Here is a 52,600-nt window from a genome sequence, read left to right as displayed (position 1 = left end):
GAAATTGCTCTCCGCTATGCCTGGGGGCTATTCAACCTGTCCTGTGATCAAGATGTAGCGGAAGCGGAAGTCAGCGTAGAGCGGTTAAGGGAACTACAGGAACGGTATTCTGGGAATGAAGAGATTGCCGTTACATATGCCAAAGGTTTGGTGAACCTGTCCTGTGATCAAGATGTAGCGGAAGCGGAAGTCACGGTAGAGCGGTTAGCGGAGTTGTATGAGCAGTATTCAGGGAACCAGGAGATAGCCCTTGAGTATGCTAAGGGGCTGGTGAACCTTTCTGATAGACAGGCGGTTGGGGAAGTCCTAGAAACGATACGACATTTAGAAAAGTTATACCGTATGTACTCTGACAACGAGGAGATGACGGTTGCGTACGCCAAGGGGCTGTATAACCTGGCTGTAAAACAAACTGCTCAGGAGGCGCAGATTACGATAGCTAAAATAGAAAGCTTGTGTCAGAGATATCCTAAAAATGACACGATGAAAAAAATTATGAAAGCATTGGCAAAACTGCAAAATAAATAATATGTCAGATGCAAATTGCAACGTATACACAAAATAAGAGTGCGGGAGGAAGTTCGACTTTCTCCCGCACTCTTGCTATTTATTCACTCGTTTAAGTAATATTGAATCTCCCCCGCCTGGGCTTGAATCAGCTCCTCCATGGCCTGGTCCACTGCCTCCGTCAGCTCCTTGGGGGGATTGACCGTGGTGTAGTCCAGGCCGTGCTCCTGGCAGGATTACTCCCATTCGCTGGTTGGCCGGGCGTAGGGGAGGGGCTTGCCCCTCCCGAATTTTCTAGGGCAACATCGAGGCCCCCACGGGCCGGGCAAGCCACGGCCCCTACCCCAGCGCACCAAGGAGTGTAGCAGCGGCCCCCGGCGGCGGGAACGCCGCACCCCCTGGAGTGGGCCCAGAGGGGGAGCCCAGGAGGGGGTAGCCTTCCTCCAGAAGCTAAAAAACTTCCACAGCCCATCCCTGGACTGTGGAAGTTTTTCAATGTTCAATGGTGATGTTTTCGGTGCCGTGGGCCTCAAATTCGTCGATATAGGCGTCCATGCGCTCCATGAGCTCCTGCTGGTTGCTCTCGTCGATGGGCACATAGTTCATATCCCGCCGGGCCAGGTCCTCGGCCAGAATGTCGAAGAACACGTTGTTCTCATATTCCATGATGGCCTCGTGAATCCCGCCCTCGGCAAAGGCCCTGGAGGGTACGATCTCGCCGTGGTACACCTCCGCCAAGGGCTCCATGCCCTCTCGGGCGGCCTGGGCAAAGAGCAGGCTTTCCACCTGGTCGTAGTCCTCAAAACGGTCGTCGCCCCGGGTGGAGTTGAGCACCCAGTTGCCGATATACACCATGTCCAGCAAGCGTCGGAACTGCTTGCGTGTCAGTTGTACCTCCATATGCAGCCCTCCTTTATAGGGGTATGCCATATATTATACTGACGTGTCTGGGAATGTCAACGGTCATACTCTGGCCCTCGGACGCATACACTCCAACAGATTTTACCCATGGAGTGTGATGTCATGAGCCAAGTAAAAGGAGAAAATCAGGGGATGCTGCGGGGAGAAGTTCTGGCCGTTCCCAAGCTGTCCCACCACAACCACGGGGTGGACTACTACCTGGTGCCCTTCCGGGTGCCCCGCCTGTCGGGAGCCGAGGACGTGGTGAATCTGGTGGTGTCCCAGCCCCAGGAGGAGCTGTGGCAGCCGGGGAACTGGCTGGAGGTGGGGGGCGAGGTGCGCTCCTACAACAACCGCTCGGGGCAGGGCAGCCGCCTGGTCATCACCATGCTGGTGCGGGAGGTGCTCCAGGCCCACTGCCGGGAGGGGGAGAACCACCTGCTGCTGGCGGGCGCCCTGTGCAAGCCTCCGGTGGCCCGCCGTACCCCCTTGGGCCGGGAGATCTGCGACCTGCTGCTGGCGGTGAACCGCCCCTATGGTCGGGCGGACTACTTACCCTGCATCGCCTGGGGGTCGGTGGCAAACCGCTGCGCCCAGATGGAGGTGGGGGACCGGCTGCGCCTGGAGGGACGGCTCCAGAGCCGTCAATACCACAAGATGGTGGAGGGGGAGCGCCAGACCCGCACCGCCTATGAGATCTCCATTATGAATCTGCTGCCTCAGAGCGAGGAGGAGTCGTAGACCTGGGGGCACAGCTGCCGGGCCTTGGAGCGGATGGCCCGCAGGTCCCCGAAGGTGTCCGGCTTCTTTAAGGGGTCCCGGAGCAGAGCGGCGGGGTGGTAGATGGCGGTCATAGCCACCCCGGCCTTCTCCACCCACTGGCCGTGCTGCTGGGTGATCTTGTAGCCGGGGTCAATGAGCCGCTGGGCGGCGATGCGGCCCAGACAGACGATGATCTTGGGGCGCAGCAGGGCCACCTGGTTGCGCAGATAGCCGATGCAGGCGTCCTGCTCGGTGTGCAGCGGGTCCCGGTTGTGGGGCGGGCGGCACTTGACGATGTTGGCGATGTACACGTTTTTCTCCCGGCTCAGGCCGATGAGGGAGAGCATGTCGTCCAGCAGCTGACCCGCCGGGCCCACAAAGGGGATGCCCTGCAAGTCCTCCTGTTCCCCCGGGCCCTCGCCCACCAGCATAATGGGGGCGTTTTGGGGTCCCACCCCAAACACCACATGGTGGCGGGTCTCCGCCAGGGGACACTGGCGGCAGGCTTGACAGGTCTCGTTGAGCTGCTCCCAAGATAGCATACAGTCGGCTCCTCTCCGGTGATCTTCTTTCCTCTAGTGTACCATAAACTCACGCCCCTGACTAGAGTGTGGCCGCGCATTGACAAAGCCCACAGGTCGGGTGTAAAATATCCCAAACAAGCCCCAGCTGTGGTTGTTTCACGGCTTGGGGCGTCTTTTTTGGAGGGACACCCATGGAAGAGACAAGCAAGCAGGTGCGCAAGCTCTCCCACCTGGCCCGGCTCTCCCTTACCCCGGAGGAGGAGGGGGAGCTGGCCGGACGGCTGGAGCAGATGGTGGGCTATCTACAGGCCCTTTCCCAGGTGGAGGAGGGGGCGGAACCGGACACCCCGTGTGTGGTCACCTTCCGCCCGGATGGGGTGGCGCCCTCCCTGGACCGGGACAAGCTGCTCTCCCAGGCTCCCCTCCTGCGGGACGGGTATGTGGTGACCCCCAGAAGCGTGGGAGAGGGGGGCGAAGCATGAACCTCACCCACCTCACCGCTCTGGAGCTGGGCCGGGCCATCGCTTCGGGGGACGTGACCATCCCCCAGGCCACACAGGCGGCTCTGGAGGAGATTACCCGGAGGGACCAGCGACTGAACAGCTGCATCACGGTTTTGGAAGAGCAGGCCATGGAGCGGGCGGAAGTGCTTCAAAAGGGCCTGAAACCGGGGCTTTCCCCCCTGTACGGGGTGCCCCTTCTTCTGAAAGACAACCTGTGCACCCAGGGGATAAAAACCACCTGCGGCTCTCGTTTGTTGGAGGGCTATGTACCCCCCTACAATGCCACGGTGGTGGAGAAGGTACAAAGGGCCGGGGGTGTGTGCCTGGGCAAGGGGAACCTGGACGAGTTCGCCATGGGTTCCACCACCGAGACCTCCTACTTCGGCCCCACCCGCAACCCCTGGGATGAAAACCGGGTGCCCGGCGGGTCCTCGGGGGGCTGCGCCGCCGGAGTGGCGGCGGGCTTTGCCTGGTACGCCCTGGGGAGCGACACCGGGGGCTCCATCCGCCAGCCCGCCGGGTACTGTGGCCTCACCGGGCTAAAACCCACCTACGGCACGGTGTCCCGGTATGGTCTGGTGGCCTACGCTTCCTCTCTGGACCAGGTGGGCCCCCTGTGCCGGGACGCCGCCGACTGCGCCGCTGTGCTGGACCTCATCCAGGGGAAGGACCGCCGGGACAGCACCACCGTGGACGGCAACTACGGGGGGCGGCTGGCCTCCCTCAACGGGGATATTCGGGGTCTGCGGGTGGGCCTGCCTGTGGAGTGCTTCGGGGAGGGGCTGGACCCTCAGGTGGCCCAGCGGGTGAGAGAAGTGGCCCAGGTACTCCAGCACCGGGGGGCTGTCCTCACAGAGGTGTCCATTCCGGAGCTGAAACAGGTCATTGGCGCCTATTACGTGCTGGCCTCGGCGGAGGCCTCCTCCAATTTGGCACGATATGACGGGGTGAAGTACGGATTCCGGGCCAAGGAATACGGGAACCTTACCCAGATGTATGAGAACACCCGCAGCCAGGGCTTTGGAAAAGAGGCCAAGCTGCGCATGTTGCTGGGCACCTTTGTCCTCAGCGCCGGGTACTACGAGGCCTACTATAAAAAGGCGTTGGCGGTGAAGTATCAGGTGTCCCAGGGCCTGGAGCGGGCCTTTGCCGCCTGTGACGTGCTCCTCACCCCGGTCACCCCCAACACCGCACCCAAGCTGGGGGAGAGTCTGGCCGACCCCATGAAGATGTACCTGTCCGACCTGTACACCGTCCCCGCCAATCTGGCAGGGCTGCCCGCCCTGTCTATGCCCTGCGGGGTGGACGGGCAGGGGCTGCCCGTGGGAGCCCAGCTCATGGGCCCCCGGTTTGGGGAACAGGTGCTGCTGAGCGTGGCTCACGCCTATCAGCAGGAGACGGACCATCATAAAAGCGTACCGAGAGGGGGCGAAGGGCGATGAATTGGGAGATTGTCATGGGGCTGGAGACCCATGTGGAGCTGTCCACCGAGAGTAAGATTTTCTGCGGCTGTTCCACCGCCTTTGGCGCTGCCCCCAACCGCCAGTGTTGCCCCGTGTGTATGGGCCTGCCCGGGGCGCTGCCGGTGCTCAACGAGAAGGTGGTGGAGTACGGGGTGAAGGTGGGGCTGGCCCTGGGCTGCGCTATCACTCCAGTGAGCCGCTTTGACCGAAAAAACTACTTTTACCCGGATTTGCCCAAGGGGTACCAGATCAGCCAGCTGTATGCCCCCCTGTGCACTTGTGGACGGGTGGAGGTGGCGGGGACTACCATCGGCATCCACGAAATCCACATGGAGGAGGACGCTGGGAAGCTGTACCACGACCCTGAGACCGGGGAGACTCTGTGCGACTTCAACCGCTGCGGGGTGCCCCTGCTGGAGATCGTCACCGAGCCGGACTTTCGCACCCCGGACCAGGTGGTGGCCTATCTGGAGCTGCTGCGGGAGCGGCTGCAATACCTGGGGGTGTCCGACGGCAAGATGGAGGAGGGCTCCCTGCGGTGCGATGTAAACCTGTCCGTGCGCCCGGTGGGGCGGGACACCCTGGGCACCCGCACCGAGATGAAGAACCTGGGCTCCTTTAAGGCCATTGCCCGGGCCATTCAATATGAGAGCCAGCGGCAGATTGCCCTTCTGGAGCGGGGAGAGCGGGTGGTGCAGGAGACCCGCCGCTTTGACGAGGAGCGGGGGGAGACCTTCTCCATGCGCTCCAAGGAGGAGGCCCGGGACTATCGCTACTTTCCCGAGCCGGACCTGCCCCCGGTGGTGCTGTCCCAGGAGTACATCCAGGACATCCGAGACCACCTGCCCGAGCTGGGGGAGGAGAAGCGGAGACGCTACGCCCAGGAGTACCAGCTGCCGGATTACGATTGCCAGATGGTCACCAGCCACCCGGCCCTCGCCCAGTTCTTTGAAGAACTGGTGGAGTTGGGCACGCCCCCCAAACAGGGGGCCAACTGGATCATGGGGGAGGTGCTGGGGGCGCTGTCCGCCCGGAGCCTCAGCCCGGAGGGGCTGACCATCACCCCCAAGACCCTGGCCCGGCTCATTCAGTTGGTGGGGGAGGGAAAACTGAACCGGAACACGGCGGTGAAGGTGTTTGAAGCGGTGTTTGACACCGACGGAGATGTGGACGAATACGTGTCTGCCCACGGCCTGGAGCAGGTGCAGGATGTGGAACTGGTGGAGAACACCGTGGTCCAGGTGCTGGAGGAGAACCCCCAGTCGGTGGCAGACTGGCGGGGCGGAAAAGAAAAGGCCTTCGGCTTTTTGGTGGGCCAGACCATGCGGAAATTGCAGGGAAAGGCAGACCCCCAGACGGTGCGGCGGGTACTGCTGGAACAGCTGGGTCAAGAATGAGAAACGAGGAGAGAACCATGTCCATTTGTTATATTTTTGCCTCAGGAGAGTACGGAACTCAGTGGCCGGACATCCAGCCGGGGGATTTGTGCATTGCCGCTGACGGAGGCTTTAGCCAGATGCAGGCCCATGGGGTGGACCCGGACTTGGTGGTGGGGGACTTTGATTCCCTGGGCTACGTGCCGCCCCACCCCCATATTGTCCGCCATCCGGCGGAGAAGGACGACACGGACACGGCTTTGGCCCTCAGTGAAGGGTGGAGCCGGGGATACCGCAACTTCCACATTTACGGCTCCTTAGGTGGAAGGTTGGATCACACCCTGGCCAACGTGCAGCTGCTGTGCGGCCTTGTGGAGCAGGGGGGACGGGGAAAGCTGGTGGGCCCCGGCATGACGGTGACGGCGGTGCACAACGGCACCCTGGAACTGGAGGGGGAGACGGGGCGCACCCTGTCCATCTTCTGCCTGGGCGAACCCGCCCATGGGGTGACGCTGGAGGGGTTGAAGTACCCCTTGCACGGGGCCACCATGACCGTCCAGGTGCCCCTGGGGGTGAGCAACGAATTTTTGGGCGGACCCGCCCGGATTACGGTGGAGCGGGGAACGCTGGTGGTGATGATAGAGAACCAGGTATAAAAAGACAGCGGCGCAGACAAGTCTGCGCCGCTGAAGTGGTGTAAAGGTGGTTGCGAATAAATCATCCCTTCATGATATCGTAAAACACGAGGATGAGAACGAGGATGGATAAAGCATGTATCCACTTAGGGTAAGGGCGGTTTTCCGCTTCTGGAATATTGCGGCGCATCCAATGCTCGCCAACGCTTTCCAGAGTGGCCAAGACGATAAAGAGGGCCATAGCAATGAGAGTGGATGGAACATCATAAGATAGAAAAAAGGTGTCGATCAGAAGGAAAATACAAACTGCAATCCGGAAAACGACACGACCAATATCCCAGATTCGTATGAGACGGGCCTGTTTTTCGTTCATTTTAATTCCACCTTATACAGATAGTCGGTTTCTAGCAAGGAAAACAACCATGCCTATGGGAATGCCCTCTGGTATCCATCGCCAATGGAACCACCCCATTCCTCAAAATAAAACGGCTTGTGAAATCTGAATGTACAACATTACAAATCCAGAATAACATGGAAGAGGAGAACCGTCCATTGACATTCTGTTGAAAAACAAATACGGTAAAATATGAAAACTGCCCCCAGTCATGCTGAAATGCCATGACTGGGGGTAATTGAGTTACATCAAATCCGCCAGGGTGACGCTGTCCAGGTACTCGTTGACCCGACGCCCCAGCTCGCACCAGAGGGAGCGGGTGGGACAGGTGTCCCGCTGCTGGCAGGGGGCCGCCCCCGCCTCCAGGCAGGCCACCGGGGCCAAGTCCCCCTCGGTGAGCCGCAGAATATCTCCCACCCGGTATTCATCAGGGGCCCGGGTGAGCTGATAGCCGCCCCCCTTGCCGTGGGTGCCCACAATATAACCATTTTTGGACAGCACCGGGAGGATTTTCTCCAGGTACTTGAGGGAAATCTGCTGCCGCTGCGCCACATCCTTCATGGGAATGGGGCCCTGGCTCTGGTGCTGGGCCAAGTCCACCATCACCCGCAGGGCGTAGCGGCCTCGGGTGGATACCAACATGGGGCCTTAGTGGGCGTGGCAGTGGCCGCAGCTCTCGCAACAGGGGAACTGGCTGTGGTCGTACTCGATGCCGTTCTTGTCGTAGTAGTCCTTCAGGGCCAGCTTGATGGCCTCCTCGGCCAGCACGGAGCAGTGCACCTTCTGGGCGGGCAGTCCGTCCAGGGCCTCCACCACCGCCTGGTTGGTGAGGGTGAGGGCCTCGGACACGGGCTTGCCCTTGATGAGTTCGGTGGCCATGGAGGAGGAGGCAATGGCGCTGCCGCAGCCGAAGGTCTCAAACTTCACGTCCACAATGATGTCATTCTCAATTTTCAGGTAGATGCGCATGATGTCGCCACACTTGGCGTTGCCCACCTCGCCCACGCCGCTGGGATTCTCCATAGAGCCCACATTGCGGGGGTTGCGGAAGTGGTCCATTACCTTTTCACTGTATAAAGCCATAGTAAATACCTCACTGGATGATAAATTCTTGAATGCCTGCTTCCAGGTTGCGCCACACCGGGGAGATGGAGCGCAGGTAGGCCACCACGTCGGTGACGGCCTCCACCATATAGTCCACCTCTTCCTCGGTGGTGTCCGGGGAGAGGGAGAGCCGCAGAGAGCCGTGGGCGATCTCATGGGGCCGCCCAATGGCCAGCAGCACGTGGCTGGGGTCCAGGGAGCCGGAGGTGCAGGCGGACCCGGAGGAGGCGTACACCCCCTTGTCGTCCAGAAGCAGCAGGAGAGACTCGCCCTCGATGCCCTCAAAGCAGAAGTTCACGGTGCCGGGGAGGCGGTGCTCCCGGTGGCCGTTGAGCACGGAGTGGGGGATCTTGGACAGCCCTGCAATCAGCCGCTCCCGCAGGGCGCAGAGCTGTGCGGTGTCCTCTTCCAGGTGGTCGCAGGCCTCGTCCAGAGCGGCGGCCATACCCACAATGGCGGGGATGTTCTCGGTGCCGCCCCGGCGGCCCCGCTCCTGGGCGCCGCCGTGGATGAGGGGGAAGATGGGCACACCACGGCGGGCGTACAGCACCCCGATGCCCTTGGGGCCGTGGAACTTGTGAGCGGACAGGGACAGCAGGTCAATGTTCTGCTCGGCCACGTTCACCGGCAGATGGCCCACCGCCTGGACGGCGTCGGTGTGGAAGAGCACCCTGTGGCGGCGGCACACCTCCCCAATTTCGGCGATGGGCTGCACCGTGCCAATCTCGTTGTTGGCGTACATGATGGTCACCAGACAGGTCTCCGGGGTCATGGCCTCCTCCACCTGCTGGGCGGACACCATGCCGTCTTCGTGGACGTCCAGGAGGGTGACGGTAAAGCCCTCCTTCTCCAGGGCCTCCAGGGTGTGGAGCACGGCGTGGTGCTCAAAGGCGGTGGAGATGATGTGGGTCTTGCCCTTCATTTTGCCAAAGGCAGCCACTGAGCGGATGGCCTGGTTGTCCGCCTCGCTGCCCCCGGAGGTGAAGATCACCTCGGTGGGCTGGCAGCCCAGGCGGGCGGCAATGCGAGCCCGGGCGTCGGTGAGGGCCTCCTGGGCCCGCTGGCCCACCGAGTGGAGGCTGGAGGGATTGCCGTACTCCTCTTGCATATAGGGAAGCATGGCCTTCAGCGCCGTGTCACTCAGGCGAGTGGTGGCGGCGTTATCAGCGTAAATTTGCATGGTAGGATTCCTTTCCTATCTCTTTATTCGGTAAACATGGGGGTGGACAGGTACCGGTCCCCGGTGTCAGGCAGGAGCACCACAATGGTCTTGCCCTCGTTTTCCGGGCGCTTGGCCACCTGGATGGCGGCGTGGAGCGCGGCGCCGGAGGAGATGCCCACCAGCACGCCCTCGCTGCGGCCCATGAGTCGCCCGCCGGCGTAGGCCTCCTCACTGGTGACAGGGAACACCTCGTCATAAACCTGAGTGTTGAGCACTTCGGGCACAAAGCCTGCCCCGATGCCCTGGAGCTTGTGGGGACCAGGGTTGCCGCCGGAGAGGACGGGGGAGTCGGAGGGCTCCACTGCCACCACCTGCACCTTGGGGTTGCGGGACTTCAAATATTCGCCCACCCCGGTGATGGTGCCGCCAGTGCCCACACCAGCCACGAAAATGTCCACGTTTCCGTCGGTGTCGTCATAGATCTCCGGCCCGGTGGTCTCCCGGTGGGCCTTGGGGTTGGAGGGGTTGACAAACTGGCCGGGAATGAAGCTGTTGGGAATCTCAGCGGCCAGCTCATCGGCCTTGGCAATGGCTCCGGCCATGCCCTTGGCCCCGGGGGTGAGCACCAGCTCGGCCCCGTAGGCGGTCATGAGCAGGCGGCGCTCCATGGACATGGAGTCGGGCATCACCACGATCATGCGGTAGCCCCGGGCGGCGGCCACGGCGGCCAGTCCAATGCCGGTATTGCCAGAAGTGGGCTCGATGATCACCGAGTCGGGCTTCAAAGCCCCGCTGGCCTCGGCGTCCTCAATCATGGTCAGGGCCACCCGGTCCTTCACCGACCCGGCGGGGTTGAACAGCTCCAGTTTGGCCAGAATCTTGGCCTTTAAGCCCAGTTTCTCCTCAATGTGGGTCAACTCCAACAGCGGGGTGTGTCCAATGAGCTGATGGGCGGATGTATAGATATGTGCCATAACGGATTCCTCCTGATGCATCGAATTAAAACCTACTGAATTGGTTGGTTATATGATACGCCTTTTTACCTACCTTGTCAATCGGTAATTGAGAAAAAGAAAAAACTTCCCCGACCCACAGGAGTGGGCCGGGGAAGGAATCAATCTTCGGTGGGAAAATAATCTTGCAGGAAGGTGTCCACCGCCGTCCAGTACAGCCGGGGGTTGGTGCCCACGGCGTTGGCGTGTCCGGCATCGGGCATCCACAAAAAGCTCTTGGGGCACTTGGCGGCCTGGTACAGCTTTCCCATCATGGAGGAGGGGACAAAGTCGTCCTCCACGCCGTGGATGAACAGGGTGGGGGTTTTGGACTGGGCCACCGCCTGGATGGGAGCGGCGTCCCGCAGGTCATATCCAGCCCGGCGCAGGGCGGTTTTCCGCAGTATGGAGAAGAGGGCGGAGGTGGGCATAGGCACCGGGGCGTGGATGTATTCCTCCCGGAAGTTCTGGAGGACGTGGTGCATCTGGGCCTCAATGGTGGTATAGGCGCAGTCGGACACCGCCGCCTTCACCTGTTCCGGCAAGGCCCCGCCGGTGGCCAGAAGGACGGTGGCGGCCCCCATGGATACACCGTGGAGGAGAATCTCTGCGTCAGGGTCCCGGCGGAGGATGTAGTTGATCCAGCCCACCAGGTCCAGCCGCTCGTCGTAGCCCCAACCCACGTAGTCGCCTTCGCTCTCGCCGTGGCCCCGCTGGTCGGGCATCAGGACGTTCCAGCCCTCCTGGTGGTAGTGTAGGCCGATGGCACCCATGGCCTCGTGGGTGTCGTGGTAGCCGTGGACGCAGATGGCCCAGCGGTGGGTCTGGGTGTCAGCGGGCACCACAGCGGCCCAGAGGATGAGCCCGTCAATGGCCTGGATGGTGGCCGAGCGGAAGCCCTCGGCTTTTCTGGCCCAGGCCCGGCCCTCACGCTGGGGCTCGTTGGGGTCCTGGTAGTCCGGCTCCCGGGTCTGAGGGGTCATGGCTTTGGCATAGAGGCGGTTGCCCACGGCAGCCATGCCTCCGGCGGCTCCGGCCCCAGCTGCGGCGAGGCCCAACAGGTAAAAAGCGGGTTTTTTCTTCATGGCGCACCCTCCTGGCATCGTTTTCTCCATGATACTCCAATGGAAAGCCAATCGTCAAGAGAAGTTTGCCCCTTTTCAGGTGGGGGCATACCGATTCTCACCGCCCTTCCAAAGACGCTCCGCTGGGGGAAAACTTCCTTTTATAAGAATAGATGGAACACACCCCCGGTAGCACTCTTGAAATCCTACCAAACATATGGTATTATAGGACAAAGGACTATGGGGGTATGGATATGAAGATTTCCACAAAAGGGCGGTACGCCCTGCGGCTGATGGTGGACCTGGCTGCCCACGGCGGGGAGGACAACCCGGTTTCCCTGCGGGACGTGGCGGGGCGGCAAAACCTCAGCGATAAATACCTGGAGCAGATCGTCACACCTCTGTCCCGGGCTGGGCTGGTGCGCTCGGTGCGGGGTGCCGGAGGGGGCTATCTTCTCACCCGTCACCCGGAGGAGTACACTGTGGGCGACATTCTCCGGCCTCTGGAGGGGGATTTGGCCCCCGTGGAGTGCGCCACCGATGACGGCTTCTGTGACCGCTGCGGGGACTGTGTGACCATCGAGCTGTGGCAGGAGATTCACCGGGCGGTGTCCGCCGTGGTGGACGGTACCACCCTGGGCGACCTGGTGGTGCGCTACCACGCCAAGCACTGCGGAAGCTGCAACCAATGAGCATACGACTGGAAAAAGGGGCACAGCGGACTTGGCTGCTGCCCCTGTTTCTCATTTTGATTGGGGTGGCGGTGCGGCTGTGGCAGCTGGGGGCGGTGCCCTGCGGGCTCAACCAGGACGAGGCCTACGCCGGATATGAGGCCTACTCCATGCTCACCTACGGGGTGGACTCCTGGGGGTACACCAATCCCTGCTACTTCATCTCCTGGGGCAGCGGCATGAATGTGCTGGAAAGCTATCTGGCCATGCCCTTTGTGGCCCTGTTGGGCCTCACGGAGTTGGCCATCCGCCTGCCCCAGGCCATTCTGGCCTGTGTGAGCCTCCCAGTGGTGTATCTGCTGCTCACCCGGCTCTTCTCCCGGCGGGTGGGCCTCATCGGGCTGTTTCTCACCGCCATCTGCCCCTGGCATATCATGCTCAGCCGCTGGGGACTGGAGTCCAATCTGGCCCCGGGCCTGCTGCTGTTGGGGCTGTACTTCCTGGTGCGGGGGCTGGATTCCCCGCCGTGGCTGCTGCTGGCTGCCTTGTTCTATGGCCTGTCCCTGTACGCCTATGCCACCCTCTGGGTGGTGCTGCCCCTGACCCTGGCGGCGTTTCTCCTCTACCTGCTCTACACGAAGAGATTAACATTTACCCCCTATCTGGCGGGGGCGGTGGGCCTGCTGTTTGTGATGGCCCTGCCTCTCCTCCTCTTTGTGCTGGTGAATTTGGGGGTGCTGGAGGAGATTCGCACCCCGTTTTTGTCCGTGCCCCGGCTGGTGTCCATGCGGGCCTCCGAGGTGGACTGGCGCAACCTCTTCTCCCTGGAGGCCTACCAGACCCTGGGGGAGATGGTGTTCGGGGAGGGGGACGGACTGATTTGGAACAGCCTGCCCCAATATGGCATGTTCTATCGGTTCAGTTGGCCCTTTATGATCCTGGGCGGCGTGCGCATGGCCATTCGGGCGGTACGGGGCGCCAAGGAGCGCCGTTTTACCGGAGAGGGCCTGCTGCTGTTAGGGCTGTTGTGTGCCGCCTTGGTGAGCCTGTCTCTGGACTATCGGAACATCAACAAAGCCAATTCCCTCCACCTCTACCTGCTGGTCCTGCTGGCCTTTGGGGTGGACTGGGTGTTTGATTTCAGTAAGGCCCACCCGGTGTTGCCCTGGGGAGTGGTGGCGGTGTATGCCGTGGCCTTCGGGCTGTTTGTGAACACCTATTTCACCACCTATAACGACGACATCGACGTCCAGTTCCGCTACGGGGTGGGGGATGCGGTGGCGTATGTGAAGGAGCAGGGGTTTGAGTCGGTGGCGGTGGACTCCACGGTGGTCTACTCCCACATCCTCTTTTATGACCAGACCCCACAGCCGGAGTTTGCCCAGACCGTGGAGTATGCAAACTACCCCTCCCCCTATCTCAGTGTCTCCTCCTTTGGCCGCTACACCTTCGGGGTGGATGGGAACGATTTGGACCCAAATACCGCCTATATTGTCCATGTCAGCAGCTATGATGCCTTCCGAAACGCGGGATACACCGTGGTGGAGTTTGGCCTGTATGGGGTGGCCTATCTGGAATAGAAAGAAAATTAGCACTCTCGAAAAGAGAGTGCTAATTGTTTACACTCTGTTCATGATTTTTCCTAGCGAAGAGGTATACTAAGGTCAAACAACAGATTGGGGCGGGAGTCGAGGGGCTCCCAAGCACCCCATGCAAAGGAGTGTAGCCTTATGAATATGAATCAGTTTACCCAGAAGTCCCTGGAGGCGGTGCAGGCCGCCCAGACCCTGGCCACGGAATATGGAAATCAACAGATTGAGCAGGTGCATCTGCTCTGCGCCCTGGTGGAGCAGGAGGGAGGCTTTGTGCCTCAGCTGCTGACCCACATGGGGGTGACGGTGGAGTCTCTGGACGCCGCCCTGCGCCACGAGGTGGAGAAGCTGCCCAAGGTGTCCGGCTCTGGCCGGAGAGCCGACCAGGTGTATATCTCTTCCGGTGTGGATCAGGCCATGAACGCCGCTCTGGAAGTGGCCACCAGCATGAAGGACGAGTATGTGTCGGTGGAGCACCTGCTGCTGGCCCTGATGGACAAGGCCGACAGCACCATCAAGCCCACCCTCACCACCTACCGCCTGGAGCGGGAAAAGGTGATGCAGGCCCTGGCCGCCCTGCGGGGCAACCAGCGGGTCACCAGCGACAACCCCGAGGAGACCTACGAGGCTCTAAAAAAGTACGGCACCGACCTGGTGGAGCGGGCCCGGCAGAACAAGCTGGACCCTGTCATCGGCCGTGACGACGAGATTCGAAATGTCATCCGCATTCTCTCCCGCAAGAGCAAGAACAACCCCGTGCTCATCGGCGAGCCTGGCGTGGGTAAGACCGCCATTGCCGAGGGCCTGGCCCAGCGTATCGTGAAAGGCGATGTGCCCGCAGGCCTGAAAGACAAGACCATTTTTGCCCTGGATATGGGCGCTCTGATTGCAGGCGCCAAGTACCGGGGCGAGTTTGAGGAGCGGTTAAAGGCCGTTTTGAACGAGGTGAAGAAGTCCGAGGGACGCATCATCCTGTTCATCGACGAGCTGCACACCATTGTGGGCGCCGGGAAAACCGAGGGCGCTATGGATGCCGGTAACCTGTTGAAGCCTCTGCTGGCCCGGGGCGAGCTGCACTGCATCGGCGCCACCACCCTCAACGAGTACCGCCAGTATATTGAGAAGGACGCCGCTCTGGAGCGCCGCTTCCAGCCTGTCATGGTCAACGAGCCCACGGTGGAGGACGCTGTGGCCATTCTCCGTGGCCTGAAGGAGCGCTATGAGGTGTTCCACGGCGTGAAGATCACCGACGGCGCCATCGTGGCCGCCGCCACCCTGTCCGACCGGTATATCACCGACCGATTCCTCCCCGATAAGGCCATCGACCTCATTGACGAGGCCTGCGCCCTCATCCGCACCGAGATGGACTCCATGCCCACCGAGCTGGACGTGATCTCCCGCAAGATCATCCAGCATGAGATTGAGGAGGCCGCCCTGAAGAAGGAGGAGGACGAGTTGTCCAAGGCCCGTCTGGCGGACATCCAGAAGGAACTGGCCGAGATGCGGGACGAGTTCAACGCCGGCAAGGCCAAGTGGGAGAACGAGAAGAACGCCATTGGCAAGGTGCAGAAGCTGCGGGAGGACCTGGAGCAGGCCAACGCCCAGTTGGAGAAGGCCCAGCGGGAGTACGACCTGGAGAAGGCCGCCCAGCTGCAATATGGCACCATCCCCGCCCTGCAAAAGCAGTTGCAGGAGGAAGAGGCCATTGCCGCCAACCAAAAGGAGAATCAGCTGCTCCGGGATAAGGTCACCGAAGAGGAGATCGCCCGCATTGTGGAGCGCTGGACCGGCATCCCCGTGGCCAAGCTCATGGAGGGCGAGCGGGAGAAGCTGCTGCACCTGGAGGACATCCTCCACCAGCGTGTGGTGGGCCAGGACGAGGCCGTGCGGCTGGTTTCTGAGGCCATCCTCCGCTCCCGTGCCGGCATCGCCGACCCCAACAAGCCCATCGGCTCCTTCCTGTTCCTGGGCCCCACGGGCGTGGGTAAAACCGAGCTGGCCAAGACCCTCAGCGAGGCCCTCTTTGACAGCGAGAAGAACCTGGTGCGCATTGACATGAGCGAGTACATGGAGAAGTTCTCCGTGTCCCGCCTCATCGGAGCCCCTCCCGGATATGTGGGCTACGAGGAGGGCGGCCAGCTCACCGAGGCGGTGCGCCGTCATCCCTATTCCGTCATTCTGTTCGACGAGGTGGAGAAGGCCCACCCCGACGTGTTCAACGTGCTGCTCCAGGTGCTGGACGACGGCCGCATCACCGACAGCCAGGGCCGCACCGTGGACTTCAAGAACACCGTCATCATTTTGACCTCTAACCTGGGCAGTCAGTTCCTGCTGGACGGCATCCAGCCCGACGGGGAGATCAGCGAGGAGGCCCGGAATCAGGTGCAGGAGCTGCTGCGCCGCTCCTTCCGGCCTGAGTTCCTCAACCGTCTGGACGAGATTGTGTTCTACAAGCCCTTGACGAAGGACAACATCTTCCACATTATCGACTTGCAGCTGGACTCCCTCAACCGCCGTCTGGAGGACAAGCGGCTGCGTGTGGTCCTCACCGACGCCGCCAAGGACCTGGTGCTGGAGTCCGCCTACGATCCCATGTATGGCGCTCGGCCTCTGCGCCGCTACTTGCAGCACACCGTGGAGAACCTGGTGGGCCGCAAGATCATCGCCGGAGAGGTGACCCCCGACAGCACCATCACCGTGGACCGCCAGGGAGACGAACTGGTTATCCAATAAACAGCATACGAAAGAGCCCGGAAGGGAGCGGTTTCGCTCCCTTCCGGGCTCTTTGTTATTCGTGGTTTCCATTTCCGTGTCCGTGTCCGTTGCCGTTGCCGCAGCCGCTGCCCGTCTCGTCCACCGGGGGCGGGGTGATGTCGGGATGTTCCGCCTGGAGGCTGGCCAACAGGTCCCGCAGCTCCCGCATGGTCATCTCATACGATTCACGAAGGGAAATCCATTCACTACAGGAAAAATTTTTTAACCCTGGTACAGCACTTCTCCCTGCTTCCAGGTGGACACCACAGAGACCTCCCGCAGAGCCTCGGGCCGTACCTCCAGGGGATTGGCGGACAGCCGCACCAGGTTGGCCTGCTTGCCCACCGCCAGAGAGCCTTTTTCCTTCTCTTCGCCGTATTGCCAAGCGGCGTGAACGGTCACTGCCTTCAACGCCTCATACACGGGGATGCGCTGCTCGGGGCCCAACTGCACTCCGTTTTTGGTCACCCGGTTGACGGCACACCAGATAGTCTCCAACATGTCGCAGGGGATGACGGGGGTGTCCTGGTGGAAGGTGAAGGGCATCCCCAAATCCACGGCGGTCTTGGCCGGGGAGATGGCGGCGGCCCGGCGGGCCCCCAGGTTTTGCAGGTGGATGTCCCCCCAGTGGTACACGTGGGCCACAAAGAAGGAGGGGGTGAACCCCAACGCCTTGGCCTGGGGCAGCTGGTCCACCCCAAGGAGCTGGGCGTGGATAATCACCGGGCGTACATCCCGGAGGTTGGGGTGGCTCTGCATGACTTTGGCCCCCATGTCCAGATACTGCTGGGCGGCGGCGTCGCCGTTGCAGTGGGCCAGAATCTGCACCCCTTCCTGAGCCGCCAAGGTGAGGGCCTGCTCCACCTGCTCGTCCGTCATGGTGGGGTAGCCCCGGTACTCGCTCTCCCCCTGGTAGGGAGTGCGCAGCCAGGCGGTGCGCCCCTGGGGGGAGCCGTCCAAAAAGATTTTCACGCCACCCAGCCGCAGCCCGTGGTGGTAGCCCTTCCCACTGTCCGGGAAAGCCACCCGGGCGGCGTGGAGGTCGGCCACGCCGGGATAGCCCACCACGTCCAGGGTCAGGGCGTTTTGGGCCAACAGCCCCTGATAGAGGGGGAAGAGTTCGGCGGCCATCATGCCCTCCTGGGCGGTGGTGATGCCGTGGGCGGCGTAGGTGTGCTGGGCCCGGGCGAAGGCGTCTTTCAGCTGGTCAAACCCGGGCATGGGGGCCTTACGGAGGTTGCTGACAAAGGCGTTTTCCTCGGCGTACCCGGTGAGTTCCCCACCGTTTCGGCCAAAGGTGCCCCCCTCCGGGTCGGGGGTGCTCCCCGTGAGGAACAGCTGGTGGAGGGCGGCGGAGTTGAACACCCCCATATGTCCCGAGGCGTGCTGGATGACCACCGGGTTATTGGGGGCGGCCTTGTCCAGCAGTTCTTTGGTGGGGTGGGCGTGCTCGGTGAGGTGGTTGTGGTCGTAGCCCTGGCCGAACACCCACTGCCCGGCGGGGATGTGGTTGTCCCGGATGAATCCGGCCACCGCCTCCTCCAGCTGGGCGAAGTCGCACACCTCACCCAGGGGGACTTGCAGCAGGCTGTTGGCGGCGGCGGACAGGTGGCTGTGGGGATCAATGAAAGCGGGCAGCAGGGCGTCCCCCTGCAAGTCCACTTTGGTGGCTCCGGTGGCATTGAGGGCATCGGTGCCCAGGGCCATAATACGCCCATTTTCCACTAACAGGGCATCGGTGGGCACCGGGGACTCCATGGTGAGAATGGGGCCGTTGACAAATAACGTGCGGTTCATGGCGGCAACCTCCTTTTTCTCTATTATGCCCCTTTTTGATGCGGGTATCAAGTAAAGCCTCCCTTGTGTAAAGGAAGGTGGCCCGGCGTAAGCCGGGTCGGAGGGATTGTCTAATAGCTGGCTGAAGTCAACCCCTCAGTCTGCCTGACGGCAGACAGCTCCCCTTACACAGGGGAGCCTTGAGTTCTTGCCCAGTTCCTGGGTGTTTGATATAATGAAACAAATTGACAACCTATGAATTTAGGATATTGCCCTTATCCTGTGGGGCAATCTAGACGCATAATTGATTAAGGAGAATATACGGATGATAAACATAATACTTAATCTTGGCCTAGCGATTGTTTTATTTGTCTTGAATGGAGTTCTGGGGCGCATACAGTACATACTTCGTGGAAATCTGTTCGAGTATGGAGAATTTTGTTTTAGTAATAGTCAAATTGAAAGCTTTTCTGGGAATTTCTTTTTGAAGATCATAAATCCGACGATATATATGTCGATATGTTGTGCGGTTTTTCAAAATATAGGAAAGCAGGCGTTTTGTCATTCTTCGTGGATGATTCCCCTTTTTTATTGGGGACTTCGAGTTGCTTTTATACTATTAAGGCAAAGCTATGATATTATAAACTGGAAAGTTGAACTTATTGCTTTTATAATTTCAATGGCTTTTGCAATGGGAGTGTTAATGTGGATTGTTTTCCCGTTATTAGATATGGGGGAAAGCATATTTATCCCACCAACGGCTTTGAGAGATGCTCTATGGTATGCAATTGTGGCTTATGTCGTATTGACTGTCTGGAAAGTTGGAAAGCTGTCACTTGTTAGTGATAGACTATTCCCACCAACAAAGATTGAACAAATCGTGTTGCGTAGATATAATCATCTTCAGAAACGGTTTGGTGATGTTGTTCAGCAAAATGTAGAGAAATATTATCCAAAAGGTACCGTTGGGAAAGAAGAGTTTGCTTGTTTAGTATATGCTACTATGATTTATGAGGATTATAATAGGCCTTTTGTGGCGAGGCGGATTGAAATTATAAAGAAAAAAGTATTGGAGTTATTTGGGAACTATAAAATGATGACTTTGGGAATTATGCAAGTACAAACTTGTTCAATAATCTCTGACAAAGTTAGCATTGAGTTTGCTGTTAGAAAATTATTAAGACCTTATCTGGACAATCTTGGAGCAGATGAAGTAGGGTGTGCAATAGACGATTATAACAATTCAACACAGTATAAATTAGAGGTAAGAGGAATTTATTATATATTGTATGAATTGGTATTGCGTGACGGCGTGATGGATGGGAATGAAGTAAATCTATAATATGACTAGCCTTTCTGATGAATTCATAGAGACATTTTTGTATACACGAATTTACGAGGTGCCCCATGGGAAAAACACTATCCGACATGACCCTGGAAGAGCTGTGGCAGCTGTTCCCCATTTTCCTTACCCCCCACCAGGAGGTGTGGAAGGACTGGTACCAGGAAGAAGCGGACATCTTAAAAACCATGCTTCCCCCCACCGCCCAGCTCCACCACATCGGCTCCACAGCCATCCCCGGCATCTGGGCCAAGCCCATCATTGACATTCTGGTGGAGGTTCCCGGAGAGGGGGACTTGGAGCGGGTGAGAGAGACCCTGGTGGGGAACGGCTACTTGTGCATGAGCCAGGGCCCCCGGAGGATTTCCCTGAACAAGGGCTATACCGAGGACGGCTTTGCCCAAAAGGTCTTTCACATCCATGTCCGCTGCCAAGGGGACCACGACGAGCTATATTTTCGGGACTATCTCACACAGCACCCCCAGGTGGCCCGTGAATATGAGACCTTGAAGCTGGGCCTGTGGAAGCGATTCGAGCAAAACCGGGACGGGTACACTCAGGCTAAGACGGACTTTGTGCAGCGATACACCCAGAAAGCCAAGGGTTTTCCTGCCCCTTGCCTTGACATCTGGCAAGAATGTGATAAAATGTAACAGCTAAAGACAATGGCGGAGCCAAAGAGCCACCAGCGGCCCAAAGCGAGGGGGGAGAGTGAGAGCCCCCGGCAAGTGCGGTTTCTCTGCGCCACTCCGTTTCGTCTCCTGCGAGGAGCAGGGCGGCCCATCCCCGTTATCGGATGACTGGAGATGTCCTTGCCGAGGATAAACAGGGTGGTACCGTGAAGCGTAGGCTTTGCCCCTGTGTTTGGCAAGGGCTTTTATTTTGTTAATTTTTAAAATGGAGGTATAGACCCATGAGCAACCCCAAGCCCTTCGGGGTCAACGAGCTGCGTGAGATGTTCCTGTCCTTCTTTGAGAGCAAAGGACACCTGCGTCTGCCCAGCTTTTCCCTGATTCCCCAGAACGACGCCTCTCTGCTGCTCATCAACAGCGGCATGGCGCCCATGAAGCCCTGGTTCACCGGCGAGCAGGAGCCCCCCCGCCGCCGTGTCACCACCTGCCAGAAGTGCATCCGCACCGGTGACATTGAGAACATCGGCAAGACCGCCCGCCACGGCACCTACTTTGAGATGCTGGGCAACTTCTCCTTCGGCGACTACTTCAAGCGGGAGGCCATTACCTGGTGCTGGGAGTTTCTGACCAGCCCCGAGTGGGTGGGCCTGGACCCCAACCGCCTGTACCCCTCCATCTACCAGGATGACGACGAGGCCTTTGAGATCTGGAACAAGGAGATCGGCATCCCCGCCGAGCGCATCTTCCGCTTTGGCAAGGCCGACAACTTCTGGGAGCACGGCTCCGGCCCCTGTGGCCCCTGCTCCGAGGTGTACTACGACCGTGGCGAGGAGTACGGCTGCGGCAAGCCTGGGTGCACCGTGGGCTGTGACTGCGACCGCTATATGGAGGTGTGGAACAACGTGTTCTCCCAGTTCAACAACGACGGCGAGGGCCACTACACCGAGCTCATCCAGAAGAACATCGACACCGGCATGGGCCTGGAGCGTCTGGCCTGCGTGTGCCAGAACGTCAACTCCCTGTTTGACACCGACACCGTAATGAACATCACCAACAAGGTCTCCGAGATCACCGGGGCCCACTACGGCCAGAGCGAGAGCCGTGACGTGTCCCTGCGTATCATCACCGACCACATCCGCTCCGCCACCATGATGATCTGCGACGGCGTGCTCCCCTCCAACGAGGGCCGTGGCTACGTGCTGCGCCGTCTGCTGCGCCGGGCTGCCCGCCACGGCAAGCTGTTGGGCGTCAACGACCCCTTCCTGTACCGGGTGTGTGACACCGTCATCGAGGTCAACGCCACCGCCTACCCCGACCTGGTGGAGAAGCAGAGCTATATCACCAAGGTCATCCGGGTGGAGGAGGAGAACTTCGCCAAGACCATCGACAGCGGCCTGAAGATTTTCTCCGACATGCTGGCCCAGCACAAGGCCAAGGGTGAGACCGTGTTCTCCGGCGAGGACGCCTTCAAGCTCTACGACACCTATGGATTCCCCATCGACCTGACCAGCGAGATGGCTCAGGACGAGGGCCTGACCGTGGACGAGGCCGGCTTCCGTGTCTTCATGGAGGAGCAGAAGGTCCGCGCCCGCAAGGCACGTGAGGCCCTGGGCGATCTGGGCTGGGCTGGTATCGAGTTCGGCAAGGAGCTGCCCGAGACTGAGTTCGTGGGCTACGACCACAACACCATCGACGACGCCAAGGTGCTGGCCATGGTGGTGGAGAACGTCCAGGCCGAGGAGATGATGAGCGGCGTGGAGGGCATCGTGGTGCTGGACCGCACCCCCTTCTATGCCGAGATGGGCGGCCAGGTGGGCGACCACGGCACCATCACCCTGGGCGAGGCCGTGTTCACCGTCCACGACGTGCAGAAGAACAAGGGCGGCAAGTATATGCACTACGGTAAGCTCACCGGGGGCGTGCTGAAAGTGGGCGACACTGTCACCGCCGCCATTGACGTGGAGCGCCGCCAGGCCATCCGCCGTGCCCACTCCGCCACCCACCTGCTGGACGCCGCTCTGAAAAAGGTGCTGGGCGACCACGTGCACCAGGCAGGCTCTCTGGTGGAGCCCGACCGTATCCGCTTCGACTTCACCCACTTCGAGGGCATCTCCGCCGAGGAGCTGGCTCAGGTGGACAAGCTGGTCAACGACGCCATCTTGAACGGCTACCCCGTCATCACCGAGGTGCTCCCCATGGAGGAGGCCAAGCAGAAGGGCGCTGTGGCCATGTTCGGCGAGAAGTACGGCGACGTGGTGCGCGTGGTGGAGATGGGCGACTTCTCCATGGAGTTCTGCGGCGGCACCCACCTGGACAACACCGCCAAGGTGGGCACCTTCCGCATCAAGTCCGAGGGCTCCGTGGCCAGCGGTGTGCGCCGCATTGAGGCCACCGTGGGCAAGCTGACCCTGGAGACCATGAACCACAACCAGCAGCTCATCTTCCAGGCTGCCCAGATTCTCAAGACCAACCCTGCCGACCTGGTTGCCAAGCTGGAGCAGCAGGTGGCCGACCTGAAGGCTGCCCGTCAGGCCATTGAGCAGTACAAGAGCAAGGAAGCCGCTGGCGAGGCCGACCGCATCCTCTTCGGCGCCCACGACGTGGGCCCCCTGAAGGTTATCACCGCCACCGTGCCCGACGCCGACGGCAACCGCCTGCGCCAGATGGGCGATGCCATCAAGGACAAGGCCGCCAACGTGGTGGCCGTGCTGGCAGCCGTCAACGGCGGCAAGATCACCTTTGTGGCCGCCTGCGGCAAGGAGGCCGTGGGCCTGGGCATCAAGGCCGGTGACATCATCAAGCAGGTGTCCGCCATCGCCGGCGGCTCCGGCGGCGGTAAGCCCGACTCCGCCATGGGCGGAGGCAAAGATCCTCTCATGGTGGATAATGCTCTGGCTATGGTGGACAACGTTGTCTCTATGAAATTGGGGCTGTAAGCCGCCGCCCAGCGAGCGCAAGCGAGCCACGCCCTCGGCGTGTCAATTGCGGCCCTATGGCCGCAATTGGCGCAGGGCGAATTCACTTCGCCCAAGCAAAATAAAATCAAGGGCCCCATTCCGGCCTGACGGAATGGGAACGGCGGCAAAGACCCCCTGATGGTGGACAACGCTCTGGCTATGGTGGATAACGTTGTCTCTATGAAATTGGGACTGTAAGCAATCCCGTAAAATGCAATCGAAAAGGAGTTGATACCATGTCTGATTGCCTCTTTTGTAAGATCGCAGCGGGGGAGATTCCCTCCAAGCGGGTGTATGAGGACGAGGTGTGCGTGGCCTTCTACGACATCGACCCCCAGACACCCACCCACTTTCTGGTGATTCCCCGCCAGCACATCGCCTCTGTGGCAGAGGTGGGCGAGGACAACGCTGCCCTGGCAGGCCACATGCTGGCCGTTATCGCCAAGGTGGCAAAGGACCTGGGCCTGGACAGCTACCGTGTGGTGTCCAACTGCGGCGAGCAGGCGGGCCAGAGCGTGCATCACCTGCACTTCCACGTCCTGGGTGGCCGGGATATGACCTGGCCGCCGGGCTGAGCCCATTTTGAAAGGCCCGGATGGGCCTTCCAAAATGAACGGGGATTTCAATTTATTTTCCCGCCTGCGGGCGGGAAAACTCTGCGAGGCTTTGGCAGAGCGTGAAAAAGCTGCTCCCAGTGAAACCTGGGGGCGGCTTTTTTGTGCAACCTCTCCGGCCTCCCGGCATACACTGGGATGCTGCCCACAAACCATGGGTGCTTTGTACAAAACAGACAGGGAGAGATCGTCAATTCGAGGGGAGTTTGCCAAAAAGATCACAGATATATTTTTGGCGTTGACAGATGTCCTTCCTGGAACTATAATGTCATATAACACACTAAAGCGATAACATGATAGTGTGAAAAATCTCGGAGAGGAGAAACTGCTCATGGGCAATCAACGTGTATACAACTTTTCCGCAGGCCCTTCCATGCTCCCGCTGGAAGTCCTCACCCGAGCCGGGTCAGAGATCACCAATTATCAGGGCTCCGGCATGTCAGTGATGGAGATGAGCCACCGATCTAAGGTTTTTGACAAGATTTTTCAGGACACCAAGGAGCGGTTCATTCGCCTGTTCCATGTGCCCGATAACTATAAGGTGCTGTTTTTGCAGGGAGGCGCCTCGGGCCAGTTCTCCATGGTGCCTCTGAACCTCATTGGAAAGACGGGAAAGGCAGACTATGCCGTCACCGGTAACTTCTCCAACATCGCCTATAAGGAGGCCAAAAAGTACGGCCAGATCAACCTGGCCGCCTCCAGCGAGGACCAAAACCACACCTATATCCCCACCCAGGACCAGCTGAAGCTGGACCCGGAGGCCAGCTACTTCCACTACTGCGCCAACAACACCATCTACGGCACCGAGTGGCAGTATGTGCCCGACACCGGGGATGTGCCCCTGGTGTGCGACATGTCTTCGGACTTCATGAGCCGGGTGGTGGACGTGTCCAAGTACGGTATTATCTACGGCGGCGCTCAGAAGAACCTGGCCCCGGCGGGCCTCACCATCGCCATTGTCCGGGAGGACCTGGCAGGCCACGAGCTGCCCTACACCCCCCTCATCATGAACTATAAGACCATGATCGACAAGGACTCCATGTACAACACACCCCCCTGCTGGTGCATCTACATGCTGGGGCTGGTGCTGGAGTGGCTGGAAGAGCGGGGCGGCGTGGAAGGCATGGAGAAGATCAAGCACGCCAAGGCCCAGCTGCTCTATGACGTGCTGGACGACTCCAAGCTGTTCACCTGCCCGGCCCAGAAGGGGAGCCGTTCCGACATGAACGTCACCTTCCGCACGGGCAACGCCGATCTGGACGCCAAGTTTGTCTCCGAAGCCACCGCGGCGGGCTTTGTCAACCTCAAGGGCCACCGCAACGTGGGAGGCATGCGGGCCTCCATCTACAACGCCATGCCCACCGAAGGGGTGGAGAAGCTGGCGGACTTCATCCGGGCCTTTGACCAGGTCAACGGCTGAGACAGGGGGAAACCATCATGTTTCGAATAAAAACTATGAATAAAATTGCCCAAGTTGGGCTCAACCAGTTTCCCGCCGACTACCAGGTGGGGGACAGCGTGGAGGGGGAGGAGGGCATTCTGGTCCGCTCCGCCAAACTCCACGACTACTCCTTCCCCGACACCCTGTGGGGCATCGCCCGGGCGGGGGCAGGCACCAACAACATCCCGGTGGCCGAGTGCGCCCAGAAGGGGATTGTGGTGTTCAACACCCCCGGGGCCAACGCCAACGGCGTGAAGGAGCTGGTGCTTGCCGCTCTGCTCATGGCCTCTCGGGACCTGGTGGGGGGCGTGGAATGGGTGAAGGCCCAGGCCGCCACCCCCGACACCGACGTGGCCGCTGCCGTGGAGAAGGGCAAGTCCGCCTTTGTGGGCCCCGAGCTGTACCGCAAGACCCTGGGTGTCATCGGCCTGGGTGCCATTGGCGCTCTGGTGGCAAATGCGGCCCTGTCCTTAGGGATGGAGGTGTACGGCTATGACCCCTTCCTGTCGGTGGACACCGCTCTGCGCTTGGACCGCCATGTGCATGTGGTCAAGGACGTGGCCGAGCTGTACCGGGTCAGCGACTATGTGACCATCCACGTGCCCTACACCCCCGACACCCGCCACACCATCAACGCCGACGCCATCGCCCAGATGAAGGACGGGGTGCGCATTGTCAATCTGGCCCGAGGCGAGCTGGTGGATGACGAGGCCATGATGGCCGCTTTGGAGCGCGGCAAGGTGGCCCGCTACGTCACCGACTTCCCCAACAATACCATTACCCTGGCCCCCAACGTGGTGCCCATTCCCCACCTGGGCGCCTCCACTCCCGAGAGCGAGGACAACTGCGCCATCATGGCCGCCCAGCAGCTGCGGGACTTCCTGGAAAACGGCAACATCAAAAACTCCGTGAACTTCCCCAACGTGGAGATGGAGCGGTCCGGGGTGCAGCGTCTGTGCATCATCCACCGCAACATCCCTGCCATGCTGGCCAACATCACCGCCCAGCTCTCCGGCGACGGGGTGAACGTGGAGAACATGACCAACAAGTCCCGGGGGGACTTCGCCTACACCCTGGTGGATGTGGGGTCTGCCGTAGAAGAGAGCGTCATTGACGACATCCGTGCCATTGACGGCATCATCCGGGTGAGAGTCATCTCTTGACAAGCGCCCAATCCCCGGATAGTATGAAACCAAGACACAGCCTGCGAATCGGTGTGGTTCGCAGGCTGTTTTTATGGAGAGAGGTGTGGATATGTCCACGAAAATTTATGGCGTGAAAGGGGAGGACGGGCGTAAGCTCAGCCGCCCGCTGCTGCGTTTAGCCGCCCGCAAGTACGGCTGGGGAGAGCTGCCGGAGCTGGAGTACAGTGATCGGGGCAAGCCCCTCATCCCCGGGGAGGGGCGCTGGCTGTCTCTGTCCCACTCGGGGGGCTACGCCCTGTGCGCCCTGTCGGAGTGTCCTGTGGGGGTGGACATTGAGCTGGTGAAGTCCCATCGGCCCGGCTTGCCCGCCTTTTGCTTTGCAGAGGAGGAAATGCCCCTCTTTGACGGCACCGACGGGAGTTTTACCCGCCTGTGGACCCTGAAAGAGAGCTTTTGCAAGCTGGGAGACACCCCCCTGTACCCGCCCCGGAAGGTGCCTGTGCCCCCTCCCTGTCCCCACAAGAGCTACCAGGGGGAGGGCTGGTGGGCCTCCGTGTGCTGCCAGGATACCCCGCCGGAGGGCATCGAGTGGGTGAACTTGGAGGATCTTGTTGAAGTTTTTACCACTCCTTAAGGAAACCTTAACCGGGTCTGAGGGAAAATCTAAGATGCCTTTGGTACACTAGGAGAGAACTAGGATGAAGGAGAACAAAGGCATGAACGTCCTGATTTTAACCGGAAAATTTGGTATGGGGCACTGGTCTGCCTCCCAAGCGCTGCAGCAGCAGCTGGAGCGGGAGGGGCACCAGGTGCACACCGTGGATTTTTTTGACTACGCCATGCCCGAGCTGGCCCCCACCCTCTACCGGATGTTTGGGTGGCTGGTGAAGTACGGCGGCGGTCTGTATAACCTGTTCCACCGTCTGACCCGCAACGTGGAGGGGGACATGCCCCTGGCCGGGGCATGGGTGGAGTATCTGGAAGAGCTGCTCTTTGAGACGGGGGCGGATGTGGTGGTGTCCACCCATCCCGTGTGCTCCTCGGTGGTGGCCCGGTACAAGCGGGAGGGGGGCGTGATGCCCCTGGTGACCTGCATCACCGACGTGACCAGCCACAGCGAGTGGATCCACCCCGGCACCGACTGCTACCTGGTGGCCTCGCACCAGGTGCGCCAGGGGCTGGTGGACAAGGGCGTGGAGGCAGAGCGGATTCTGGTCTCCGGCATTCCCGTGGGCCAGCAGTTCACTGGGGGAAAACCGAACCGGGGCCAGCGGGAACTGCTCATCATGGGGGGCGGCCTGGGGCTGATGCCCCGGCGGGACCGCTTCTATGAGCAGCTCAATGACCTGCCCGGGGTCCACGTGACCATTCTCACCGGGCGCAATGAGAAACTGTATCAGCGCCTCCACGGAAAATATGAGAACATTGAGGTGGTGGGTTTCACCACCCAGGTGGACCAGTACATGGCCCGGGCCCACCTGATGCTGTCCAAGCCCGGAGGCATCACCGTCTTTGAGGCCATCGCCAGCCGCCTGCCCATGCTGGTGTGGGCCCCCTTCCTGGACCAGGAGCGGGAGAACGCCCGGTTCCTGCTGGAGGCAGGCATGGCCCGCCTGGCAGACAAGGAGGAGGAGGCCTGCCTGTGGGCCATTGAGAGTACCTTGTACGACGAGGCAGGGCTGGCCAGTATGCGCCGAGCCATGGAGAAGGCCTCCAACACCATGTGCCGGGCGGCGGTATGCGCCGTGGTGGAGCAGCTGGCCGGAGAGAAGGTGTACGCATGAAGCTGGGGAGCAAAAAACAGTTGGTGTGGTTTGGAGTCATGGGCCTGCTGCTGTGTGCCACCGCCTACACCATTTTGAGCCAGCAGTCCCCCCGGGAGCTGGCGGCGGCCATCGCCCGGGCGGATGCCCGGTTCCTGTTGTTAGCCCTTCCGGTGATGGCCCTGTTCATCGCCTGTGAGGCCGGGGCCACCCGGCTGGTGCTGGGGGCCCTGGGCTGTGCCCAGCCCTTCCGGCGGTGCTATTTTTACTCGTGTACCGGGTTCTTTTTCAGCAACGTCACCCCCTCCGCCACCGGAGGACAGCCCGCCCAGGTGTATTACATGAACCGGGACGGGGTGCCGGTGGTGTCCGGCACCATCGACATGCTGCTGGTGAGCATTGGCTACCACACGGCGGTGGTGTGCTATGCTCTGGCGGCCCTCTACTTTGGCCGAGACCTGCTGGAGCAGCTGGGCGGCCAGGTGGGGGTGCTCGTTGGGGTGGGCCTTGCCATCTTTGTGGTGCTGAATGTGGCCATGATCTTGCTGCTCTTCCTCCCTGGACCTGCCCGCCGTCTGGGGCGCTTCGGGATTGCCCTGGCCTGCGGCCTGGTGAAGCGACTGGACCGTGCAGCGTTGGAGGAGAAGCTGGAGGGCGTGCTGGCCCAGTACCGCCAGGGGGCCCGGGTCATTGCCCGCAATCCCCTGGTGCTGGTGGGGGTGGTGGCCCTCAGCGCGGCCCAGCTGGGGTGCTCCTATCTGGTGCCCTACCTGGTGTATCGGGCCTTCGGCTTGTCCGGCATGAGCCTGTTGCAGGTGGCCGCCCTCCAGGTGCTGTGCACTGTGGCAGTGGGCTTTCTCCCGCTGCCTGGTTCCGCAGGAGCGGCGGAAGGGGTGTTTCTGCGCACCTTCTTGGCGGTATTTGGCACGGGACTGGTGGCTCCTGCCATGATTCTCTCCCGGACCATGAGCTGCTATCTGGTGCTGCTGGTCACTGGGGGCGTGACCCTGGTGGGGCACCTGCGGCGGAACATGGCCGGAAGAAATATGAAAACCTCTTGCAATCCCCTGAGGGGTGTGGTATCATAGAAAATACTTGTAAGGGCTGTTGCGCCCATTTTTAGACTGTGACTGAAAGGATTGAATTCCATGACCACTCCTCAGCTGATTCTGTCTATCGTTTACTTCGTGGTGTCTCTGGCCCTGATCGCCATCGTGATGCTCCAGTCCGGCAAGAGCGCTGGTCTGTCCGGTGCCATCTCCGGTGCTGCTGACACCTTCCTGTCCAAGAACAAGGCCAAGACCGCCGACGCCCGCATGGCCAAGATGACCAAGTGGGTCGCCATCGTGTTCCTGGTTCTGACCATGGTTCTGACTCTGATCTAAACAATAGTAAGAGCGAGAAAACCCTCGACCACATCGGTCGAGGGTTTTTATTTTGCTTTCTGTTCCAAACCACGAAATAGATTGAACCTCAATTTCTCTGGCGGAAACCAGCGCCCCAGCCAGGGACGCTCCGCTGGGCCCAATTTCTCAGCGATGAGAAATCGGGGAAAGAATCGCTTAGGGCGTTCCCCCCTAAGGACCTCCCTGAGGTACGAGGCTAGAACTGCGTCAAGGCTATGTTCGGCACGTCACTCTTGCTATGGCTCCTGTTACTGCCACCATATCAGGCTATCATGGCAGCTGGCCCTATGGCTGGGCGGTTTCCACATCCGGGCCTACCATGGAGAAGCGGCGTCCTCGCCGCCGGGAGCCAGGCCTCCGTTAGCTGGGCACAGCGGCGCACCAGGGTAAGGCCCTGGTCATAGAAGGATACCCACACAGAGAAGCGGGTATGTTTGGTAGAATCTCCACGCCATCCATGTGACACGAATCAGGCCAAGGGCCGAAAAGAGAAAGACGCATCCTCCACCCAGTACCGCGGGGTGGATTCCACAAGGCGGGGGAAGGCCCCGCCTTTGGCGATTCTTTGGTGACTTTCTCATCGGGGAGAAAGTCACCCTGCGGAGCAAACCCCGGCTGGCAAGCCTGCGCCTAGGTCATTTAGAAGAACAATCCTCCAGTCAGTCTTGTACAGGGCGGTATTGGGCTAAAAAGTATCGGGCAGGGGAAGGTGAGAGCCTTCTCCTGCCCGATGTGTCTTATTTTTTGGTCAGCAACCCTGCAATGCTTCGCACCGGGGCGTACAGCACCGCCGCCACCGGCCACACAATCCAAGTGCGGTCCCAGGCCATGGTCCAGAAGCTCCAGCCCAGGTAGATGGCCAGCACCAGACCCCAGTAGATGGTGGTCAGAGGGCTGTTCTCCTCCCGCTTGTGCTCCCGGGTGTAGTCCCCAGTCTCCAGTAGCCGCTGGAAGCTTCCGGCGATGATGCAGGTGCGCACCAGCAGGAACACGCCCACTGCCACTATCACAAACATGAGGATGAGGCCGATGATGGGAGCCATGCCGTTCTCGTCTATGGCCACAAGAATCATCAGCGGGGCCAGACTGAGAATGCACAGGGTGATGCCCACCACCAGCAGCATCAGGTGGGTGGTCTGGTATTCAGCCTGACGCTTTTTCACCACGCCGTCCACCCCATAGGCCAATTCCACGGGCTGGTTGTCCAGGTGCTCGTAGGGGGTCAGGCGGCTGCCAAAGAAGAGAAACAGGGCCACCGCGGCGGATACCAGGGCCAGCATCACTAGGATGCCCACCCCGCCCGCCAGAGGCTCGGACAGGGTGAAGCGGCCCTCTTCGCTTGATAGTCCGCCCAGGTAAATGAGGGCGGTGGGGGAGAGGATGCATAGGAACACGCCCAGGGCAATTTTACTGGCCACCCCTCGCACCGTGTCCAGGTAGGTGTTGGCCTGCTCCAGGGTGATGTGGTGGACCGGGACTTGGGGCCCATCCAGGATGGGGGCAGGTTCCGGCTCTGCCTGGGGCAGCTCTGGCTCCATCTCGTCCCGCAGCAGATAGTCCGTGCTCACGTCAAACAGCTGGCTGAGCCGGAGGATTTTGTCCAGGTCTGGGATGGAGCTGCCGCTCTCCCACTTGGACACCGCCTGCCGGGACACCCCCAGCTGGTGGGCCAGCTCCTCCTGGGACCACCCGGCCTTTTTTCTCAAATTTGTGATCTTATCTCCTAAAATCATAGGTGTGCCTCCCGTCGCTTTTGATGGTCTCATGGTAGCACCTCCCACGGTTGCAGGCCACCAAATAGGGCTGGAAATCTGTCAACTGCCGGTTGCGGCGGGGATATGACACCGTATTTTTGGGGGATTGGGGGCCATTTGGCCTCTTACCACTGGGTCAGCTCCAGATACAGATTCTTGTACTGACGGGCGGAATTCTCCCAGGACACGTCCTTGGCCATGTCCCGCTGGACCACCTCGTCCCAGTGATAGCGGTTGGTGAAATAGAGGGTCTTGGCCCGGTTGATGGCATCCAGCAGCAGCCCGGCGTCGTAGCGGTCGAAGGTGAAGCCGTTGCCGTCTCCGGTGAAGGTGTTGTAGGGCTCCACGGTGTCCTTCAGGCCGCCGGTCTCCCGGACGATGGGCAGGGTGCCGTAGTGCATGGCATTGAGCTGGGTCAGGCCGCAGGGCTCAAAGCGGGAGGGCACCAGCAGGGCGTCGGCGCCGGCATAGATGCGGTGGGCCCGGGCCTCGTCGTACTGGATGCAGGCGCAGAAGGTGCCGCGGTGGGCGCTCTCATAGTAGCGGAAGGTGTCCTCGTACTCCCGGTCGCCGGTGCCCAGCACCACCACCTGGGTGTTGCCGTCCAGCACCATGGGGATGATGGAGCTGACCAGGTCCAGACCCTTCTGGTTGGTCAGGCGGGAGATGAGGCCGATGACGAACTTGCCCTCATCCTGCTCCAGGCCCAGCTCCTTTTGCAGGGCCAGCTTGTTGGCCATCTTGTGGTCCAGCACGTTGCCCAGGTCGTAGTGCTCCGCCAGAGCGGGGTCGGTGGCGGGGTTCCACATGTCGTAGTCAATGCCGTTGACGATGCCACGCAGCTTGCCGCTGTGGTAGCGCAGGTGGCCCTCCAGGTGCTCGCCGTACTCGGCGGTCTGGATCTCCCCGGCGTAGGTGCCAGAGACGGTGGTGACCCGGTCGGCGTAGGCGATGCCGCCCTTGAGCATGTTGGCGTCCTGATAGCCGTCCTTCAAAGCGCCCATCTGGAACACCTCATTGGGCAGGCCGGACCAGTAGCGGATGGTGGGGATGTTGTAGATGCCCTGGAAGCGCAGGTTGTGAATGGTGAGGATGGACCGGGCGTGGCCCACGGGGGAGTCCTTGAACAGGGTGCGCAGATACACGGGGACCAGACCTGCCTGCCAGTCGTGGCAGTGGACAATGTCGGGAATCCAGTTTAAGTAGTTCAGAGCAGCCAGAGCGGCCTTGCTGAAGAAGCAGTACTTGGGGATGTCGTCCACCAGGTTGGTGTAGGGGTTGCCGGTGGAGAAGAACTCCTGGTTGTCGATGAAGTCGTACACCACGCCGTCACAGACATACTCCATAATTCCCACATAGTAGTTGCGCCCGGTGTTGCCCAAATCCATGTAGAACTCGCCCCGATACTCCATTTTCTCCTGGAATTTCTGGGGGATGCAGGCGTAGCGGGGCAGGATCACCCGCACGTCGCAGTTGAGCTTCACCAGCTGACGGGGCAGGGCGTACATCACGTCGCCCAGACCGCCAGTCTTGACAAAGGGGTGACATTCCGAGCCAATGAAGGCAATGCTTCTCCGGGGCAGGTTGGACATCTCATACATAGGTTTGACCTCCTCCACAACAGGTGATACATCTTCTTCCACACTGGGAGCGGTTTCTTCTTCCACAGGGGCGGGTTCTTCTTCCGCAGGAGCGGCTTCCTCCACCACGGGAGTGGTTTCTTCGACGACAGGAGCGGGCTCCTCTGCCACGGGGGCAGCCTCTTCCACGACGGGAGCGGGCTCCTCCGCCACGGGGGCAGCTTCTTCCACGACGGGAGCGGTCTCTCCCACCACGGGAGCGACCTCCTCCACGACAGGGGTGGTCTCTTCCACCACGGGAGCGGTCTCCTCCACCACAGGGGTGGTCTCTTCCACCACGGGAGCGACCTCCTCCACGACGGGGGCGGTCTCTTCCACCACAGGGGTGGGCTCCTCAGCGACAGGAGCGGGCTTCTTGGCGGCAGAGGCGGGCTTCTTCCGGGTGCTGGTGGTCTTGCGGGTGCTGGTTCGGGTCTTGGGTGCGGCAGGTGCGGCGGGCTTGGCAGCGGTGGGAGTTTCCACCACAGCGGGCTCCGTGGGCTGCACGGCGGTCACAGGCTCTGCCACCGGGGCAACGGTACGGGCCGGGGTGGGGGCTTTCTTGACCACTTTCTTGGCAGTGGTTTTCTTTTTGGAGGAACGTGCCTTCTTGTGTACCATTATGGATCTTCCTTTCCTGTATGTATCGCCACGCATGGGGGGCGGAAATGGTGGATTGCTCACACCTGTAAGTGTTCCGGGGGCCGATATTGGAGGGCCTCCGCCAGGTGGTGGGGCTGGATGTGCTGGGACTGGTCCAGGTCTGCCACGGTGCGGGCCACCCGGAGGATGCGGTCATAGCTGCGGGCGGTGAGGCCCAGCTTTTCATAGGCGCTTTGAATCATGGCCTGGCAGGCGTCGTCCAGCTGGCAGTACGCTTTGAGCTCCTGGGGGCCCATGTGGGCATTGCAGGTGGGGCCGTGGGGGCCGAAGCGGGTGTGCTGGATGGCGCGGGCGGCATTGACCCGGGCCCGGATGTCCGCCGAGGATTCGGCGGGGGTGGACTGTCCCGCCAGCTCGTGGTATTCCAGGGCGGGCACGTCCACACAGATATCAATGCGGTCCAGCATGGGACCGGAGATGCGGCTTTGATAGCGGCGCACCGCCTGCTCGGAGCAGGTACACCGCCCCGAGGGGTGGCCATACCAGCCGCACTTGCAGGGATTCATGGCACACACCAGCATAAATCGGCTGGGGTAGGTCACCGTCCCGGACACCCGGGTGATCTGGGTGCTCCCATCCTCCAGGGGCTGGCGCAGCACCTCCAGCACATCGGAGTGGAACTCGGGCAGCTCGTCTAAGAACAGCACCCCGTTGTGGGCCAGGGAGATCTCCCCGGGGCGCAGGGTGGTGCCTCCGCCTGCCATGCCGGCGGCCGAGATGGTGTGGTGGGGGGCACGGAAGGGGCGGCGGAGCACCATGGGGTGCTCCCGGCTGGTCAGGCCCACCACGGAGTAGATCTCCGTACAGGCCAGGGCCTCCTCCCGGGTCAGATCGGGGAGGATGGAGGGCAGGCGCTTGGCCATCATGGACTTGCCCGCCCCGGGGCTGCCGGTCATTAAAATATGGTGTCCGCCGGCGGCGGCCACTTCCAGGGCCCGCTTGGCACCCTCCTGGCCTTTCACGTCGGCAAAGTCCGGCCCGGTGGGCACCGCCTCCGGCGGCGTCCAGGGGGCAGTGGGGGAGAGGGGAACCTCTCCGGTGAGGTGGGCGCACAGCTGCGCCACCGTCTCCACCCCGTAGACCTCCAACCCCTGGGCCAGGGAGGCCTCGGGGGCGTTGTCGGCGGGGACAAACAGCTGGCGGACCCCGCAGCGCACCGCTGCCAGGGCCATGGGAAGGATTCCAGACACCGGGCGCAGCGCCCCGGACAGGGACAGCTCCCCCAAAAAGGCGGCGTCGGCGTACCCCTTCATGGACAGCTGGCCGCTGGCGGAGAGGATGCCCAGCAAAATGGGCAGATCGTACACCGTGCCCACCTTTTTCCGGTCGGCAGGGGCCAGGTTGATGGTGATGCGGGAGACGGGAAAGTCAAAGCCACTGGAGCGAATGGCCGAGCGCACCCGTTCCCGGGACTCCTTCACGGCGGCATCGGGCAGACCCACCACATCAAAGGCGGGCAATCCCCCGGAAAGGGCACATTCTGCCGTGACCGGATATCCATGGATGCCATTGAGGCCCAGGGAGAGCAGATTGCACACCATGGGGTCCCACTCCTCTCGAGAAAAAAGTAACCGAAATTTTTCATCATCTATCATACCACGGGGGTTTGTTGAACGCAAGGAAACTTGTTGGCATCAGGCAAATTTAGGAAAAGTTCTTCATCCAGTTTGAAACGTGAACCTTGGGCGAGACGGCCTGTCACGGCGCTTGTCGGGGTGGAGAATTTGGTCATTTCATAGTTGTACGGTATGACCACCCAAGGTTGGGTAAGTTTGGCGGCTGCGCGGGCTTCCAGCGCACCCTTTGTCCGTGAGAGGGCGACAGAGCATTTGATAAAAAAGTAACAAAAAATCTTGTTTTCTAGGATAGTGCCGGGGTTTGTCCGGTGCAAGGTATCTGATTTGAAACGGAAGGGGAGAGGGCGGATGGTGTGTGAGAATTTACAAGAAAAAATGGAATTATTCATTGAATTTATAGGAGAAATGTGGTAGACTGAGGTGTATTCGGAATTCAGATGCCTCAGCGCTCTTTGCTGAGAAGCAAAAGGAGGAAACGAAAATGGCACGTAAGTTCAAAACTATGGACGGCAACACCGCTGCCGCTCACGTGTCCTACGCATTCACAGAGGTTGCGGGTATTTACCCCATCACTCCGTCCAGCCCCATGGCTGACAATGTGGATCAGTGGGCCGCTGCTGGCCGGAAGAATATCTTCGGCCAGACCGTGAAGGTTGTGGAGATGCAGTCCGAGGCCGGCGCTGCCGGTACCGTCCACGGCTCTCTGGCCGCTGGCGCCCTGACCACCACCTACACCGCGTCTCAGGGTCTGCTGCTGATGATCCCCAACATGTACAAGATTGCCGGTGAGCTGCTGCCCACCGTGTTCCATGTCTCCGCCCGTACTGTGGCCAGCCATGCTCTGAACATCTTTGGTGATCACTCCGACGTTATGGCCTGCCGTCAGACCGGCTTTGCCATGCTGTGTGAGTCCAACCCCCAGGAGGTTATGGACCTGGCTGCTGTGGCTCACCTGGCCACCCTGAAGAGCCGCGTCCCCTTCATCAACTTCTTCGATGGCTTCCGTACCTCTCACGAGATCCAGAAGGTCGCCGTTTGGGACTACGAGGATCTGGCCGAGATGTGCGATATGGACGCTGTGGCCGCTTTCCGCGCCCGCGCTCTCAACCCCGATCACCCCGTGATGCGCGGTTCTCACGAGAACGGCGACATCTTCTTCCAGCACCGTGAGGCCTCCAACCCCTACTACGATGCCGTTCCCGAGATCGTTGAGGAGTACATGGGCAAGGTCAACGAGAAGCTGGGCACCAACTATCAGCTGTTCAACTACTACGGCGCTGCCGACGCTGACCGCGTCATCATCGCCATGGGCTCCATCTGCGACGTGGCCGAGGAAGTCATCGACTACCTCAACGCTCACGGCGAGAAGGTGGGTCTGGTGAAGGTCCGTCTGTATCGTCCTTTCCGTGCCGACAAGCTGCTGGCTGCCATCCCCGCCACCTGCAAGCAGATCGCTGTGCTGGACCGCACCAAGGAGCCCGGCGCTCAGGGCGAGCCTCTGTACCTGGACGTTGTCACCGCTCTGGCCAACGCTGGCCGCAACGACATCCGTGTCATCGGTGGCCGTTATGGTCTGGGCTCCAAGGACACTCCCCCCGCCAGCGTGTTCGCTGTGTATGAGGAGATGACCAAGGCTGACGCCAAGCGTCTGTTCACTCTGGGCATCAAGGACGACGTGACCCACCTGTCCCTGGAGGAGAAGCCCTCTCCCAACACCGCTGCCGAGGGCACCATCGAGTGCAAGTTCTGGGGTCTGGGCGGCGACGGTACCGTGGGCGCCAACAAGAACTCCATCAAGATCATCGGCGACCACACCGACAAGAACGTGCAGGCTTACTTCCAGTACGACTCCAAGAAGACTGGCGGCGTGACCATTTCCCACCTGCGCTTCGGCGACAAGGCCATCCGCAGCCCCTACTACATCAACAAGGCTGACTTCGTGGCCTGCCACGTGCCCAGCTACATCACCAAGGGCTTCCCCATCGTCCGTGACGTTAAGCCCGGCGGCGTGTTCCTGGTCAACTGCCAGTGGAACTTCGACGAGCTCAACCACCACCTGGATGCCGCTTCCAAGCGCTACATCGCTCAGAACAACATCCAGCTGTACATGATCAACGCCATCGACCTGGCCATCGAGATCGGTATGGGCAAGCGCACCAACACCATTCTCCAGTCCGCCTTCTTCGCTCTGGCCAACGTCATGCCCCAGGAGGACGGCATCCGCTACATGAAGGAAGCTGCCACCAAGTCCTACCTGAAGAAGGGCCAGGACGTGGTTGACATGAACCACAAGGCCATCGACCTGGGCGCCACCGCCTTCGTCAAGGTGGACGTGCCCGCCGACTGGGCTACCGCTGAGGACGCTCCCGCTGCCCACAACTACGAGGGCAAGGCTGAGCTGGTGGCTCAGGTGGAGAACATCATGGAGCCCGTCAACAAGATGGACGGCGACTCCCTGCCCGTCTCCAAGTTTGTGGACTGCGTGGACGGCACCTTCCAGCAGGGCGCTTCCGCTTACGAGAAGCGCGGCGTGGCCGTCACCGTGCCCGCCTGGAACGAGAGCACCTGTGTCCAGTGTAACCAGTGCTCCTACGTCTGCCCCCACGCCACCATCCGTCCCTTCGCTCTGACCGAGGAAGAGGCTGCTGCCGCTCCCGCCGGTTCCCAGATCGTGGACATCAAGGCTGGCGCTGGCAAGGGCAAGTATAAGTACTCCCTGGCCGTGTCCGCTCTGGATTGTATGGGCTGCGCCGTGTGCGTGGGCGTGTGTCCCACCAAGAGCCTGACCATGGTGCCCATGGAGCAGATGCTGTCCAAGCAGCCTGCCTTCGACTACATGGTCGCCAAGGTTGCCCCCAAGAAGGACATGGAGTCCGTGGCCAACGTCAAGGACAGCCAGTTCAAGCAGCCCCTGCTGGAGTTCTCTGGCTCCTGCGCCGGCTGTGCCGAGACCTCCTATGCCCGTCTGGTCACCCAGGTCTGCGGCGATCGTATGTATGTCTCCAACGCCACCGGTTGTTCCTCCATCTGGGGCGGCCCCGCTGCTACCTCTCCCTACTGCACCAACGCCGAGGGCAAGGGTCCCGCTTGGGCCAACTCCCTGTTCGAGGACAACGCCGAGCACGGTCTGGGCATGCTGGTTGGTGTCAAGCAGCGTCGTGAGAAGCTGGTTGAGGTCGTCACCGGTCTGACCACCGCCGACTGCGCCAGCGACGAGCTGAAGGCTGCTGCCGCTGAGTGGCTGGCCAAGCGCGATGAGGGCGAGGGTTCCAAGGAGCCTTCCGCCAAGCTGCTGGAGCTGGCTAAGACCTGCGACTGCGACGCTTGCCGTCAGGTCGTGGAGATGTCCGATCTGCTGGTGAAGAAGTCCGTGTGGATCTTCGGCGGCGACGGCTGGGCTTACGACATCGGTTACGGCGGTCTGGACCACGTCCTGGCTTCCGGCGAGGATGTCAACGTCTTCGTCTTCGACACCGAGGTGTACTCCAACACCGGCGGACAGGCTTCCAAGTCCACCAACATCGGCCAGGTGGCTCAGTTCGCCGCTGCCGGTAAGACCGTGGGCAAGAAGAGCCTGTCTGAGATCGCCATGCAGTACGGCTACGTCTACGTGGCTCAGGTTGCCATGGGTGCCAACCCCAACCAGACCCTGGCTGCCATCCGTGAGGCTGAGGCCTATCATGGTCCCTCCCTCATCATCGGCTACGCTCCCTGCGAGATGCACTCCATCAAGGGCGGCATGACCAACTGCCAGACCGAGATGAAGCGCGCTGTGGAGTGCGGCTACTGGAACCTGTTCCGCTACAATCCCACTCTGAAGGAGCAGGGCAAGAACCCCTTCACTCTGGATTCCAAGGCCCCCGCTGGCGGCTATCAGGAGTTCCTGATGAACGAGGCTCGCTACTCCTCCCTCACCCGCTCCTTCCCCGAGCGCGCCAAGGATCTGTTCGCGAAGAACGAGAAGGCCGCTATGGAGCGCTGGGAGCACCTGCAGAAGCTCATCGAGCTGTACGCTCAGTAAGTTTCTCCCAAGCATTCAAAAGGACGCAGCCACCGGCTGCGTCCTTTTTTATACCAAACCATTCGACGTAATTCGACGCAAAGCGGGGTGGCATAGAGATGAATCTGGTGAAGCTGGTGTTGGATTTGATCTATCCGCCCCGCTGTCCCTTCTGTGGCCGTGTGCTGGAGGTGTGGGAGGAGGAAGGGCTGTGCCACCAGTGCCAAAAGACCCTTCCCTGGCAGCTGGAGGTCGGGAAACAGGTGGACTTCTGTGCCCGGTGCTTCTCCCCGCTGTGGTATCGGGGGAGTGTACGCCGGGGAATGGAGCAGTTTAAGTTCCGGGGCGGGCAAATCCACGCCCGGCTGTTTGGCACCCTCATGGCCCAGTGCCTCCACGACCAGTGGGGCGAGGAGGTGGACTGTATCACCTGGGTGCCTGCGACCCGGCGGCGTCGGGGACAACGGGGCTTTGACCAGTGTGAGCTGCTGGCCCGGGAGGTGGGGAAGAACCTGGGCGTGGAAGTGGTGTCCGCCTTGGAGAAGGTGCGGGATACAAAGCAGCAGGCCCGCATTACCTCCTCATCCGCCCGACAGGCCAACGTGACGGGAGCTTATACTGCGCGGGAGGGAATCGACCTCACGGGGAAACAGGTGGTCCTGGTGGACGACGTGGTCACCAGCGGGGCCACCATGGCCGAGTGCGCCGCCTGCCTGCGCATCGCCGGGGCGGAGAAGGTCATCGGGCTGACCCTGGCAAGGGCAAAATAATGAATAATGATGAATGAATAACGAATAATGCAGGCCCTGAACATTGTGCATTTCTTGGGGGGTGGCGTAGGGGAGGGGCTTGCCCCTCCCGAATTTCTTGGGGAAATGCCAGGGGGCTGGCGGGCCGGGCAAGCCCGGCCCCTACCCACGCATAGCGGCGGGACTGGCTGGGCAGACAAAAAATACTGTACTTTGCCATGAGAATATGATATACTTTCTTGAACAAGCTCCTCCCCATCGAGGGAGTTGAGCGGTTTTGATACGGCGTAAAGCGTGGCTCGTGGGCGCGCTTCGGATAGAGACAACCACACAGCGGTGCATAGCGCAGGGTGAGGCGGCCGCCCCCTCATCTGTCTGGCGAAACAGGGCCAGAGAGATGGGGTGGACGACGGCGCTTTTCTCCTGCGCCCAAAAGGGGGACAATTTGCCCTTTTGGCGGTAACACAGCGTGCATTCCGGGCACACTCATCTCAAGGGGAGGTGGGCGGTCCGGACCCCCAGGGGGGAGTGTGCCCACAGGCCCATAAATACGCATGAAACAAGATAAGTATAGGTTATTACTGGTAAAGGAGTATTTATGGCAGAAAAATTGAAAATTATCTCTCTGGGCGGTCTCAACGAGATCGGAAAGAACATCACCGCCTATGAGTACGGCAACGACATTATCATCGTGGATGTGGGCATGGGATTCCCTGATGACGAGATGTACGGGGTGGACGTGGTCATTCCCGACTTCAGCTACCTCATTCAGAATCGGGACCGCATTCGGGCCATCTTTATCACCCACGGCCACGAGGACCACATCGGCGGCATTCCCTATCTGATGCGGGATGTGAACGTGCCCATCTACGCCACCCGCATGTCCGCCGGGCTTATCCGCCTCAAGCTGGAGGAGCACCGCCTGGACAAGAAGGTGAAGCTCATCACCTGCGAGGCCGGGGAGACCGTGCGGGCCGGCAAGTTCACCGTGGAGTTTATCCACATCAATCACTCCATCGCCGACGCGGTGGCTTTCGCCATCCGCTGCCCCCTGGGCGTGTGTATTCACACCGGCGACTTCAAGATCGACCCCACCCCCATCCAGGGCGGTATGGCTGACCTGACCCGCCTGGGTGAACTGGGCCGGGAGGGCGTGCTGGCGCTGCTGGCCGACTCCACCAACGTGGAGCGTCCCGGCTTCACCAAGAGCGAGTCCAGCGTGGGCGCCTCCTTTGAAGCCCTGTTCCGGGGCTGCGACCAGCGCATCATCGTCACCACCTTCGCCTCCAACGTGGACCGTATCCAGCAGATCATCAACGTGGCCGCCAAGTATGGCCGCAAGGTGGCGGTGACGGGCCGCAGCATGGAGAACGTGATGCGGGTGTCCACCGAGCTGGGCTATATGCAGGTGCCCGCTGGCACCGTGGTGGACGTCAACCAGATCAAGGGCCTGCCCAAGAACAAGGTGTGTATCATCACCACTGGAAGCCAGGGCGAGACCATGTCTGCCCTCACCCGCATGGCCTTTAACACCCACCGCCAGGTGGAGATTCAGGCTGGGGATCGGGTGATTCTCTCCGCCTCCGCCATTCCTGGCAACGAGAACGCCATTGGCAACGTCATCAACGAGCTGTACCGCCGGGATGCCGAGGTGGTCAATGAGCGGGAGCTGCCCCTCCACGTCTCCGGACACGCCTGCCAGGACGAGCTGAAAATCGTCCACGCCCTGGTGCGGCCCAAGTATTTCATCCCCGTCCACGGTGAGCAGCGCATGCTGAAGACCCACGCCAAGCTGGCCCGGAGCATGGGCATGGACCCCCGGAACATCATCATCAGCGATGTGGGCAAGGTCATCGAGATCACCCAGAAGAACGCCCGCATCAACGGCACCGTTCCCTCCGGAAAGGTGTTTGTGGACGGCTACGGCGTGGGCGACGTGGGCGCTGTGGTGCTCCGGGACCGCCAGCACCTGGCCCAGGACGGCATGATTGTGGTGGTGGTGTCGATGTCCGCCGAGGACGGACAGGTCATCTCTGGACCCGACATCATTACCCGTGGATTTGTGTATGTCAAGGAGTCTGAGGCCCTGATGGACGAGCTGCGCCAGGTGGCGGTGGACGCCCTGGACAGCTGCCAGGATCGGCACATTCGGGACTGGTCTACCATCAAATCTGAGATCAAGGGGAACCTGTCTGGCTACCTCTACAAGAAGACCAAGCGCAATCCCATGATCCTCCCTGTGATCATGGAAGTGTAACAATTGGGACTGCCCTGCATGGAAAATGCAGGGCAGTCCCTGTATATTTTTTGCATAGGCGTTGAATCGGGCCATAGGCCTGGTTCAGCGCCTTTTTAACCAGAAATTGCAGAGATACGACTGAATTTTTACCGTACCTTTGAGCAGAACTATACTACAATGCTTGAAAGACGGGAGAGAGTTCAATGAGCCACATCTATGGATATATACGAGTCAGCAGCCGAGACCAAAATGAAGACCGGCAGCTTCTGGCCATTCAGCAGCTGTCCATTGCCCAGGAGAATATCTTCATTGACAAGCAATCCGGGAAGGATTTTCAGCGTCCACAGTACAAAAAGCTGGTACGAAAGCTAAAAAAAGACGATGTGCTCTACATTAAGAGCATTGATCGCCTGGGGCGCAATTATGCGGAGATTCTGGAGCAATGGCGGATTCTCACCAAGAGCAAAGGAATTGATATTGTGGTGCTGGACATGCCTCTGCTGGACACCCGCCGGGGCAAGGACTTGATGGGGACGTTCCTCAGTGACATCGTCCTGCAAGTGCTGTCCTTTGTGGCGGAAAATGAGCGGGAAAATATCCGCCAGAGGCAGGCGGAGGGGATTGCTGCAGCCAAGGCCCGAGGGGTACGATTTGGCAGGCCGGAGAAGGAGTTGCCGGACAATTTTGAGGCGCTGGTACAGGCCTGGGAGCGAGAACAGCTGTCCTTGTCCGATGTACTGGATTTGTGCCAGATCAGCCAGTCTACGTTCTATCGCAGGCGACGAGATTGCCACCGACAGGAATAAAATTTAGCTTACCAAAAAGTACACCTTTTGGAATAGGCAGGTATTAATAATTATTGCATACAATGGGTAAAAATTCAATCTCTGCAAGCATATTTCATGAAAATTACATAAAATCTACCAGATTTTTCCGATACAATCTAGTCAATCAAAAGGTGTACTTTTAGAGAGTAAAATTTTTTTGTAGTTAATGAAAGTTTTTATATATTGACAAAATGTTTTATATAGAAACTAATAGTTGATATTATATAATTTTAAGAAAAACGGTGAGTAGGAAACAGCAAATTAACAAGAAAATATTTCCTTGGATTTTGCAAGAAATAGAATGCTGACTTTCAGCACTTTGTCCATGAGAAACGGACATATAAAAGATGGAATGTGACAAAAGTGTTATTGTTTTCAAATTTTAAGAAAAAATTACCTTCGATGCGTTGATAATTCTTGCATAGTATGGTATAGTATTCACGCCGTTTGGTGAAAAGAGCATGTCGAAAGACATACTCTACGTGCTGTCTGCAGTTTGTCGAAAAGGTCAGCGACAGATTAGACTGGGGACGCATATGAAACTGGAATGATTATAGGGCAAGATGGTATGAATGGCATGAAAAATTTTCTGAAAAATACACAAATAAATGTACTAACCAAATATACTGCGTCTGTGAAATCCTAAGAGAAAGGGGTTGGTTGAGGATGATGCAGCGCATACGACAGCGTATACGGAAGAGACCGTGGATGGTACCGGCTTTGCTGCTGGTCCTGGTGTTTGCCATGGGACTGTTGGTGGAGGCGATCAAACCCATGGGAGGCAGTGCCGCCAAAGCAGGCGAACGCTTTTCGGACCCACCCACCAATGCATCAAAGGATTATGAGGATGCTCTGGGTAGCCCCAGTTCTACTCGGTTTAACGGCCGAGTGTGGGCGGATAAAACAGTGTATACTGGTGATGCGACGGTTGAATCTTCCTCCTCATCTGAAGGAGAGGACACTGAAACGATTGAGATAGGAGGCGATGATTTTCTCATATCTTATTCCCTGCTAGCATCGACTACGGTAGTAGAGGGCCAGTCCCAAGTACCGCTGGACGTGGTATTCGTCATTGACTTGTCGGACTCTATGAAGGGAGATAAGATCAAAGAGACGGTGGTGGCTCTCAATCAGTCTGTTCACACTCTGATGACAGGGAATCCAGACAACCGAATCGGTGTAGTAACCTATAGTGATGAAGCTCAGGTTTTGCTGCTTTTGGACCACTATACAATGGTAAAAAACGCAGAGAATTATTTTACCTTGAGTGAAGCAGGCGACTGCTTGGATGTAGCGGTTATGAACAGCAGTGGACAACAAATAGAAGCGTCTGCAAAAATGGGACAGTGGACCAACATTCATATGGGCATTGATGCAGGAATGGATTTGTTGTTGAGCGTTCCTGATGATGATATTACTACAATTTCTGGACAGACTCGATATCCAGTTCTGATGCTGATGTCTGATGGTGCCCCTACTGCATCTGGTGACGATGCTACAGATTGGTGGAATCCTAGTGGGGTAAGCGGCGATGGCGATATAAATTTTAGTGGATTGGATGCTTTCAAGGCTGTTATGAATGCAGCCTATCAAAAACAGCGTGTGTCACAGCACTATAGGCAGGACATGAAAGTTTACACTGTAGGTGTAGGTGAGGAGTCTTGGACGAATACCATAGACAGGGAAATGGCGAAAGTTACACTGAATCCTAAAGAATGGGATAAGGTAGTGACCTCTGGACTGAAAGAAGTATGGGATCAATGGAAGCTCTACCAAACTGGCGCAGATATTACCGTTGGTTATGGGGAAAGAAAATACACATTCACTCATCCGCCCACGGGAGATGTAAATTCATTGTTTTACAATGATGCCTATTTTTCGGCTAAGAATTCCGAGAATATTGCTGAAGCTTTTCAGCAGGTATTAAATCAGATAGTAGTTTCTGGTGCTGTTCCCACCCAGGTAGAAGGGGATCCTGCACATAGCGGTTATGTTACTTATGTAGATCACATTGGTCAATATATGCAGATAACCGCTATGCGTGAGCTAGTATACAAAGGGAGCGTTTTTACCATAAAAGATACTCAAAACAGCGGGAATAAAACTACGTATACATATTATGGAGGTCTAGATAGTCCCGTATATGATTATCAAGAATTCATTGATATAGTTATTACGGTTACCACAAATACGGAGTACCCCTATGACCAGACTCTGGAAGTAAAAGTCCCTGCTACGCTTATTCCTTTGCGAACAAATTATGTGACCCTGAACGAGGATGGCACAGTAAAGGAGAATGTCTGTAAAAATAACACACCTTTACGGTTGTTTTACACCGTCAGTCTACGGGATGAGGTCGTTACGACGATTAACAATCAAAGATATGCAAACATCAGTCGTCTGAGCAGTGAATATATCAAAAATCACACCAATGAAGATGGTAGTATTCGGTTCAACCCCAATCTATACACTGGCTACGCGGAAGATCAGGCAGGGGTGGGAAAAACCGTAGGTAATGCCTATGTCTATTTCCAAGCTGCAGATACCAATCCCTTCTACTATGTCCAAAAGGATACCCCGGTGTATGCGGATAAAGAATGTACGATTCCGGCCAAAGACAAGAACGGGGATCTCTATGTGCAGATAACCTATTATGACGGGACGGAAATCGTGACAAAGGCTGTTCCGGTGACCAGCATTTATGATTTGGAGGATGTCCAGCCTAATCCAGAAGATGGACCCCTGTATTTGGAAGCAGAATCCAGGTACCAATTCCGTGATTGCACGGTGGATGAGAAAGATGACCCTGAACACCACCATAATAGCGATTGTGACGATGTTATGGATAAAGGCGATGAAAACAATCTCAGTGAAACTGCTGAAACCTATCGGTATCCGATCTACATTGAAACAGAGAATGCCGAACAGAGGGAAGCACCACCTCCGTATGGCAGCGATGGTGAACCGGGCAATGCCCTAGGATACTTGGGTAACAACGGCGTAGTGAGCCTTCCTGTGCTTACAGGTGATTTGTCTATCTCTAAGACTGTAACGGGTAATATGTTGGAGAAAGTGGAGAACCAAGAGTTTGTTTTCGACATCAACGTATTCTATGAAAATTCTGGTACAAGAGCGAACCTCAACGGCACCTATGAAACATCCGCAAATGGTGGAAGTGTGGTGCAACCCAGTACAGAGCCCAGTTTGAAGCCGGGAGAAGAGAAGATAACATTTGTGGACGGAAAAGCCCAGGTGGTTCTCAAGCATGGACAGAGCATTACCGTTCATGACCTGCCAGCTGGCTATACCTATGTGGTGACTGAGCAAGACCCCAATCCCGATTCAGAGTTGAACATTTATAATGGCGAGGACTATAAAGTGAGTGTCACCCAGTCCACCTCGGCTGGAGGAGAGACTGCGACTAACAATGGTGAAGGAACCGCTGAGGCGGAAACAAGCGTCTATACTTGCACAGGAACTATTCAAGCTGATCGGGTGGAGACGGTAGCTTATACCAATAAACTCTATGTACCTATGGTTCCATATTCCTTTACAAAAGTGGATGGATTGAGTTTTAGCTCAGAAGATTTGTCCAAGGCTATCGCATTGCCGGGAGCACAGTTTGTGCTATACCACTATGATGGAAAAGAGGAAAACTGGGCTGAGGATTCCAAGGAGTTGATCGACCTGAACAATCTTTCCGATGTGTGGGAAGACCCCGTCACTGCTATCTCGGATGCTCAGGGTGAGACTCGGTTTGAGAACTTGCAGGAAGGGCATTACCGGCTGGTAGAGACAGAGGCCCCAGAAGGGTACCAGTTGCCAACAGGTCAATGGAATTTGACGGTGGATATTTCTGGAGATGAAGGCAGCGAAGTGGGAACCTTTGTGATCCAGTCCACGGAGGACGCTACGATGGATACCCCGGCCATGGCGATTGCAAAAGAAGCTAGTGGTGAAAATACCTACTATCTTATGAACTACAAGCCCATCAATCCTCCCATTACCGGTGGTGACGGAGGCGAGGACTTCCGCATTGGCGGCGGTCTGCTGATGTTTACAGGCCTAGTTTTGGCCTGCTGGTGGATGTGGAGTTCTCCCCGCAGGCGAAGCGAATTCCTCTAATTTCTTTATGTTGTGTGACACAGGCAGTGTAAAACCTGTACACAAATATATACCCAGCAGTTGAGAAAGGAGAAACCTATGAAAACGATGAAATCAACGATGGCACGGCTCTTTGCGCTGTGTCTGACCGTGGCGATGGTGCTGTCCATGGCCACTATGGGGGCCTTTGCAGCTCCTATCACCAGCACCACCCAGACTGGTAGTATCACCATTACCGGTTCGGCCAACGATGTAGGTGCCGAGGTTAGCCTCTACAAAATCATCAATGTGAACATGGTGAATGCCAATGGTTCCATTCAGCCCAAGGACCCTGTGTATACCTGGGAGGAAGCAGTGGGAAAGTGGGTAGCCATGCTGTATCCTCAATATGCGAAGGTTATCGAACATAAAACAGAGGCTGAGGAAGGAACGACTACTACTTATACGTATGAGGTGACTAAGGCGTTTTCCGAAGCGGATGCTGCTATTCTGGGCGCATTCTACCATGATCTGGAAGGCAGCGGCAAGCTCGGTACGGCTGCTAAGACTGTCAAGCTGGAAAGCACTTCTGCCACCATCTCCGACGTGGCCATGGGGCAGTACCTGGTGACTACTTCCAAGGCTGGAAACACCTACAATCCTGCTGTCGCCACCTTATATCCTCAGTGGGGTGACCACGATGCTGGTGCTCCTGATAGTGAATTTACCCGTGAGACTTGGTATGTAGAAGATGCTACCGTGGTGCTCAAGAGCAAGGGCGGCATTGATAAGAACGTGGAGGGCGAGAAAGGCGACAACAGCGACCTGGGCTATGCTGTGGGCGACACCGTGACCTACCGTCTGGACGTGGCGATTCCTGTATATCCTGAGGCTGGCCCCAATGAGGTCATTTACAAGACTTTCAAGATTGGCGATACTATGGGCGCAGGCTTGGACTTTGACGGCGTGTCCACCGTGAAGGTTTATGCTAACACCAATGCCGATACCTATGTCGATGACGATCTGCTACCTGCTACGGATATTATTTATACTGTTGTTAAAAATGGTAACGGCTTTGATTTGATCTTCGACTATGATGCCCTGCAGAAAGCTCTGAAGGATGGGGATAAAGAAGCCACCTATGTCCATGTTGTGTACACCGGTACCTTAAATGAGGGTGCTTTTACCGTTGATGAAGTGGGCAATACCGCTTATGTGGGTGTCAACACCAACCCCTATGACGAGGATTCCTACGAGAAGACGACTGTAGATAAGAAAGTGTATACCTACGGTATTAATGTCACCAAGGTGGATGCCGCTGACCCGGATTCTACGCTGGCTGGAGCAGAGTTCACTCTGAAAGATGCTGATGGAGAGGAAATTCAGTTTGTAAAGACTGGTGAGGGCATCTATGTGAAGTACGGTGAGAAGGGGTTCGTCGAGCCCGTGACTCCCGTCACTACTTTGGTGGTGGCCGATGACGGTACCCTTCAGCTCTGGGGTGTGGATGTGGGTGAGTATACCCTCACGGAAACCAAGGCCCCCGATGGTTACCAGTTGCCCAAGGATGATGCTATCACCAAAATTACCATGACCGATGCCACCGGCGGCGATCCTGATGGTGCAGATGGTGTGCTGGATCAGGGTACTTCCAAGGTTGATGGTACTATGATTGTTACCGATGCCACCACGGTCAATGGAAAAGTCATCAGCTTCAAGCTGGGAAATGCCAAGCCCGGCTTTGAGCTGCCCACCACCGGCGGCATGGGCACCGTGCTGTTCACCGCTGGCGGCCTGGTCATCATGGCCTGCGGCGCTGCTCTGGTGCTGGTGACCCTGAAGAAGAAGAAGGCAGAGGACTAATTCCTCTTCGAAGCAAAAATCGCAAGCAAGGAGCCGGGGCGTCCCACGCCCCGGCCCTTCCCATATCACGGAGGAAGCCAATTTATGAGTGTACAACCCCAGGAGAACCGACAGAGAGAGAGAAAGGGAGCCAAGGTGCCCCTCATTCTGGCGTTAGTGCTGTTGGTGCTGGGGGCGGGGATTTTTTTCTACCCCGCCATCAGCAACTTCATTGCCGACCTCAGCCATCGGGAAATGATCACGTCCCACGCCAATCTGGTCAACAGCTTGGACGAGGCGACGTTGGAAGAGGAGTGGCAGAAGGCCATAGAGTACAATGAAAACCTGATGGGCGACCCGGTGCATGACCCCTTTATCCCTGGCAGTGGCTACGCCATCCCGGACAATTATCAGGACGTGTTGGCTCTGGACGACGTGATGTGCACCCTGGAAATCCCAAAAATTGGCCTATCTCTGCCGGTGTACCACGGTACCAGCGAGGAGGTGCTGGCCAAGGGAATCGGGCATATGGAGGTCACCGCTCTGCCCATTGGCGGACTCAACCGCCACACCGTTCTTACCGGACACCGGGGACTGCCCAGCGCGGAACTGTTCACCCGGCTGGACGAGATGGAGATAGGGGACCACTTCTATATCCATGTGCTGGACGAGGTCCACGCCTATCAGGTGGACCAGATCACCACGGTGGAGCCGGATGAGCTGGAAAATCTGGTGGCAGAGGCAGACAAAGACTTGGTGACCTTGGTGACCTGTACCCCCTATGCGGTCAATACCCACCGACTGTTGGTGCGAGGTACCCGGGTGGAGTATGACCCGGAGATGGAGCAGCAGGAGGATGAAGTAACCCTGCGGACCCTGGACTTCACCTACCTGTGGTACTACATTCCCGGCGCTGTGGTAGGCGTGGGCTTGATTGTAGGTATCGTCGTGTGGAGAAGGAGGAAAAAACGCCGTGAGGGATAAGGCGAGACGGATTGTCTTCATATTGGGCCTGGTACTGGTTCTGGTGGGGGCTGGTGTTCTGCTCTATCCCCGCTTTACCGCCTTCCGCTATGCCCAAGAGGTTTCCAGACAAAAGGAGAGCTTCTTGGAACAGGTGGCCCCAGAAGAAGCCCAGGAGCCAGACCCTAGATTGGAAGAGCTGTATGAGAAGCTGGCGGAGGAAAATCAGCGGCTCTATGAAGAGCACCAGCCCCAGCTGGTGGACCCCTTCTCCTATGAACAGCCCGCCATTGACCTGTCTGAGTATGGACTGGAAGATGGTGTGATCGGCTATCTCACCATAGATAAAATGGGGATTGAGCTGCCCATCTATCTGGGGGCCAACCCCAGAAATATGACCCTGGGTGCTGCCCACATGACCAATACCTCCTATCCCATCGGAGGGGAGAACACCAACTGTGTGTTGGCAGGGCACCGGGGGTATTTCCAGGCTCCCATGTTCCGCAACATTCAGAAGCTGGAGCTGGGGGACGTGGTGCAGGTCCAGAATTTCCGGGAGACTCTGCAGTATGAAGTATCAGAAATCCAGGTGGTGAATCCCGACGAGGTGGAGTGCCTATCTATTCGCTCAGGCGAAGATTTACTCACTCTCATCACCTGCCACCCCTATCCCACCAACACCTACCGCTATGTAGTGATTTGTACCCGAATCGTATGATAAAAAGATTTCCCTGGGCATTTTGGCCCAGGGAAATCTTTTTATCATAGAAGTGGATCATTGTATAAAATGTCAAAAACAGGCGAAAAACGCCTGGAAATACTTGGAGCAAAATGTCGGCAAAAGGGCTCTATTTCCATTTAAATCGTGATATTGTGGAACATTGACAGAAAAAACGTGTTAAAAATGTAAAAAACACAAAAAACAGCTCTTTCCTCTGTTAATTCGGAGGAAAGAGCTGCTTTTTGTGCGGTTGTTGACGCCCGGCTGCTGGATGAATGATCTTTGCTTTTGCATAGTATGAGAATGCGAGGTAGCACGGTGAACAGATTCTGCATCCAATGGTATTGGGAAGGCTGCTGAGAAAAACAGCTTGCTTTTTAGCAGCACTGTGCTATAATAGCGGGCAGAGACAAGTGAATACCATGTCTTCAGGGCGGGGTGAAATTCCCCACTGGCGGTATAGTCCGCGACCCGCAGAGCCTTGGTTCTGCGGCTGACCCGGTGAAACTCCGGGACCAACGGTTAGAGTCCGGATGGAAGAGGATGTGCAAGAGCTCCAAGTGGGTTGTTGCGCCTGAACGGCATTGGCGTTTGGGCGTCTCAATATCATTTGGAGGTTTTTTTATTATGTGGAACAACCTGACGGACCTGTGGGCGAGCGCACAGGACAATGTGGTGTATCTTCTGGTATGCCTGGGGGTATTTGTGGCCCTGTTTGTAGTGGCCATGCTGGTGGAACGGGTTTGGCTGAAGGTGCCCCGTCAGCAGGGCGCCCGGCGGGCGGCGTACATCGGTATCTTTGCCGCCATGGCCGCCATCCTGATGTACCTGGAGTTTCCCCTGCCCTTTGCTCCCAGCTTTTATGAAATTGACCTGAGCGAGGTGCCCGTGCTCATCTGCTCCTTCTCCCTGGGCCCTGTGGCGGGCGTGGTGTGCGAGCTGGTGAAGATCATCCTCAAGCTGCTGCTCAAGGGCACCACCACCGCCTTCGTGGGCGACTTTGCCAACTTTGTGGTGGGCTGCTCCTTCATTCTCCCCGCCACCACCCTCTATCACCGCTTTAAGACCAAGAAGGGGGCCATCGCTGGCATGGTCACCGGTACGGTGGTGATGGCTGCCTTCGGCAGCTTCTTCAACGCGGTGTATCTGCTCCCCGCCTTCTCCGCCCTCTACGGCCTGCCCCTGGACCAGCTGGTGGCCATGGGCACGGCGGTCAATGGCATGATCAACAGCGTGTCCACCCTGGTGTTCTTTGCCGTGGTGCCCTTTAACCTGCTCAAGGGCCTGATTGTGTCGGTGCTCACCACCCTGCTCTACAAGCGCATCGAGCGGCTGCTGCGGATGCGCTGACATCGATATGGAGAGCAACGAGACGAAAGTTTCGCTGCTCTCCTTTTTTCGCACCGAATAGAGAGATGGGAGCGGCTTTTTGAGCCGCTCCCAAGTTTTTATGTGTCTTTTCCAGTCCCCGTGCTCCGATTAGGAACACACTTCTTTGCTCTTCGCTGGAGTAGCCTTGCCAGTCTGGCGGGGACGCTACCCGCTGGGGGTTCCTTTTGTTCGGGCAAAAGGAACCAAAACCCGCTTAGGGCGTTCCCCCCTAAGTACCCCCCTTGGGGTACGGGACCGGATGTGCGTCAAGCCCGTTTTCGGCCCGTCACCTTTACGGTGGCGCCTATAGTGCCACTACACCAGGCCACCATGGCAGCTGGCCCTATGGCTGGGCGGTTCCCCCGTCCGGGCCTACTCTGGTGGTGCGGTGTAGCCACCGCCGGGAGCCAGTCCACCGGCAGCTGGGAACAGCTGCTCGCCAGAGGAAGGCCCTGGCGGTAGAAGTCACATCTACCAGAGAAGAAAGCAGTTCCTTTAGAGTTGCCAGGCCATCTATGTGATCCCACCGGTCCAAGGGCCAGAAAGAGAAGGACGCAGGAGCAGCCAGTACCAGCAGGGTGGATTCCACAAGGCGGGGGAAGGACCCGCCTTTGGCGATTCTTTCCCCCATTTCTCATCGGGCGCATTGTCAAGTCAAGTGCAACACCTGGTGATAAAAGACTTCCGCAGGAGTTTTCCATCCCAGGCATTTG

The 52,600-nt window shown here is 58.6% G+C and carries 42 protein-coding genes and 1 riboswitch; of the genes, 28 read left to right on the top strand and 14 right to left on the bottom strand.

Annotated features, from left to right (window positions below):
• A partial coding sequence (locus B5F22_RS12300) for a hypothetical protein (RefSeq protein WP_204210553.1) occupies positions 1-528 on the top strand: 528 nt, incomplete at its 5' end.
• A 471-nt stretch (positions 529-999) separates the two neighbouring features.
• On the opposite strand, the gene B5F22_RS07640 is transcribed toward B5F22_RS12300, so the two are convergent.
• Positions 1,000-1,407 (bottom strand): hypothetical protein, encoded by a 408-nt coding sequence (locus B5F22_RS07640; RefSeq protein WP_087233495.1) that lies wholly within the window; start codon positions 1,405-1,407, stop codon positions 1,000-1,002.
• A gap of 123 nt (positions 1,408-1,530) precedes the next feature.
• Between B5F22_RS07640 and B5F22_RS07635 the strand changes: the two genes are divergently transcribed.
• A complete protein-coding gene (locus tag B5F22_RS07635; RefSeq protein WP_087369447.1) occupies positions 1,531-2,148 on the top strand; it encodes a single-stranded DNA-binding protein in 618 nt (205 codons plus the stop codon).
• Here the strand turns inward: B5F22_RS07635 and B5F22_RS07630 are convergent.
• Positions 2,127-2,711 (bottom strand): uracil-DNA glycosylase, encoded by a 585-nt coding sequence (locus tag B5F22_RS07630; RefSeq protein WP_087392110.1) that lies wholly within the window; start codon positions 2,709-2,711, stop codon positions 2,127-2,129. The genes B5F22_RS07635 and B5F22_RS07630 overlap by 22 nt on opposite strands.
• A 173-nt stretch (positions 2,712-2,884) precedes the next feature.
• On the opposite strand from B5F22_RS07630, the gene gatC reads away from it, so the two are divergent.
• Genes gatC through B5F22_RS07610 form a run of 4 tightly spaced genes read left to right on the top strand, consistent with a single transcriptional unit; the run spans position 2,885 to position 6,691 of the window.
• Complete coding sequence (gatC, locus tag B5F22_RS07625; protein WP_087392109.1) at positions 2,885-3,175, top strand: Asp-tRNA(Asn)/Glu-tRNA(Gln) amidotransferase subunit GatC; 291 nt, start codon at positions 2,885-2,887, stop codon at positions 3,173-3,175.
• Positions 3,172-4,638: an Asp-tRNA(Asn)/Glu-tRNA(Gln) amidotransferase subunit GatA gene (gatA, locus tag B5F22_RS07620; protein ID WP_087392108.1), complete on the top strand. Its 1,467-nt coding sequence runs from the start codon at positions 3,172-3,174 to the stop codon at positions 4,636-4,638. The genes gatC and gatA overlap by 4 nt, the downstream gene beginning before the upstream one ends.
• On the top strand, positions 4,635-6,056 hold the full coding sequence (gene gatB / locus B5F22_RS07615) for an Asp-tRNA(Asn)/Glu-tRNA(Gln) amidotransferase subunit GatB (RefSeq protein WP_087392107.1): 1,422 nt from the start codon (positions 4,635-4,637) through the stop codon (positions 6,054-6,056). Before gatA ends, gatB begins: the two co-directional genes overlap by 4 nt.
• Positions 6,057-6,073: 17 nt before the next feature.
• The gene (locus B5F22_RS07610) at positions 6,074-6,691 is read left to right on the top strand and encodes a thiamine diphosphokinase (protein ID WP_158096651.1); all 618 of its coding nucleotides are present in this window, start codon (positions 6,074-6,076) and stop codon (positions 6,689-6,691) included.
• Positions 6,692-6,752: 61 nt separating this feature from the next.
• On the opposite strand, the gene B5F22_RS07605 is transcribed toward B5F22_RS07610, so the two are convergent.
• From B5F22_RS07605 to B5F22_RS07580, 6 genes are all read right to left on the bottom strand, one after another.
• The gene (locus B5F22_RS07605) at positions 6,753-7,043 is read right to left on the bottom strand and encodes a hypothetical protein (protein ID WP_087392105.1); all 291 of its coding nucleotides are present in this window, start codon (positions 7,041-7,043) and stop codon (positions 6,753-6,755) included.
• A gap of 264 nt (positions 7,044-7,307) precedes the next feature.
• The gene (locus B5F22_RS07600; RefSeq protein WP_087392104.1) at positions 7,308-7,706 is read right to left on the bottom strand and encodes an Rrf2 family transcriptional regulator; all 399 of its coding nucleotides are present in this window, start codon (positions 7,704-7,706) and stop codon (positions 7,308-7,310) included.
• A gap of 6 nt (positions 7,707-7,712) precedes the next feature.
• On the bottom strand, positions 7,713-8,147 hold the full coding sequence (gene nifU, locus B5F22_RS07595; protein WP_087392103.1) for a Fe-S cluster assembly scaffold protein NifU: 435 nt from the start codon (positions 8,145-8,147) through the stop codon (positions 7,713-7,715).
• A 10-nt stretch (positions 8,148-8,157) separates the two neighbouring features.
• Positions 8,158-9,348, bottom strand: a complete 1,191-nt coding sequence (gene nifS, locus B5F22_RS07590; RefSeq protein ID WP_087392102.1) for a cysteine desulfurase NifS — start codon at positions 9,346-9,348, stop codon at positions 8,158-8,160.
• A 23-nt stretch (positions 9,349-9,371) separates the two neighbouring features.
• Positions 9,372-10,304: a cysteine synthase A gene (gene cysK, locus B5F22_RS07585; RefSeq protein ID WP_087392101.1), complete on the bottom strand. Its 933-nt coding sequence runs from the start codon at positions 10,302-10,304 to the stop codon at positions 9,372-9,374.
• Between the two features lie 140 nt (positions 10,305-10,444).
• On the bottom strand, positions 10,445-11,407 hold the full coding sequence (locus B5F22_RS07580; RefSeq protein WP_158096650.1) for an alpha/beta hydrolase: 963 nt from the start codon (positions 11,405-11,407) through the stop codon (positions 10,445-10,447).
• Between the two features lie 233 nt (positions 11,408-11,640).
• On the opposite strand from B5F22_RS07580, the gene B5F22_RS07575 reads away from it, so the two are divergent.
• From B5F22_RS07575 to clpB, 3 genes are all read left to right on the top strand, one after another.
• Positions 11,641-12,078 (top strand): Rrf2 family transcriptional regulator, encoded by a 438-nt coding sequence (locus tag B5F22_RS07575; protein ID WP_087233459.1) that lies wholly within the window; start codon positions 11,641-11,643, stop codon positions 12,076-12,078.
• Positions 12,075-13,637 (top strand): glycosyltransferase family 39 protein, encoded by a 1,563-nt coding sequence (locus tag B5F22_RS07570; RefSeq protein WP_087392099.1) that lies wholly within the window; start codon positions 12,075-12,077, stop codon positions 13,635-13,637. Before B5F22_RS07575 ends, B5F22_RS07570 begins: the two co-directional genes overlap by 4 nt.
• 150 nt (positions 13,638-13,787) lie before the next feature.
• Complete coding sequence (gene clpB / locus B5F22_RS07565) at positions 13,788-16,382, top strand: ATP-dependent chaperone ClpB (RefSeq protein WP_087392098.1); 2,595 nt, start codon at positions 13,788-13,790, stop codon at positions 16,380-16,382.
• Positions 16,383-16,437: 55 nt separating this feature from the next.
• Here the strand turns inward: clpB and B5F22_RS12295 are convergent, their stop codons facing one another.
• Both B5F22_RS12295 and B5F22_RS07560 read right to left on the bottom strand, forming a co-directional pair.
• Positions 16,438-16,578 carry a hypothetical protein gene (locus tag B5F22_RS12295; protein ID WP_158096649.1) on the bottom strand — a complete coding sequence of 47 codons (141 nt, stop codon included), beginning with the start codon at positions 16,576-16,578 and terminating at the stop codon, positions 16,438-16,440.
• A 47-nt stretch (positions 16,579-16,625) separates the two neighbouring features.
• A complete protein-coding gene (locus B5F22_RS07560) occupies positions 16,626-18,200 on the bottom strand; it encodes an amidohydrolase (RefSeq protein WP_087392097.1) in 1,575 nt (524 codons plus the stop codon).
• A 304-nt stretch (positions 18,201-18,504) separates the two neighbouring features.
• Here B5F22_RS07560 and B5F22_RS07555 point away from each other — a divergent pair, with 304 nt between their 5' ends.
• The 10 genes from B5F22_RS07555 (at position 18,505) to secG (ending at position 29,458) form a co-directional block, all read left to right on the top strand.
• On the top strand, positions 18,505-19,521 hold the full coding sequence (locus B5F22_RS07555) for a hypothetical protein (protein ID WP_087392096.1): 1,017 nt from the start codon (positions 18,505-18,507) through the stop codon (positions 19,519-19,521).
• Between the two features lie 65 nt (positions 19,522-19,586).
• Positions 19,587-20,174 (top strand): GrpB family protein, encoded by a 588-nt coding sequence (locus B5F22_RS07550; protein WP_087392095.1) that lies wholly within the window; start codon positions 19,587-19,589, stop codon positions 20,172-20,174.
• Positions 20,175-20,434: 260 nt separating this feature from the next.
• On the top strand, positions 20,435-23,089 hold the full coding sequence (gene alaS / locus B5F22_RS07545; RefSeq protein WP_087392094.1) for an alanine--tRNA ligase: 2,655 nt from the start codon (positions 20,435-20,437) through the stop codon (positions 23,087-23,089).
• 257 nt (positions 23,090-23,346) lie between these two features.
• Positions 23,347-23,685 carry a histidine triad nucleotide-binding protein gene (locus B5F22_RS07540; RefSeq protein WP_087392093.1) on the top strand — a complete coding sequence of 113 codons (339 nt, stop codon included), beginning with the start codon at positions 23,347-23,349 and terminating at the stop codon, positions 23,683-23,685.
• 370 nt (positions 23,686-24,055) lie between these two features.
• Positions 24,056-25,144, top strand: coding sequence for a 3-phosphoserine/phosphohydroxythreonine transaminase (gene serC, locus B5F22_RS07535; RefSeq protein ID WP_087392092.1), 1,089 nt, complete (start codon positions 24,056-24,058; stop codon positions 25,142-25,144).
• Positions 25,145-25,161: 17 nt separating this feature from the next.
• Positions 25,162-26,328: a phosphoglycerate dehydrogenase gene (locus B5F22_RS07530; RefSeq protein WP_087392091.1), complete on the top strand. Its 1,167-nt coding sequence runs from the start codon at positions 25,162-25,164 to the stop codon at positions 26,326-26,328.
• A 91-nt stretch (positions 26,329-26,419) separates the two neighbouring features.
• Positions 26,420-26,944, top strand: coding sequence for a 4'-phosphopantetheinyl transferase superfamily protein (locus B5F22_RS07525; protein WP_158096648.1), 525 nt, complete (start codon positions 26,420-26,422; stop codon positions 26,942-26,944).
• A gap of 64 nt (positions 26,945-27,008) precedes the next feature.
• The gene (locus B5F22_RS07520; RefSeq protein ID WP_087392090.1) at positions 27,009-28,094 is read left to right on the top strand and encodes a glycosyltransferase; all 1,086 of its coding nucleotides are present in this window, start codon (positions 27,009-27,011) and stop codon (positions 28,092-28,094) included.
• Positions 28,091-29,161 carry a lysylphosphatidylglycerol synthase transmembrane domain-containing protein gene (locus tag B5F22_RS07515; RefSeq protein ID WP_158096647.1) on the top strand — a complete coding sequence of 357 codons (1,071 nt, stop codon included), beginning with the start codon at positions 28,091-28,093 and terminating at the stop codon, positions 29,159-29,161. The genes B5F22_RS07520 and B5F22_RS07515 overlap by 4 nt, the downstream gene beginning before the upstream one ends.
• Before the next feature lie 60 nt (positions 29,162-29,221).
• Positions 29,222-29,458, top strand: coding sequence for a preprotein translocase subunit SecG (gene secG / locus B5F22_RS07510; RefSeq protein WP_087233403.1), 237 nt, complete (start codon positions 29,222-29,224; stop codon positions 29,456-29,458).
• A 758-nt stretch (positions 29,459-30,216) separates the two neighbouring features.
• Here the strand turns inward: secG and B5F22_RS07505 are convergent.
• The 4 genes from B5F22_RS07505 to B5F22_RS12025 form a co-directional block, all read right to left on the bottom strand.
• Positions 30,217-31,212: a helix-turn-helix transcriptional regulator gene (locus tag B5F22_RS07505; protein ID WP_158096646.1), complete on the bottom strand. Its 996-nt coding sequence runs from the start codon at positions 31,210-31,212 to the stop codon at positions 30,217-30,219.
• A 146-nt stretch (positions 31,213-31,358) separates the two neighbouring features.
• Positions 31,359-33,473, bottom strand: coding sequence for a glycogen/starch synthase (locus B5F22_RS07500; protein WP_087392087.1), 2,115 nt, complete (start codon positions 33,471-33,473; stop codon positions 31,359-31,361).
• A gap of 59 nt (positions 33,474-33,532) precedes the next feature.
• On the bottom strand, positions 33,533-35,056 hold the full coding sequence (locus B5F22_RS07495; RefSeq protein ID WP_087392086.1) for a YifB family Mg chelatase-like AAA ATPase: 1,524 nt from the start codon (positions 35,054-35,056) through the stop codon (positions 33,533-33,535).
• Between the two features lie 50 nt (positions 35,057-35,106).
• Positions 35,107-35,481 carry a hypothetical protein gene (locus B5F22_RS12025; RefSeq protein WP_143482206.1) on the bottom strand — a complete coding sequence of 125 codons (375 nt, stop codon included), beginning with the start codon at positions 35,479-35,481 and terminating at the stop codon, positions 35,107-35,109.
• A 92-nt stretch (positions 35,482-35,573) separates the two neighbouring features.
• On the opposite strand from B5F22_RS12025, the gene nifJ reads away from it, so the two are divergent.
• The 9 genes from nifJ to B5F22_RS07450 all read left to right on the top strand — a co-directional run bounded on the left by nifJ (position 35,574) and on the right by B5F22_RS07450 (position 51,866).
• Complete coding sequence (gene nifJ / locus B5F22_RS07490) at positions 35,574-39,113, top strand: pyruvate:ferredoxin (flavodoxin) oxidoreductase (protein ID WP_087392085.1); 3,540 nt, start codon at positions 35,574-35,576, stop codon at positions 39,111-39,113.
• Positions 39,114-39,211: 98 nt separating this feature from the next.
• Positions 39,212-39,862, top strand: a complete 651-nt coding sequence (locus B5F22_RS07485; RefSeq protein WP_087392084.1) for a ComF family protein — start codon at positions 39,212-39,214, stop codon at positions 39,860-39,862.
• A 577-nt stretch (positions 39,863-40,439) separates the two neighbouring features.
• Positions 40,440-42,098 carry a ribonuclease J gene (locus B5F22_RS07480; protein WP_087232184.1) on the top strand — a complete coding sequence of 553 codons (1,659 nt, stop codon included), beginning with the start codon at positions 40,440-40,442 and terminating at the stop codon, positions 42,096-42,098.
• Between the two features lie 185 nt (positions 42,099-42,283).
• Positions 42,284-42,886, top strand: coding sequence for a recombinase family protein (locus B5F22_RS07475; protein WP_087369472.1), 603 nt, complete (start codon positions 42,284-42,286; stop codon positions 42,884-42,886).
• A gap of 741 nt (positions 42,887-43,627) precedes the next feature.
• On the top strand, positions 43,628-47,032 hold the full coding sequence (locus B5F22_RS07470; RefSeq protein ID WP_158096645.1) for a SpaA isopeptide-forming pilin-related protein: 3,405 nt from the start codon (positions 43,628-43,630) through the stop codon (positions 47,030-47,032).
• A gap of 78 nt (positions 47,033-47,110) precedes the next feature.
• On the top strand, positions 47,111-48,853 hold the full coding sequence (locus tag B5F22_RS07465) for a SpaH/EbpB family LPXTG-anchored major pilin (RefSeq protein ID WP_087392083.1): 1,743 nt from the start codon (positions 47,111-47,113) through the stop codon (positions 48,851-48,853).
• Between the two features lie 84 nt (positions 48,854-48,937).
• Positions 48,938-49,816, top strand: a complete 879-nt coding sequence (locus B5F22_RS07460) for a class C sortase (RefSeq protein WP_087369475.1) — start codon at positions 48,938-48,940, stop codon at positions 49,814-49,816.
• Positions 49,806-50,513, top strand: a complete 708-nt coding sequence (locus B5F22_RS07455) for a class C sortase (protein WP_143482205.1) — start codon at positions 49,806-49,808, stop codon at positions 50,511-50,513. Before B5F22_RS07460 ends, B5F22_RS07455 begins: the two co-directional genes overlap by 11 nt.
• Before the next feature lie 423 nt (positions 50,514-50,936).
• A riboswitch (FMN riboswitch) is annotated at positions 50,937-51,065 on the top strand.
• Positions 51,066-51,143: 78 nt separating this feature from the next.
• Positions 51,144-51,866, top strand: a complete 723-nt coding sequence (locus B5F22_RS07450) for an ECF transporter S component (protein WP_087369477.1) — start codon at positions 51,144-51,146, stop codon at positions 51,864-51,866.
• Positions 51,867-52,600 lie beyond the last annotated feature (734 nt).

Origin of the sequence: Pseudoflavonifractor sp. An187, assembly GCF_002160275.1 — a bacterium.
Taxonomy (GTDB): domain Bacteria; phylum Bacillota; class Clostridia; order Oscillospirales; family Oscillospiraceae; genus Enterenecus; species Enterenecus faecium.
This window is presented reverse-complemented; position numbering and strand designations above follow the sequence as displayed.

Bases quoted from the DNA above. Each gene is read 5' to 3' on its own strand.
- B5F22_RS07600 (WP_087392104.1), bottom strand. From the start codon at position 7,706: ATGTTGGTATCCACCCGAGGCCGCTACGCCCTGCGGGTGATGGTGGAC.
- B5F22_RS07530 (WP_087392091.1), top strand. From the start codon at position 25,162: ATGTTTCGAATAAAAACTATGAATAAAATTGCCCAAGTTGGGCTCAAC.
- B5F22_RS07475 (WP_087369472.1), top strand. From the start codon at position 42,284: ATGAGCCACATCTATGGATATATACGAGTCAGCAGCCGAGACCAAAAT.
- gatB (WP_087392107.1), top strand. From the start codon at position 4,635: ATGAATTGGGAGATTGTCATGGGGCTGGAGACCCATGTGGAGCTGTCC.
- B5F22_RS07500 (WP_087392087.1), bottom strand. From the start codon at position 33,473: ATGGTACACAAGAAGGCACGTTCCTCCAAAAAGAAAACCACTGCCAAG.
- B5F22_RS07610 (WP_158096651.1), top strand. From the start codon at position 6,074: ATGTCCATTTGTTATATTTTTGCCTCAGGAGAGTACGGAACTCAGTGG.
- nifS (WP_087392102.1), bottom strand. From the start codon at position 9,348: ATGCAAATTTACGCTGATAACGCCGCCACCACTCGCCTGAGTGACACG.
- B5F22_RS07635 (WP_087369447.1), top strand. From the start codon at position 1,531: ATGAGCCAAGTAAAAGGAGAAAATCAGGGGATGCTGCGGGGAGAAGTT.
- B5F22_RS07540 (WP_087392093.1), top strand. From the start codon at position 23,347: ATGTCTGATTGCCTCTTTTGTAAGATCGCAGCGGGGGAGATTCCCTCC.
- B5F22_RS07505 (WP_158096646.1), bottom strand. From the start codon at position 31,212: ATGATTTTAGGAGATAAGATCACAAATTTGAGAAAAAAGGCCGGGTGG.
- B5F22_RS12025 (WP_143482206.1), bottom strand. From the start codon at position 35,481: ATGAATAATTCCATTTTTTCTTGTAAATTCTCACACACCATCCGCCCT.
- B5F22_RS07485 (WP_087392084.1), top strand. From the start codon at position 39,212: ATGAATCTGGTGAAGCTGGTGTTGGATTTGATCTATCCGCCCCGCTGT.
- cysK (WP_087392101.1), bottom strand. From the start codon at position 10,304: ATGGCACATATCTATACATCCGCCCATCAGCTCATTGGACACACCCCG.
- serC (WP_087392092.1), top strand. From the start codon at position 24,056: ATGGGCAATCAACGTGTATACAACTTTTCCGCAGGCCCTTCCATGCTC.
- B5F22_RS07450 (WP_087369477.1), top strand. From the start codon at position 51,144: ATGTGGAACAACCTGACGGACCTGTGGGCGAGCGCACAGGACAATGTG.
- B5F22_RS07480 (WP_087232184.1), top strand. From the start codon at position 40,440: ATGGCAGAAAAATTGAAAATTATCTCTCTGGGCGGTCTCAACGAGATC.
- gatC (WP_087392109.1), top strand. From the start codon at position 2,885: ATGGAAGAGACAAGCAAGCAGGTGCGCAAGCTCTCCCACCTGGCCCGG.
- gatA (WP_087392108.1), top strand. From the start codon at position 3,172: ATGAACCTCACCCACCTCACCGCTCTGGAGCTGGGCCGGGCCATCGCT.
- B5F22_RS07640 (WP_087233495.1), bottom strand. From the start codon at position 1,407: ATGGAGGTACAACTGACACGCAAGCAGTTCCGACGCTTGCTGGACATG.
- B5F22_RS07525 (WP_158096648.1), top strand. From the start codon at position 26,420: ATGTCCACGAAAATTTATGGCGTGAAAGGGGAGGACGGGCGTAAGCTC.
- B5F22_RS07575 (WP_087233459.1), top strand. From the start codon at position 11,641: ATGAAGATTTCCACAAAAGGGCGGTACGCCCTGCGGCTGATGGTGGAC.
- alaS (WP_087392094.1), top strand. From the start codon at position 20,435: ATGAGCAACCCCAAGCCCTTCGGGGTCAACGAGCTGCGTGAGATGTTC.
- B5F22_RS07465 (WP_087392083.1), top strand. From the start codon at position 47,111: ATGAAAACGATGAAATCAACGATGGCACGGCTCTTTGCGCTGTGTCTG.
- B5F22_RS07580 (WP_158096650.1), bottom strand. From the start codon at position 11,407: ATGAAGAAAAAACCCGCTTTTTACCTGTTGGGCCTCGCCGCAGCTGGG.
- clpB (WP_087392098.1), top strand. From the start codon at position 13,788: ATGAATATGAATCAGTTTACCCAGAAGTCCCTGGAGGCGGTGCAGGCC.
- secG (WP_087233403.1), top strand. From the start codon at position 29,222: ATGACCACTCCTCAGCTGATTCTGTCTATCGTTTACTTCGTGGTGTCT.
- B5F22_RS07520 (WP_087392090.1), top strand. From the start codon at position 27,009: ATGAAGGAGAACAAAGGCATGAACGTCCTGATTTTAACCGGAAAATTT.
- B5F22_RS07560 (WP_087392097.1), bottom strand. From the start codon at position 18,200: ATGAACCGCACGTTATTTGTCAACGGCCCCATTCTCACCATGGAGTCC.
- B5F22_RS07570 (WP_087392099.1), top strand. From the start codon at position 12,075: ATGAGCATACGACTGGAAAAAGGGGCACAGCGGACTTGGCTGCTGCCC.
- B5F22_RS12295 (WP_158096649.1), bottom strand. From the start codon at position 16,578: ATGACCATGCGGGAGCTGCGGGACCTGTTGGCCAGCCTCCAGGCGGAA.
- B5F22_RS07630 (WP_087392110.1), bottom strand. From the start codon at position 2,711: ATGCTATCTTGGGAGCAGCTCAACGAGACCTGTCAAGCCTGCCGCCAG.
- B5F22_RS07555 (WP_087392096.1), top strand. From the start codon at position 18,505: ATGATAAACATAATACTTAATCTTGGCCTAGCGATTGTTTTATTTGTC.
- B5F22_RS07605 (WP_087392105.1), bottom strand. From the start codon at position 7,043: ATGAACGAAAAACAGGCCCGTCTCATACGAATCTGGGATATTGGTCGT.
- B5F22_RS07515 (WP_158096647.1), top strand. From the start codon at position 28,091: ATGAAGCTGGGGAGCAAAAAACAGTTGGTGTGGTTTGGAGTCATGGGC.
- B5F22_RS07550 (WP_087392095.1), top strand. From the start codon at position 19,587: ATGGGAAAAACACTATCCGACATGACCCTGGAAGAGCTGTGGCAGCTG.
- B5F22_RS07495 (WP_087392086.1), bottom strand. From the start codon at position 35,056: ATGGTGTGCAATCTGCTCTCCCTGGGCCTCAATGGCATCCATGGATAT.
- nifJ (WP_087392085.1), top strand. From the start codon at position 35,574: ATGGCACGTAAGTTCAAAACTATGGACGGCAACACCGCTGCCGCTCAC.
- B5F22_RS07460 (WP_087369475.1), top strand. From the start codon at position 48,938: ATGAGTGTACAACCCCAGGAGAACCGACAGAGAGAGAGAAAGGGAGCC.
- nifU (WP_087392103.1), bottom strand. From the start codon at position 8,147: ATGGCTTTATACAGTGAAAAGGTAATGGACCACTTCCGCAACCCCCGC.